General features: G+C 68.5%; 54 protein-coding genes (2 of these 54 cut by a window edge). 26 read left to right on the top strand and 28 right to left on the bottom strand.

What is annotated here, in order from left to right; genetic code table 11:
- On the bottom strand, positions 1-455 hold the 5' portion of the coding sequence (locus tag SLNSH_RS08125) for an enoyl-CoA hydratase/isomerase family protein (RefSeq protein ID WP_106336180.1). 319 nt of this gene lie to the left of the window's left edge; only the first 455 of its 774 coding nucleotides appear in the window; the start codon lies at positions 453-455; the stop codon falls past the left edge of the window.
- A 174-nt stretch (positions 456-629) separates the two neighbouring features.
- Between SLNSH_RS08125 and SLNSH_RS08120 the strand changes: the two genes are divergently transcribed.
- Genes SLNSH_RS08120 through SLNSH_RS08110 form a run of 3 tightly spaced genes read left to right on the top strand, consistent with a single transcriptional unit; the run spans position 630 to position 3,599 of the window.
- Positions 630-1,370 carry an IclR family transcriptional regulator gene (locus SLNSH_RS08120; protein WP_106336263.1) on the top strand — a complete coding sequence of 247 codons (741 nt, stop codon included), beginning with the start codon at positions 630-632 and terminating at the stop codon, positions 1,368-1,370.
- A gap of 48 nt (positions 1,371-1,418) precedes the next feature.
- On the top strand, positions 1,419-2,588 hold the full coding sequence (locus SLNSH_RS08115) for an NAD(P)/FAD-dependent oxidoreductase (RefSeq protein ID WP_106336179.1): 1,170 nt from the start codon (positions 1,419-1,421) through the stop codon (positions 2,586-2,588).
- A 39-nt stretch (positions 2,589-2,627) separates the two neighbouring features.
- Positions 2,628-3,599 (top strand): ornithine cyclodeaminase family protein, encoded by a 972-nt coding sequence (locus SLNSH_RS08110; RefSeq protein WP_106336178.1) that lies wholly within the window; start codon positions 2,628-2,630, stop codon positions 3,597-3,599.
- Between the two features lie 56 nt (positions 3,600-3,655).
- Here SLNSH_RS08110 and SLNSH_RS08105 read toward each other — a convergent pair whose 3' ends face one another.
- Both SLNSH_RS08105 and SLNSH_RS25135 read right to left on the bottom strand, forming a co-directional pair.
- Positions 3,656-3,985, bottom strand: a complete 330-nt coding sequence (locus SLNSH_RS08105) for a cupin domain-containing protein (RefSeq protein ID WP_106336177.1) — start codon at positions 3,983-3,985, stop codon at positions 3,656-3,658.
- Between the two features lie 14 nt (positions 3,986-3,999).
- Positions 4,000-4,140, bottom strand: a complete 141-nt coding sequence (locus SLNSH_RS25135; protein WP_196240223.1) for a cupredoxin domain-containing protein — start codon at positions 4,138-4,140, stop codon at positions 4,000-4,002.
- A 258-nt stretch (positions 4,141-4,398) separates the two neighbouring features.
- Between SLNSH_RS25135 and mscL the strand changes: the two genes are divergently transcribed.
- Complete coding sequence (gene mscL, locus SLNSH_RS08095; protein WP_106336176.1) at positions 4,399-4,851, top strand: large conductance mechanosensitive channel protein MscL; 453 nt, start codon at positions 4,399-4,401, stop codon at positions 4,849-4,851.
- A 118-nt stretch (positions 4,852-4,969) separates the two neighbouring features.
- On the opposite strand, the gene SLNSH_RS08090 is transcribed toward mscL, so the two are convergent.
- The 7 genes from SLNSH_RS08090 to SLNSH_RS08065 all read right to left on the bottom strand — a co-directional run bounded on the left by SLNSH_RS08090 (position 4,970) and on the right by SLNSH_RS08065 (position 11,487).
- Positions 4,970-5,398, bottom strand: a complete 429-nt coding sequence (locus tag SLNSH_RS08090) for a hypothetical protein (RefSeq protein WP_245422135.1) — start codon at positions 5,396-5,398, stop codon at positions 4,970-4,972.
- 162 nt (positions 5,399-5,560) lie between these two features.
- Entirely contained in the window at positions 5,561-6,256 is a 696-nt protein-coding gene (locus SLNSH_RS08085; RefSeq protein WP_106336175.1) for a transglutaminase-like cysteine peptidase, read from the bottom strand.
- A 242-nt stretch (positions 6,257-6,498) separates the two neighbouring features.
- Positions 6,499-6,933, bottom strand: a complete 435-nt coding sequence (locus SLNSH_RS08080) for a hypothetical protein (protein ID WP_106336174.1) — start codon at positions 6,931-6,933, stop codon at positions 6,499-6,501.
- A 208-nt stretch (positions 6,934-7,141) separates the two neighbouring features.
- Entirely contained in the window at positions 7,142-7,315 is a 174-nt protein-coding gene (locus SLNSH_RS24855) for a hypothetical protein (protein ID WP_158266716.1), read from the bottom strand.
- Between the two features lie 155 nt (positions 7,316-7,470).
- The gene (locus SLNSH_RS08075) at positions 7,471-8,796 is read right to left on the bottom strand and encodes an HlyD family type I secretion periplasmic adaptor subunit (protein WP_106336173.1); all 1,326 of its coding nucleotides are present in this window, start codon (positions 8,794-8,796) and stop codon (positions 7,471-7,473) included.
- 85 nt (positions 8,797-8,881) lie between these two features.
- A complete protein-coding gene (locus tag SLNSH_RS08070; protein WP_158266715.1) occupies positions 8,882-10,759 on the bottom strand; it encodes a type I secretion system permease/ATPase in 1,878 nt (625 codons plus the stop codon).
- A 146-nt stretch (positions 10,760-10,905) separates the two neighbouring features.
- On the bottom strand, positions 10,906-11,487 hold the full coding sequence (locus SLNSH_RS08065) for a hypothetical protein (RefSeq protein WP_106336171.1): 582 nt from the start codon (positions 11,485-11,487) through the stop codon (positions 10,906-10,908).
- 188 nt (positions 11,488-11,675) lie between these two features.
- Between SLNSH_RS08065 and SLNSH_RS08060 the strand changes: the two genes are divergently transcribed.
- Complete coding sequence (locus tag SLNSH_RS08060) at positions 11,676-12,371, top strand: Crp/Fnr family transcriptional regulator (protein WP_106336170.1); 696 nt, start codon at positions 11,676-11,678, stop codon at positions 12,369-12,371.
- A 1-nt stretch (position 12,372) separates the two neighbouring features.
- Here SLNSH_RS08060 and SLNSH_RS08055 read toward each other — a convergent pair whose 3' ends face one another.
- From SLNSH_RS08055 to SLNSH_RS08045, 3 genes are read right to left on the bottom strand one after another with little or no spacing between them, the layout of a single operon-like run.
- Positions 12,373-13,332 (bottom strand): adenylate/guanylate cyclase domain-containing protein, encoded by a 960-nt coding sequence (locus tag SLNSH_RS08055; protein WP_106336169.1) that lies wholly within the window; start codon positions 13,330-13,332, stop codon positions 12,373-12,375.
- Between the two features lie 11 nt (positions 13,333-13,343).
- A complete protein-coding gene (locus SLNSH_RS08050) occupies positions 13,344-14,771 on the bottom strand; it encodes a serine/threonine-protein kinase (protein ID WP_106336168.1) in 1,428 nt (475 codons plus the stop codon).
- A 35-nt stretch (positions 14,772-14,806) separates the two neighbouring features.
- Positions 14,807-15,577, bottom strand: a complete 771-nt coding sequence (locus tag SLNSH_RS08045) for a Tll0287-like domain-containing protein (RefSeq protein WP_245422134.1) — start codon at positions 15,575-15,577, stop codon at positions 14,807-14,809.
- Between the two features lie 263 nt (positions 15,578-15,840).
- Here SLNSH_RS08045 and SLNSH_RS08040 point away from each other — a divergent pair, with 263 nt between their 5' ends.
- Together SLNSH_RS08040 and SLNSH_RS08035 are read left to right on the top strand one after the other, a co-directional pair.
- Entirely contained in the window at positions 15,841-17,163 is a 1,323-nt protein-coding gene (locus SLNSH_RS08040) for a peptidoglycan-binding domain-containing protein (RefSeq protein ID WP_106336166.1), read from the top strand.
- Positions 17,160-18,203, top strand: coding sequence for a patatin-like phospholipase family protein (locus SLNSH_RS08035; RefSeq protein ID WP_106336165.1), 1,044 nt, complete (start codon positions 17,160-17,162; stop codon positions 18,201-18,203). The genes SLNSH_RS08040 and SLNSH_RS08035 overlap by 4 nt, the downstream gene beginning before the upstream one ends.
- Positions 18,204-18,211: 8 nt before the next feature.
- On the opposite strand, the gene SLNSH_RS08030 is transcribed toward SLNSH_RS08035, so the two are convergent.
- From SLNSH_RS08030 to SLNSH_RS08010, 5 genes are all read right to left on the bottom strand, one after another.
- Entirely contained in the window at positions 18,212-18,445 is a 234-nt protein-coding gene (locus tag SLNSH_RS08030; protein WP_106336164.1) for a hypothetical protein, read from the bottom strand.
- A gap of 196 nt (positions 18,446-18,641) precedes the next feature.
- The gene (locus SLNSH_RS08025; RefSeq protein ID WP_106336163.1) at positions 18,642-19,088 is read right to left on the bottom strand and encodes a hypothetical protein; all 447 of its coding nucleotides are present in this window, start codon (positions 19,086-19,088) and stop codon (positions 18,642-18,644) included.
- Positions 19,089-19,295: 207 nt separating this feature from the next.
- Positions 19,296-19,940 (bottom strand): alpha/beta hydrolase, encoded by a 645-nt coding sequence (locus SLNSH_RS08020; protein WP_106336162.1) that lies wholly within the window; start codon positions 19,938-19,940, stop codon positions 19,296-19,298.
- Positions 19,941-20,007: 67 nt separating this feature from the next.
- Positions 20,008-20,940 (bottom strand): ring-cleaving dioxygenase, encoded by a 933-nt coding sequence (locus SLNSH_RS08015; protein WP_106336161.1) that lies wholly within the window; start codon positions 20,938-20,940, stop codon positions 20,008-20,010.
- 203 nt (positions 20,941-21,143) lie between these two features.
- Positions 21,144-21,785, bottom strand: coding sequence for an alpha/beta hydrolase family protein (locus SLNSH_RS08010; protein WP_106336160.1), 642 nt, complete (start codon positions 21,783-21,785; stop codon positions 21,144-21,146).
- A gap of 109 nt (positions 21,786-21,894) precedes the next feature.
- On the opposite strand from SLNSH_RS08010, the gene SLNSH_RS08005 reads away from it, so the two are divergent.
- Both SLNSH_RS08005 and SLNSH_RS08000 read left to right on the top strand, forming a co-directional pair.
- Positions 21,895-22,593 carry a 4Fe-4S dicluster domain-containing protein gene (locus SLNSH_RS08005; protein ID WP_106336159.1) on the top strand — a complete coding sequence of 233 codons (699 nt, stop codon included), beginning with the start codon at positions 21,895-21,897 and terminating at the stop codon, positions 22,591-22,593.
- A gap of 183 nt (positions 22,594-22,776) precedes the next feature.
- Positions 22,777-24,375, top strand: a complete 1,599-nt coding sequence (locus SLNSH_RS08000) for an alpha-glucosidase (protein WP_106336158.1) — start codon at positions 22,777-22,779, stop codon at positions 24,373-24,375.
- Between the two features lie 19 nt (positions 24,376-24,394).
- On the opposite strand, the gene SLNSH_RS07995 is transcribed toward SLNSH_RS08000, so the two are convergent.
- Complete coding sequence (locus SLNSH_RS07995) at positions 24,395-25,276, bottom strand: helix-turn-helix transcriptional regulator (RefSeq protein WP_146140218.1); 882 nt, start codon at positions 25,274-25,276, stop codon at positions 24,395-24,397.
- 611 nt (positions 25,277-25,887) lie between these two features.
- Here SLNSH_RS07995 and SLNSH_RS07990 point away from each other — a divergent pair.
- The 4 genes from SLNSH_RS07990 to SLNSH_RS07975 all read left to right on the top strand — a co-directional run bounded on the left by SLNSH_RS07990 (position 25,888) and on the right by SLNSH_RS07975 (position 30,668).
- Complete coding sequence (locus SLNSH_RS07990; protein ID WP_106336156.1) at positions 25,888-27,015, top strand: sugar ABC transporter substrate-binding protein; 1,128 nt, start codon at positions 25,888-25,890, stop codon at positions 27,013-27,015.
- A gap of 68 nt (positions 27,016-27,083) precedes the next feature.
- Positions 27,084-28,616 carry a sugar ABC transporter ATP-binding protein gene (locus SLNSH_RS07985; protein ID WP_106336155.1) on the top strand — a complete coding sequence of 511 codons (1,533 nt, stop codon included), beginning with the start codon at positions 27,084-27,086 and terminating at the stop codon, positions 28,614-28,616.
- Positions 28,609-29,712: an ABC transporter permease gene (locus SLNSH_RS07980; RefSeq protein WP_106336154.1), complete on the top strand. Its 1,104-nt coding sequence runs from the start codon at positions 28,609-28,611 to the stop codon at positions 29,710-29,712. Before SLNSH_RS07985 ends, SLNSH_RS07980 begins: the two co-directional genes overlap by 8 nt.
- Complete coding sequence (locus SLNSH_RS07975; protein WP_106336153.1) at positions 29,709-30,668, top strand: ABC transporter permease; 960 nt, start codon at positions 29,709-29,711, stop codon at positions 30,666-30,668. Before SLNSH_RS07980 ends, SLNSH_RS07975 begins: the two co-directional genes overlap by 4 nt.
- A gap of 225 nt (positions 30,669-30,893) precedes the next feature.
- Here SLNSH_RS07975 and SLNSH_RS07970 read toward each other — a convergent pair whose 3' ends face one another.
- The 6 genes from SLNSH_RS07970 to SLNSH_RS07945 form a co-directional block, all read right to left on the bottom strand.
- The gene (locus SLNSH_RS07970; protein WP_425352985.1) at positions 30,894-31,322 is read right to left on the bottom strand and encodes a RidA family protein; all 429 of its coding nucleotides are present in this window, start codon (positions 31,320-31,322) and stop codon (positions 30,894-30,896) included.
- Between the two features lie 5 nt (positions 31,323-31,327).
- Positions 31,328-32,989, bottom strand: coding sequence for a benzoate-CoA ligase family protein (locus tag SLNSH_RS07965; RefSeq protein WP_106336152.1), 1,662 nt, complete (start codon positions 32,987-32,989; stop codon positions 31,328-31,330).
- 193 nt (positions 32,990-33,182) lie between these two features.
- Positions 33,183-34,376 (bottom strand): acyl-CoA dehydrogenase family protein, encoded by a 1,194-nt coding sequence (locus SLNSH_RS07960; RefSeq protein WP_106336151.1) that lies wholly within the window; start codon positions 34,374-34,376, stop codon positions 33,183-33,185.
- Position 34,377: 1 nt separating this feature from the next.
- On the bottom strand, positions 34,378-35,208 hold the full coding sequence (locus tag SLNSH_RS07955; RefSeq protein ID WP_106336150.1) for an enoyl-CoA hydratase family protein: 831 nt from the start codon (positions 35,206-35,208) through the stop codon (positions 34,378-34,380).
- Positions 35,205-35,702 (bottom strand): MarR family winged helix-turn-helix transcriptional regulator, encoded by a 498-nt coding sequence (locus tag SLNSH_RS07950; RefSeq protein WP_196240222.1) that lies wholly within the window; start codon positions 35,700-35,702, stop codon positions 35,205-35,207. The genes SLNSH_RS07955 and SLNSH_RS07950 overlap by 4 nt, the downstream gene beginning before the upstream one ends.
- Before the next feature lie 12 nt (positions 35,703-35,714).
- The gene (locus tag SLNSH_RS07945; RefSeq protein ID WP_106336149.1) at positions 35,715-36,479 is read right to left on the bottom strand and encodes an SDR family NAD(P)-dependent oxidoreductase; all 765 of its coding nucleotides are present in this window, start codon (positions 36,477-36,479) and stop codon (positions 35,715-35,717) included.
- Between the two features lie 318 nt (positions 36,480-36,797).
- Between SLNSH_RS07945 and SLNSH_RS07940 the strand changes: the two genes are divergently transcribed.
- From SLNSH_RS07940 to SLNSH_RS07915, 6 genes are all read left to right on the top strand, one after another.
- On the top strand, positions 36,798-37,973 hold the full coding sequence (locus tag SLNSH_RS07940) for an ABC transporter substrate-binding protein (RefSeq protein WP_106336148.1): 1,176 nt from the start codon (positions 36,798-36,800) through the stop codon (positions 37,971-37,973).
- Between the two features lie 301 nt (positions 37,974-38,274).
- Positions 38,275-39,201 (top strand): branched-chain amino acid ABC transporter permease, encoded by a 927-nt coding sequence (locus SLNSH_RS07935; RefSeq protein WP_106336147.1) that lies wholly within the window; start codon positions 38,275-38,277, stop codon positions 39,199-39,201.
- Positions 39,198-40,202: a branched-chain amino acid ABC transporter permease gene (locus tag SLNSH_RS07930; protein ID WP_106336146.1), complete on the top strand. Its 1,005-nt coding sequence runs from the start codon at positions 39,198-39,200 to the stop codon at positions 40,200-40,202. Before SLNSH_RS07935 ends, SLNSH_RS07930 begins: the two co-directional genes overlap by 4 nt.
- The gene (locus SLNSH_RS07925) at positions 40,195-40,947 is read left to right on the top strand and encodes an ABC transporter ATP-binding protein (RefSeq protein WP_106336145.1); all 753 of its coding nucleotides are present in this window, start codon (positions 40,195-40,197) and stop codon (positions 40,945-40,947) included. Before SLNSH_RS07930 ends, SLNSH_RS07925 begins: the two co-directional genes overlap by 8 nt.
- Positions 40,947-41,645 carry an ABC transporter ATP-binding protein gene (locus tag SLNSH_RS07920; RefSeq protein ID WP_106336144.1) on the top strand — a complete coding sequence of 233 codons (699 nt, stop codon included), beginning with the start codon at positions 40,947-40,949 and terminating at the stop codon, positions 41,643-41,645. Before SLNSH_RS07925 ends, SLNSH_RS07920 begins: the two co-directional genes overlap by 1 nt.
- A gap of 21 nt (positions 41,646-41,666) precedes the next feature.
- Positions 41,667-42,125, top strand: coding sequence for a cupin domain-containing protein (locus SLNSH_RS07915; protein WP_106336143.1), 459 nt, complete (start codon positions 41,667-41,669; stop codon positions 42,123-42,125).
- Positions 42,126-42,381: 256 nt separating this feature from the next.
- Here the strand turns inward: SLNSH_RS07915 and SLNSH_RS07910 are convergent, their stop codons facing one another.
- On the bottom strand, positions 42,382-43,629 hold the full coding sequence (locus SLNSH_RS07910; RefSeq protein ID WP_106336142.1) for a flavin-dependent oxidoreductase: 1,248 nt from the start codon (positions 43,627-43,629) through the stop codon (positions 42,382-42,384).
- Positions 43,630-43,667: 38 nt separating this feature from the next.
- Positions 43,668-46,025, bottom strand: coding sequence for a bifunctional salicylyl-CoA 5-hydroxylase/oxidoreductase (locus SLNSH_RS07905; protein WP_106336141.1), 2,358 nt, complete (start codon positions 46,023-46,025; stop codon positions 43,668-43,670).
- Between the two features lie 387 nt (positions 46,026-46,412).
- Here SLNSH_RS07905 and SLNSH_RS07900 point away from each other — a divergent pair, with 387 nt between their 5' ends.
- Positions 46,413-47,702, top strand: a complete 1,290-nt coding sequence (locus SLNSH_RS07900; RefSeq protein WP_106336140.1) for a cystathionine gamma-synthase family protein — start codon at positions 46,413-46,415, stop codon at positions 47,700-47,702.
- Positions 47,703-48,043: 341 nt separating this feature from the next.
- Positions 48,044-48,721 (top strand): transglutaminase-like cysteine peptidase, encoded by a 678-nt coding sequence (locus SLNSH_RS07895; protein ID WP_106336139.1) that lies wholly within the window; start codon positions 48,044-48,046, stop codon positions 48,719-48,721.
- Positions 48,722-48,930: 209 nt separating this feature from the next.
- On the opposite strand, the gene metC is transcribed toward SLNSH_RS07895, so the two are convergent.
- Entirely contained in the window at positions 48,931-50,118 is a 1,188-nt protein-coding gene (metC, locus tag SLNSH_RS07890; protein ID WP_106336138.1) for a cystathionine beta-lyase, read from the bottom strand.
- Positions 50,119-50,379: 261 nt separating this feature from the next.
- Here metC and SLNSH_RS07885 point away from each other — a divergent pair, with 261 nt between their 5' ends.
- From SLNSH_RS07885 to SLNSH_RS07865, 5 genes are all read left to right on the top strand, one after another.
- Entirely contained in the window at positions 50,380-51,399 is a 1,020-nt protein-coding gene (locus tag SLNSH_RS07885) for an amino acid ABC transporter substrate-binding protein (protein WP_425352984.1), read from the top strand.
- A gap of 100 nt (positions 51,400-51,499) precedes the next feature.
- A complete protein-coding gene (locus SLNSH_RS07880) occupies positions 51,500-52,696 on the top strand; it encodes an amino acid ABC transporter permease (protein WP_106336137.1) in 1,197 nt (398 codons plus the stop codon).
- 10 nt (positions 52,697-52,706) lie between these two features.
- On the top strand, positions 52,707-53,888 hold the full coding sequence (locus SLNSH_RS07875; protein WP_106336136.1) for an amino acid ABC transporter permease: 1,182 nt from the start codon (positions 52,707-52,709) through the stop codon (positions 53,886-53,888).
- A 14-nt stretch (positions 53,889-53,902) separates the two neighbouring features.
- A complete protein-coding gene (locus SLNSH_RS07870; RefSeq protein ID WP_106336135.1) occupies positions 53,903-54,691 on the top strand; it encodes an amino acid ABC transporter ATP-binding protein in 789 nt (262 codons plus the stop codon).
- A gap of 21 nt (positions 54,692-54,712) precedes the next feature.
- Positions 54,713-54,957, top strand: partial view of a hypothetical protein gene (locus tag SLNSH_RS07865; protein WP_106336134.1) — the start only. The gene runs 253 nt beyond the window's last position; only the first 245 of its 498 coding nucleotides appear in the window; its start codon is at positions 54,713-54,715; the stop codon falls past the right edge of the window.

The raw sequence follows: 54,957 nt of genomic DNA, 5'->3' as shown, positions 1-54,957 counted from the left end.
CCGATGATTTCCCGCATGATCCAGGGGCCAGTCGTGCTCGCGATGCCGGAGTTGATCTCCGGCTGCCCCATGGTGACTCCTGGATGGCCGATACGGAAGTCGCACAGGAGCGAGACCTGGAAGGCGGAGCCGGCCGCGACGCCGTTCAGCGCCGCCACGATCGGCTTGGAGAGGCTGCGCATGCGGTCATAGAGCGCCTCCCATTCGCCGATCCATAGTTCGGCGCGGTCGGGATCGAATTGCTTGGTCTCGTTGAGATCCTGGCCCGCTCCGAACGCCCGCTCGCCGGCGCCGGTGAGGATCACGGCGCGGACGGCCTCGTTCGCCTCCATTTCGCTGAAGGCCTCGATCAACTCCGCGCGCATGGGGCCGTGCCAGGCGTTCAAGACCTCTGGGCGATTCAGGGTGATGACGCCGACTTTGCCGCGAACCTCACGCAGAATGAACTGTCCCACCGGCGCATCTCCCTGTTTTATTGCAATGCGATAAATAATATTGAACTGTTGACCGGCGTTCGTGTCAATGGAATTCTCGATTTGCGTGTGGAGGCGGATGTGTCGCGTTCCGGTGGAGCAAAGCTGACCAGGTCGGCCGCGGGCGAGGAAGAAGCGCGGCGCGCCGATCCGCTCATGGTCACGTCCGTGGAGAAGGCCTTCCGGGTCCTGTCGGTCTTCGGAAAGGGGCACGACACCCTGAGCCTGTCCCAGGTGGCGCAGCTCAGCGGGATGGATGTGAGCTCCTGCCAGCGCTTCACCCATACGCTCGTCAAAATCGGGCTGCTGAAGAAAGATCCGGCCACGAAGCGGTTCGAACTGACCGCCCGGACCCTCGACCTGGGGTACAACTTCCTGAGCGGCCAGAGGCTCGTCCAACTGGCGATGCCGTACCTGCTCCATCTCAGCAAGGAGACCGAGGAGACGGTCAACCTCACGCAGCTGGACGACACGGACATCATCTTCGTGTCGAGGTTCGTCAGCCGCCACATGCTGAACACGGACGTCATCGTGGGCACGCGCATGCCCGCCTACTGCACGGCGCCGGGCATCGCCTTGTTGTCGCGCCTGCCGGAGCAGGAGGCGATCGCGATCCTGGATCGGTCGAACCTGGCGGCCCACACGCCCCACACCACGTGGAAGCGCGACGACCTGATCGCGAAGATCCGCCTCGCAGCCAAGCAGGGCTACGCGACCGCGTTCGAGGAGTTCTACATCGGCGACGCTTCGGTCGCGGCCGCGATCCTCGACGCGAAGGGCCGGCCGCAGGCGGCGGTCAACGTCGCCGTCTCCTGCATGCGGTACGCGCGCGACGAGATCGCGCCCCGCTTTGCGCCCATCGTCGTGGCGACCGCCCACGCCATGTCGCAGGGTTGAAATGCTCTGCTCCGATCAGGCCCGGCATCCGGGAGAGGAGTGCGTCGCATGACGGTCGCCACGTTCGACACCGCGGTCATCGGCGGCGGACTGGTGGGGTGCTGGACGGCCCTGTTCCTGGCGCGCCGCGGGGCGCGGGTCGCAATCCTTGAGAAGGGATCCGTAGGCGCCCAGTCGAGCGGGACCAATTTCGGCAATCTTAGGCTGCAGGGCCGCTTTCCCGGCCAGTACCCGCTGTCGTTGCGCTCCCAGGCGATCTGGGAACAGCTCCAGGACTTCGTGGGCAGCGCCTGCGAGTACGAGCGAACAGGTCACCTCTACTGCGCCTTCGACGAGGGCGAGGCCGAGAAGCTGGAGGGCTACGCCAAGGTCTCCGAGTCGTACGGCCTCTCCATCGAAAGGCTCGGGCGAGAGGACCTGAAGCACCGCTACCCGTGGCTGGCCGACAAGGTCACGGCAGCCACGTTCTCGGCTCGCGACGCCACGGCCAACCCGCGGCTGGTCACTCCCGCCGTAGCGCGTGCGGCCCGCGACGCTGGCGCGTCTGTTTTCGAGAACATTCGGGTGAGCGAGGTCCGCAAGTCCGGATCCGGATTCGAACTGCGGGCCGACCCCGACCTGCGGATCCATTGCGCCAACGTCGTCAACGCCGCTGGAGCCTGGGCGGTCGAGATCGCCGAACAGTTCGGCGAGACGGCTCCGCTGTTTGCGGCCGGCCCGCCCCAGTTCGTGACGGAGCCGTTCCCGTACTTCATGAGCCCGTCGGTGCAGACCATCGATGGCTCGGTGATCGTTCGCCAGACAAGGCGGGGCAACCTCATCCTGGCAGGTTATCCTCGGACCGCAGCCGATCCTGCCTCCCAGCGCGTGCCCGTGCCGCCGCAGAAGACCCTGGCCGCCATGAAGCGCCTCGCCGAGCTGGCGCCGGTGCTTCGCTCCTGCAGCGTCATCCGAGTCTGGTCGGGAACGGAGGGCTACCTTCCGGACATGGTGCCGGTGATCGGCGCGAGCGAGACCACGCCGGGGCTGTGGCACGCCTTCGGTTTCTGCGGTCACGGCTTCCAGATCGGGCCCGGTGTCGGCCTCTGCCTCAGCGAGATGATCCTGGACGGCGGGACCGAAACTCCGCTCGAGCCGTTCGGGATCGGGCGCTTCAGAAGCGGGGTCGCCGTGAGCGAGAAGTTCAGGCGCGAGTTCGACGAGAGAAAGACGGCATGAGTTTCTGCGTCGTGTCCGCTCGGTTTCGGTAACTCGGCCATGACGGACGTGCTTTACCTCTCGGCGCGTGACATCGACGACCTAGGGATGGAGGCCGGCGCGGTTCGGCGGCGGGTGGTGGAAGTCTTTCGGGCCATCCACGCGGGCGAGGTGGTTGCGCCCGCCAAGCAGGTTCTGGATATCGGGCCAGGACATTCGTTCCAGTCGCTCGCGGCGGCCTGGGAGCGCGCCGGCTTCGCTGCCTGCAAGTGGCTGGGCGTGGCGCCCGTGGCGCCAGGATCGGACGCGCCGGGCGTCGACGCCGTCATCGCGCTGAACGACTTCGAGACAGGGCGCCTGCTCGCCCTGATGGATGGCAACGTCATCACAGGGCTGCGGACGGCGGCGATGTCGGCGGCGGCTGCGCACTATCTTGCCGCGCCGGACAGCGCCACGCTCGGCCTGATCGGATGCGGACTTCAGGCGCGGACTCACCTATCGGCGCTCCGGGAGGTGTTGCCCGGCCTCCGTACCATCCGGGCCTTCAGCCGCACGCGGGCCTCGGCCGAAAGCCTCGCCCAAAGGGCGCGTGCGGACGGTTGGGGGGTGGAGGTCCTCGACGATCCCCGCGAGGTCGTCGCCCACAGCGACGTGGTGGTCACGACGGTGCCAATGACGGCCGGACTCGAACCTTTCCTGGACCCGCGCTGGCTCCGGCCCGGAGCCTTCGTGTCCGCCGTTGACATCGCCCGCTCCTGGGCGCCCGAGGGCCTTCGCGAACTCGATCTGGTGGTGACGGACAGCCATGAGCAGGCGGCCAAGAGTGCGCCCCTGTCCACGGACTTCGGGCCTTCAGGCAGTTACCATGCCGATCTCTCGGAACTCTGCGGCGGCGCGAAGCCTGGCCGCAGCGATGGGAGGCAGCGGGCCATCTTCGTATTTCGCGGACTTGGCGCCGCCGACTTGGCCGTGGCCGGAGCGGCGTATGAAGCCGCCAGGGCGGCGGGATGCGCCAGGACGCTCTCGCGCTAGGGGAGCGGGCGCCTGGCCAGCCGCGTCGCAGACGAGCTCCTGGCGCCGCTGGTCTGTCATCGCCCGAACATGATCGTCAGCAGCAAGGACGAGTCCTCGATCGCATGGAGCCCGTGCGGCGCGCCGCCCTGCAGGTAAATCCATCCGCCCGAGCCCAGTTCGACCGCGCCCTCCGTGGTTCTCAAGACCACCCGTCCCTCAAGGCAGTGCAGGGTGATGGGCCCGGCCACCTGATGACTGGCGATGTCGGAATCGGCCTTCATGACGAGGCGCACGGCCTCGAAGGCGTCCGTCTTCACCAACGCGGTGGTCCGGGCGGCAGGCAGTGAGGCGCCGAGCGGGCTCAGGTCAATGACTTCGCCGGGCGCGGCGCGATGTTGAGCCATAGGGGGAACTCCTTCTATTTGGTGGTCGCCTGGCCGGCATGCATGACGTCGTCGTTCGCCGGACCGTCCACGATCAGCATTCCCGCGAGCCCACGCTCGACCCGCGACAGCGCATGGTCAACCAGGGCGTAGTGACCGGGGCGGTCGAGTTTCATCTCAACAATCGTGGCGCCGCCCGGGGGGACGGCGACAGTCTGCAAGCCGGTGGCCGGTGGCCCGCCAAGGCTCGCGCCCTGGTAAGCGCGGTCGAAGATCTCACCGATGACGTGGAAGAATGAGGTGAAGTTCCAATGGCGAACCGGCGGCCCTAAGGTCGGCATCTTTGGAAAGGGTGGGGCTGACCGACGCCCCGCTTGACGGAGGGTGCGCCCGATCCGAGCATCGCCCAGGGGAAACCAAGCTGGAGGCGCGCCATGATTGAGGAGTTCAAAAAGTTCGCCCTTCGAGGAAACGTCGTGGACCTCGCGGTCGGCGTCGTCATCGGAGCGGCTTTCGGTGCGATCGTCGCCTCGCTGGTCGCCGACGTGATCATGCCCATCATCGGGGCGATCACCGGCGGCCTCGACTTCTCCAACTACTACATCCCGTTGTCTTCCAAGGTGCAGTCCGGGCTGAGCTATGTGGACGCGAAGAAGCAGGGGGCCGTGCTGGGCTACGGGCAGTTCCTCACGGTCTTGCTGAATTTCCTGATTGTCGCCTTCGTGCTGTTCCTGGTGATCCGGGCCATGAACCAGCTCCTTCGCGCCCAGGACGCCAAGGCCGATGTGCCAAAGGCGCCCGAGATTCCGGCGGACGTGAAGCTGCTGGCCGAGATACGCGATCAGTTGACCACGCTGAACGCCCACATGGGCAGCGCCGTCCGATAGCCGATGCGGGCGCCCTCGGCTCGGGCGACCGACGAGAAGCAGCGCGCCGCAATGCCGGGGTCTGGGAGGCGGTGCGGTCGCCGCCGGGGGGCGAGGTTTGGCTGCCCCGCGGACCCGATCACTTGGCTTGTGTGGCCTTCATCGCCTGGTCCAACGCGGCGTTGCATTCCGCGGCGTTCCCCTGGGCATCAGCGGTGCGTGCGCGAGCAAGCGCCTGCATGGCCGGATCGATGGGCGGGCTTCCCCCCTTCGAGGCGGTGTTCTCGCCCTGCGTTTGGGCACGAACGTCAGCAGGCGAGGCGGCCTTGTCGCCTGTGGCCTGGTTCATGCGCGCGGTCGGCGGATGGGCGCCGGACGCGCCCTGCTGTTGCGAAGCGCCGGAGGCGCCTTTGCTGATGGATCCCGTCGGGCCAGAACCTGCGTCGGTGCTCGCCAAGGTCTTTTCGAATTGCGCGATTCGATCGGTGCAAGGGCCGGCGAGCGCTGGACTTGCAACGATTGTGAGTCCGCCCACTGCGAGGGCCAGGAGATGGTGACTGCTAGCCATGGAAGCCTCCACGTCAGCTTGTCTTTTTGGGAGCCGCCCGAGCCCTCAGAAAAACGAGCCGTGGTCTGGCGAAGTTCCCGCCAATCTTACCAGGCGGACGGTCTCTGAGGAGGTGGAGCCTGGAAGCGACTCCAGCCTTTTGAGATCGCGCGACGGCAGAATCTAGCGCGCCTTCGCCATGGCGTTGCGTGGCCCAGGATGCAGGCGCGCCAGGGAGGCCGCCCGGGGAGGCCGGGCGGACGCAGCGACCGGGGTCGTCTCGTCCGAGGTGATCCCGAGCCAAGTGTTCGGGTCTTCCTGGGACTGCATCTTCAGGTAGCGATAGCCCGTCTGGCTCCAGGGCTTGATGGTCGAGGTCAGGTTGTCCAGGACGAAGTCGCCCCTGTCCATCCGGACGATCAGGATGGCGTGCCCGGCGCCGCTGGTGTCGAGCACGACGGTGATCAACAGGGCCTGGCGAGGCGCGCCGAGCTCCATCAGGCGCTTGCGCTTGGCCAGAACGTAATCCTCGCAGTCGCCACGTCCATCCAGCGGATAATCCCACTGCTCGGCAATGCCCCAGTGATCAGCGTCCGTGACGCTTTCCACCGTATCATTGATCTCGGCGTTCACGCTCTGGAGCAATGACCAGGCATCCGCGTCGAGCGTCATGGTGCGGGGCTCGAGAGGCTTGGTCTCGCATTCGGGGAAATAGCGCTGGCAAAAGACCGTCCAGCCGTTGATCGGCTGCGTCTTGGCGCCGACGGCGAGGAAGCTCGATGTGGTTGGCGCGCCCTGTTCCTGCGCCCCCGCAGGCGAACCGCACTGAAGCATGGCAAGCGCCAACATCGCGCCCGCCCACCGCGACGAGTTGCGCATGGGTGTTTCCCCTGGATGTCGGAAAGGTCGGGGCCGCGGCGCGGCGCACCTTGAGTCTCAGTCTAGCGACGGCGCGGCCGGCCTCAGTGGTCTTGGTCACAGGGGCGCATCGACGACGGCGTAAGGTGGGCCGTATCGCAGAATCGTGCGCCGCAGCCCGGTCGCCCTCGTTTCAAGACGGCCCAAAGCAGAACGCCCTCCCTGCCGGGGGGCAGGGAGGGCGCTGCAGGGAATGAACGGGCTTAGAGCGGGTGGATCACTTCGAACCAAGGACCGGAATGCACGCTCCCGATGTCCTGGTGGGCGTCGGCGGACGTCGGGCCGAGCACGTTGAAGGCGCCGTTCCCGGAGATGTTGAGCGCCTGGTTCGAGCCCTGGTTGATGTCGCCGCTCCCCGGCAGACCGGAATAGGGCTCATATCCGAAATGGTCGCTGCCCACGTGCTGGTCGGCGGTGGCGGATACCGGCCCGAGGATGTGGTTGAAGGCGCCATTGCCTGACTCATTGATGGCCTGGTTCTGCCCGAAGTTGAAGTCGCCGCCATGGGATCCGAAGCCGAAATGCTCGCTGCCGACGCTCTGGGTCGCCGTGGCCGAAGCGCCGCCGAGCACCACGTTGCCCACGCCGTTGCCGACTTCCGTGACCGCCTGGTTCGAGCCCTGGTTGATGTCGCCCATGTCTTGTCTCCTCTGGTCTTGATGTGAAGGACTTCTGTCGAGATCGGGAGGTTCTCTGTTCCGTCCCCGATGATGTTAGGATGGCGCAGGGCGCATTTCCGCGCTGTGGCGCGCGTCACAGGGCCAAAAAACAAATGAAGAAGATGCGAGGAAAAAGGAAAAGCCCTCCGAAATGGAGGGCCTTATCGACAAGAGAGCCTGCTTCTATTCAGAAGACGTGGCCGATCCACATGGCGACGATGCAACCCAGGCCGGTCGACCATGCGATCATGCATTCGGCGAGGGACATTGGAGCGGGCTGCGGAAGCGCGGCGGCGCTTGTGCGAGAGCCGACGATCACGAGGTGGGCGCCTTCGGTGGAGAAAGAAGATGAGCGGGTCATGGTCAGGTCTCCCTTGTGGATGACCTGAGCGTCTCGCTTTCCCGCCAAGCCCGCAGTGGCGCCTGTCACAGGCCGCCGGGTTCGCCCTTCCGGCTCTCTCAAACGCCAACGGGCGCGGCTCGCAAAGCCGCGCCCGAGGTCGCCGAAGGACGTTCCTATTTCTCGCGGAGGGCGAGGTTGAGCTTGTCGGTGATGGGTTGCACCAGATAGGTGATCACGCGCCGGGGCTCGCCCAGGATCATGACCTCAGCCGGGAGCCCTGGAACCAGGTCCTTGCCCTGCAGCTTGCTCCGCTCGCCCGGCGCGATGGCGATCTTCACGGAGAAGTACGGCTGGCCCGTGTGGTCGTCCACGACCTGGTCGGCGGACACGCCCGTGACGTGACCATTCAGTTCGGGCGTCACCGGAAGCTTGAAGGCGCTGATCCGGACAACCGCGTCCTGCCCCACCCGAACCTGGTCGATTTCATCCGGCGGGATCCGGGCGTTGACCAGCAGCGGATCCGTCGTAGGAATGATCGACATGAGCTTCTGGCCCGGCGCCACGATGCCCCCGACGGTGTGGACGGCCAGTTCGTGGACGAGCCCCGTCCGTGGCGCGCGAATTTCGAGGCGCTGCATGCGGTCGAGCGACGCGAGGCGATCCTCCTGGACTTCCGCCAACTGTGCGGAAATGGACTGAAGCTGGGTCAACGCCTCCGAGCGGGCCGTCCTGACGATTTCGGCGATCTTGAACTCGGCCTCGCTGAGCTGCGAACGCGCTCCCGCGACGCGGGATTCCGTGTCGCCCAGCTCGCCGCGAAGGCGGCTGACCTCCCGCTCGCTCTGGCGCAGCACGGGGCGGCGCACCAGGCCTTTCGCGTCCAGCATGCGCAGGTCCGTCAGTTCGCCTGTCGCCTGCTTCATCTCCTCCTTGATGGCGGTGATGCGGTCGTTCAGCCCTGCGATCTGCGCCTCGACCTGCCGCTTGCGCTCCTGCTGCTGGGACAGCTGGCTCGCGCGCGTCGAAAGCCGCTCGGTCAGCAGCCGCTGCTGGGCGGCGATCGCTTCGGCGTAGGCGCTCCGCGCTTCACGGGTCGGCAAAGGCGGAGGGGGCGTCGCCATTACGGCCCTGTCGGCCTGCTCGGCCTCCAGCCTGGCCTTCTGGGCCGTGAGTTCGATCAGCTTGCGGTCCCGGATCGCCAGGTCGGCGATCACCTTCGCGGCGTCCAGCTTGACCAGGACCTGACCCTCCTCGACGCGCTGGCCGTCCTTCACGAGGATCGCGCCGATCACGCCGCCCTCAAGGTGCTGCACCGCCTGGGCGCTGGACTGGACCACGAAGGAGCCCTGGGCCAGCACGGCGCTGTCCACCTTCGCCCAGGCGGCCCAGCCTCCCACGCCCGCGAGGATCAACGTGGAGCTGAGAAAGAACGAGCGCATCAGCCGGCGCATGGCCGACGTGTTCTCGACCAGGTCGGCTGCGAATTCAAAGTCTGCCATGGCGTCCTCCAGCACGGAGGCCGGGCCAAGCCCGGCCGTCGCTGGCCACTGTCGGAGCCGCGCCGGGCCGGCGCAGTGAGGGCCGTCACAGCCCCTGGGCTGCAGTCGCCCTCGTGCGGGACAGGCGGGTTTCGTCGAGGCTCGTCACGCGGGCGTCGGTCGTCTGCTGCCCGGCCGCGGGCTCCGCGCCGGCGATCTGATCAGGCCGGAGGGACGCGGAGTCCTGCTCAGGAGCGGGAGCAGGGGCCGGTTTGTGGGGCTGGCCCATGCGCGGGAAGAGGGCGGCGAGGACCTGGTTCTTGGGGCCGAACATCTCGGCTCGGCCGTTGCGCAGGGACAGGATCTTGTTCGCCGCGAAGATCGCGCTCGGCCGGTGCGCCACGATCACCACGATCTGGCCTTTCTGTCGCATGCGCTGGATCGCCTCGTTGAGCGACTGCTCGCCGATGGGGTCGAGGTTGGAGTTGGGCTCGTCCAGAACCACGAGGAAGGGGTCGCCGAAGACCGCGCGAGCCAGCCCGATGCGCTGCCGCTGCCCACCCGACAGGATCGCGCCGGCTTCGCCCACGGGCGTATCGTAGCCGAGCGGGAAGCTCAGGATCATGTCGTGCACGCCGGCCAGTCTGGCGGCCGTGATGATCTGCTCCGTCGTGGCGTCCTTGCGGAAGCGCGCGATGTTCTCGCCGATGGTGCCGTCGAACAGCTCGATGTTCTGGGGCAGGTGGCCGATGGCGTCCGCCAGCGCGTCGGGCGAGTACTGGCCGATGAGGGCGTTGTCGAACCGGACCTCGCCGCGGGCCGCAGGCCAGGCGCCCACGAGGGCGCGCACCAGGGTCGACTTGCCGCAGCCGCTCGGGCCGATGATCCCCAACGCGTCGCCAGCTTCGATCTCGAAGGACACGCCCGCCACCGTCGGGGCGTATCCGCCGGGCGGGACGATCACGACGTCGCGCACGGAGAGGCTCTGCCGCGGGCGGGGCATGCCGTGCTGCTGGCGCGAGACCTGCGGCAACCGTGCCGTGAGCGCGCGCAGGCGCTTCAGCGACTGCCACGCCATGGCGCTGCCCCGCCAATGCCCGATCACCTGGTCGATCGGCGCGAGCGCCCGCGACAGGATGATTGAGCAGGCGATCATGGAGCCCGGCGACATCAGGTTCTCGATCACCAGATAGGCGCCGATCGCCAGCATGCCCGACTGCAGCACGAGGCGCGCTGTCTTCGCCACGGCGCCGAAGACGCTGGCGTGGTCGGCCAGCTGCCGCGCCTGGTGGGTGGCGTAGACGTAGCCGGCGCCCCAGCGCTTGCACAGGTCGTCGCCCATGCTCATGGCGGCGGCGGCTTCGGAGTTGCGCTTGGCGTCCCACAGGATGGTCATCATGGACGCCTGGGCCCGGCTGGCCGCGATGGAGGCGCCCGAGGTGGCCCATTGGTTCACCATGCTGAGCAGCACCAGGAAAAGCGCGCCGGCGCCCGCGGAAAATCCCAGCACCGGGTGCACCAGGAACAGGATGGTGAAGTAGATCGGGATCCAAGGCAGGTCGAGCAGCGCGGCCGGACCGGGGCCCATGAGGTAGTTGCGGATGGTCGCGAGGTCCTGCAGCGGATCGTGTTCGCGCGCATGCGGGCCGAAATGCAGGGGCAGGCGGAGCGTGGTGTTGAACAGCGTGGGCGCAAGCCGCTGGTCGAAGGTGATCCCGATCCGGGCCACCAGCTTGCCGCGCAGGATATCGAGAAGGCCGTAGAAGCCGTAGAGCAGCATCGCCAGGATGCACAGGACCACGAGCGTGGGCAGGCTCTTGCTGGACAGCACCTTGTTGTAGACCAGCATCATGAACACGGGCCCGGTCAGCATCAGCACGTTGCCGATGCAACTGATCGCGCTGGCGCCGAGAAAGGGTCCTCGCAGCGCGGCGATGGCGCTCTTGAGCTGTCCCTGGGCGGTCGTGAAATCTCGGGTGTTCATGGCGCTTCCCCGTGCGGGAGACATCGTGGTCAGAGAAGAGCTTGCGCGGGCCTGCCCGGCGATGCTGTGGCCCGGGTCACAACGGAGGAGCGTCGCTACCGGGCCAGACAGGAAGAGGCCCCCGGGAGGGGGCCTCTGCGTTGGGCTCAGGCCAGGAGGTGTTGGTCGGGCGCCGTGGGCGCGTGGTCGACGAGCGATGTCTGGGACCCGAGCGCGTTCACGTTGCCCGCCACGTCGATGGCGCCGCCGGGGGCGGCGTTGAAGATCACCGAGGTGTTCTCGACCAGGGTGTTCTGCACCAGGTTCACCAGGGTCAGGTCCAGGTGCTCGATCGGGATGATCACGATGGGCGCGCCCGAAGCGCCAGGGGACCCGAACTGGTCGGCGAGGTGGCCGAACAGCAACGCGTCCAGGCCATGCCCGTCGAGGCCGAAATCAGTCCCGCCCGGGTGGCCGGCGCCGTCGCCGTGGGCCGGCTCGACCGGGCCCGGCTGGCCTGACGAGCCGTCGTGGTGAGCGGCGGCGCCGTCCGGCCCCTGGCCGAAGGAGTCGTGCGGGGCGCCAGGGTCGTGGAAGCCGTCATGGCGCGCGTGCCCCGGGCCGCTGTGGTCGCCGTCGCCATGGCCCTGGTGGAGCCCGGAGCCGAACTGCTCCCGCCACTGGTCGTGGTCATCGCCGTGATCGTGATGGTGGTGATGATGGTGTCCCCGTTCCCCGTCGTGCGGCATGGCGCGCCTCCGTTGCGATCGGCCGCCGGAGCGCAGGCGCCCGGGCGGTCGTCACGGGAGAGTGCGCGGGCGCGCGCGAGGGCGCTGTGACCCGCGCCACAGGCGCCCGGAAGGGGGCGTGGGCGCCGCGCCGCGCGGCGGCCTATACTCCCGGACGCGGGGGCGCGGACCAGCGTGGGAGCAGGACGATGTCGGAGCGCCAAGGGGCCGTGAGCCTGGAGAGCCTCGAGATCTTCGCCGGGGCCAACCCGGAGGTCCTGGCGCAGATCGCGCGACGGATGCAGCGTCGGCCCCTCGGCAAAGGCGAGCTGCTGTTCAGCGCCGGCGATCCTTCCGATGCGCTCTATATCGTCGTGGACGGCCGCATCCGCATCTGGACGGTGTCGGCCGCGGGAGCCGAAGTCACCCTTAATGTGCTCACGCCGGGGGCGTTGTTCGGGGAGATCGGGATGCTGGACGGCAGCGGCCGGACGGCCGGCGCCTCCGCCATGGCGCCCAGTCAGGTTGTTTCGATATCCCGCGGCGTATTCTTCGATGCGCTCGACCGCGACCCGCGCATCGCCCGCAACGTGATTCAGGTCCTGTGCGCCCGTCTTCGCTGGACAAGCGCGCGGATGGAGGACGCCACCTTGCGACAGGGGCCACAGCGTCTCGCCCGCATCCTCGGGCACCTCGCGGCCGAGCATGGCCGCAAGACGGCGCGCGGCGTCGAAATCCAGATCAAGCTCACCCAGGGGGAACTGGCGCAGTGGACCGCCATGTCCCGCGAGAGCCTCAACAAGCTGCTCAGCCGCTGGGGCGACGACGGCCTCGTGATCCAGGATGGCGGCCGGATCGTCATCAAGGACGTGGACGAACTGGAGGAGCTTGCCGAATTCGGCTGAGTCAGAGCTTGCGGCGCACCGCCGCCGCGGCGTGCTCCGAGAACTCGAGCCGCTCGGTCGCAGTGGGGATCTGTCGGGCGAGGCGCTCGATCAGCGCCGCGACGTCGGTTTCGGCTGCCGCGTGCTTGCGCACGAGCACGCGCGCCACCGGTCCCAGATGCGTGGTGAGAAGCAATGTCACCTCGTCCAGGAAGGCGAGCGTGTAGGGCGCTTGGGCGGAAGGGACGGGGGAGGGCGTCTCCGTCGTCGGCTGCGCATCGGCATCGGGCGCAGGCTCGACCGGGCGCACCACAAGCGGCGCCGCCTGCGGCAGCCGCATCGCCGGGCGCGGCTCCACCCGGAGCTCGTCGACCTCGGGTTGGGGGCGGGCCAGCACCGTTCTGTCGAGCCCGCTGGCGGTGGCGTCGAGGGCGCCGCCGCGCGCCTCCACGCTCGTCACCAGGAATGTCTCGATGCGGCGGGGGCTGTTCTTCAAGTTGAAGAAGCCCGCCTCGCTGAAGTTGGCGACGATCCGCGGCGCCACGGCCTCGCGCACCGCCTCGGAGACAAGGATCTTGCCCGGCTCGGCCAGAGCCTCCAGGCGCGCAGCGATCACCAGCGTCTCCCCGAAAGGCGCCTCGTCCTGGAACAGGACCTCGCCCAGGTGGACGCCGATGCGGAACCGGAGCTGGCGTGAGCCGGTGGCGTCCAGGCGATCCTGGATGTCCAGACCGCACCGCACCGCGTCCACCGCGCTCTCGAACAGGGCAAAGATCCCATCGCCGGGCAAGCCGAACAGCCAGCCCCCGTGCTCGGCGAGTTCCTCCCGGGCGATCTTGTGAGCGACCAGCAGGGAGTCGAGGGCGATCGTTTCGTTGATCGAAACCAGCCCGGTGAAGTTCACGACGTCCGCCGCCAGCACGGCCCGGAGGCGACGGCGGCGGGTGGCCGGAGCAGGGGGCGGGGTAGGCGGCTCCGACATGCGTCAGCCCCTCACGCGTGGGGCGCCGGGCGCAGCTTGTCGCGAAGGGCGAGGAAATGCGCTCGGTCGATCTCGTTGGGGATGCGGGCCGCAAGCCGCCCATAGAAGTCGTCGCGCCCCACCGCGGTCTCCGCCTGCCTTGCGACCAGCACGCGGGCGACAGGCCCGATCAGGGGCAGGAGCGCATCGACGATGACCCTTCGCTCCGTCTCGGAAATCGCCTCCTCGATCCGCGCGGCGGCGAGACCGATGTCCTCCAGCAGCGTCTCCGTCGCCATCCGCTTAAAGAACGCCGCCTCCGGCTCCGTCTTGATGTGTTGTGCCAACGTGGCGACCAGCGTCTCCGCATCGGTCGCCTCGCGGGAGGCTTGCCTGACGATGAGCCTGGCGATCGGGCCCAGCGCCCGCGCAAGGGACTGGCTCAATTTTTCGAGGGCGGTCGGCGACAGCCGGTCGGCCATGGTCCGATTGAGCTCCTCCTTGGCCGAGGCGGTCGGCCTGGTCGACCGCATGGACAGGCAACTGAGGTCGAGGGGAGGGGCGAGGTCATTTGGGCGCGCGTCGACGGCGGCGTTGAGGGCGTCTACGAAAGATTCCGCCGACGCGAAACGGTCGTCCGGGTTGCGGGCGAGCGCCCGGGCCACGACGCCGTCGAGTTCCGGCCAGATCTCCGGTCGGAGCGAGGAGGGCGCCGGCGCCGGCTCGTTCATCAGCTTACGCATCAGGTCCGGCAGGTCGGTCGCCACGAACGGCTTGGCATGGGTCAGCAGCTGGAAGAGGACCACGCCCGCCGAGAAGAGATCCGAGCGCGCGTCCGCAGGCCGCCCGAGGAAACGCTCCGGGGCCATGTAGTTCGGGGTGCCGACCGGCCCCATGCCGCCCGGCTTGGTGAGGTTGAGCGAATCCACGTGGGCGACGCCGAAGTCCGAGACCTTGATCGAGGCCGCCGACGGGCAAAGGATGTTGGCCGGCTTCACGTCGCGATGGATCACGCCCTTGGAGTGGGCGTAGCCCAGCGCGAACAGGAGCTGGGCCATGATCTCGCCGACCTGCCGCATCGGCAGCAGGGCGCCCGATTTCAGAACATTCTCCAGCGTGCCGGCGTCCACGAACTCCATGACGATGTAGGGCGCGCCCTCGTGCTCCACGAAGTCGAACACGGTGACGATGTTGGGGTGGAGGCAGCGGCCAGCGGACCTCGCCTCCGCGGCGAAGCGCTTCAGGAGTTCGTTTTTCTCGCCGAAATCTTCGAGCACCTCCGGCCGGAGGGTCTTGATCGCCAGGGGGCGGTCGATCTGTTCGTCGTGTCCCTTGTAGACGAGCCCGATCGCGCCGCGCCCGATGATGCCGTCGATGCGGTACTTGCCGACGCGCGCCGGGACGAGAGCCGGGACGCTCTGGATCCCGATCCCGCCATCATGCCGACCGGTTACGCCCATCGACGCCTCCTTCCCCCCCCCCCGCGCTCGCCCCTTTACTTGTCGAGCATGCTCATCGCGCTATCCAGGCTGCGCCGCATGCGGTTGAACGAACGGGACAGTGACGCGATCTCGTCCGACCCGGCGTATTCGAACTCGGGCACCGAGGCGTCGCCCATGCTGACCGCCTCGGCGGTCTTGGCCATGCGCATCACCGGACTGATTACGTACCGGTTGAGCATCACGTTGAGCAAAGCCATCAGGAACAGGAACACGATGGCGGACGCGCCCACGAACAGGGCCAGGTTCCTCCAGATGCGCGACTCCGCGACGCTCATCGGCACCGATATGATCTGGGCCCCGATGGTCTCGTTGAGCTTCCAGCCGAAACCGTTCTTTGGGCCATAGAGCGCGACCATGGAGGGCGGCGCCTTTTCGGGTGTGGAATGGCACTCAAGACAGGACGCGCTCTTGATCACGAGCGGGTAGGTCACCGTGTAGTGGGCCCCCGTATCGGTGGTCCGGATGCTGACGTCCTTGTCCAGCTGTGGATCCGCGCGCAGGCGGTTGATGATGTCCCGTTCCCAGTCCTTGGCAAGGTCGGCCGGATTGGTCGGGTTGAGCGCGGCCTCCTTGTAGAAAAACTGGGGGTAGAAGTCCCGGAAGTTGCGGAAGGCGGTCTGCGCCGAGAAGGATGGGATCGTCTGGGGCAGGAACTGGAGACTGGATTGGTCGGCGAGGAGCGGCTGGATTTCCTCGGAGGTGTAGCGCCGAACGGACAGGGCCTGGGCTCTCAGGAGATCGATCTGACTCTGCAGCTGTTCCATGGCTTCGCGCCGGGAAATCTGGTAAAAGAGCACAACGGAGAGACCCAGGCACAGCAGATAGCAAGTTGCAAGGATTAGGTTGAACCGCAGCCGCAATCCCATCGGAGAACTCCCCTAGATCTCGGCTTTCTGCAGAAAAATAGCAGCGTCAGCGATGATAGCCCAACACTCGGAGCGGTGCCATGAGTTCCATCCGGTCAACGGGGCGTCTCAGGATTAAGTCTGTCGGGTATTGGCCGAAAGATATAATCCGAAGGTTGCGGGTGATCTCCTCGGCCTGCCTCGTGGCGGTTCTCGCGCTCTGCGGCGTGATGTTCGGGACGGCGCGGGCGCATGCCGCCGGGAAGATCGCCCTGGTCCTCGCCGCCGAGGACTACGATAAGCTTCCGAAGTCGACAGTAGGAGTGAAGCGCGCCACAGCGTTGGCCGACGCGCTGACCGCCAGGGGTTTCGACGTGGCGCTCAGCGCCAACCCCAGCAACGCCGCCGCTCGAGCCGCCCTCCGCGAGTTGCAGTCGAAGGCCGAGGCCGCCGACATCGCCCTGGTGTTCGTCATCGGCCACACGGCGACGTGGGCCGGGCAGACCTTCTTCCTGTCCAAGAACAGCGAGATCGGCCGCGCGACGGACCTGCTGTCGCGGGGGCTGTCGGTGCCCACGATCGCCCAGATCGCGAGCCACGCGAAAACTGCGGCAGTGTTCGTGCTGCCGACCACGCCCGATTTCGGCTCCATCATCGAGGGGCTCGAGGCCAGGCCCCAGTTCAGCGCTTCGCTCCCCAGCAACACCGTCGCCGTGCTGTCCAGTTCGGCCCGTGCGCCGGTCTCCCGCATCGACGCGCTCAGCGAGCAGGCGGCCGATGGGCTCGCAAAGGTCCTGAGCCAATCCGAGGTGAGCCTGGCTCAGGCTGTCCGGGCGGGAGCGAACGGAGACCTGGGCATCGTGGTGGGAACCCCTCCCGACGTCAGCCTGTCGCGGCCGATCCCACCCAAGGCTCCGCCCTTCCAGCCGGCTTCGCTCACCTCGCGCCAAAGTGACCCGGATCCGGCCGCGGCCGCCAGACTCGAGGCGGAGCGCCAGGCGCGGGAAGTCGCCGAGCGCAAGGCGCGGGAGGAGGCCAGCAGGGTCGAGCAGGCCAAGGCCGAGACGGAGGCGGCGCGCGCCGACGTCGTCCGGGCCCAGGCCGAGGCCCGCAAGGCGCAGGCCGACGCCGAACGCGCGCAGGCGGACGCCGCAAAGGCGCAGGCCGACGCCGAGCGCGCTGTCGCAGAAGCGGTGCGAGCAAAGGCCGAAGCCAACCGGCAGGCCGCCGCCGGCGCGCTGGCCAAGGCTGCGACGGAACCGGGAGAGGGCGCCCCCACGTCCGGAACGGAACCGCAAACGCCGCTGGACGAGACGAAGATGGGGGCCCGCCAACGCCAGGAAATCCAGGAGAAGCTGAAGGCGCTCGGACTTTACACGGGACCAGTCGACGCCATCCTGGGGCCGCTGAGCCGTGAGGCCATCATGGGCTACCAGCGAAGCCGCGGCGCGCCGGTGAGCGGCTACCTTACGGCCGAGCAATACGATGCTCTGCTGGCCAAATGACCGAAGGCCTGTCCGACGACCTGACTGAGGACGGTCGCCTGGTCGGCGCCGCAGATGCGGGCCGACCTGGGCCCTCTCGCCTGCGCGTCAACATCGCGCTCCAAGGCGGGGGATCGCATGGCGCCTTCGCCTGGGGAGTCCTCGATCGGTTGCTGGAGGAGGACGACCTCGAAATCCCGGGCGTAGTGGGGACGAGCGCCGGCGCCATGAACGCCGTGATGCTTGCGGCGGGACTGGCGAGCGGGGGTCATGAGGGCGCGCGCTCCCTGTTGGACGCGTTCTGGGACCGGGTCTCGCACGAGGGCGCGCCGCGCTTCGGGCCTGCGACATTCGCCATGTTCGGGCCGGCTGCGGCGGCGTGGGCCTGGGCGGCGGCGGAAGTCTGGGGGAGGGCGTTCTCGCCCTATCAGTTCAATCCGCTCAACTACAATCCGCTTAGACGCATTCTCGAGCAGCTCGTGGATTTCAGTCTGCTGCGCGACGGGCGGGTGAAGCTCTTCCTGTGCGCGACCAACGTCCTCACGGGAGACCTGCGCGTCTTCGACCAGACGGAGATCGGTCCGGACCACGTCCTGGCCTCCGCCTGCCTGCCCACCGTGTTCCAGGCCGTGCGCATCGGCGACGACTATTACTGGGACGGTGGATACCTGGGCAATCCGGCCATCTTTCCGGTGATCTACAACACGACCTGCGAGGACGTGCTGATCATCCAGATCAATCCCAGGTCGATCACCAGGCTGCCGACGACGCCCCAGGAGATCGCTGACCGGGTGAACACCATCAGCTTCAATTCCAGCCTGCAGCGCGAATTGCGCGCGATCACGTTCGTCTCCGGGCTGGTCGAGGAGGGCGTCCTCGACGCGACGCGCTTCAAGCGGCTGAACGTCCACATGATCGATGCGGAGGAGGAACTGCGCGGGCTGGGCGCCCAGAGCAAGTTCGACACGGATCCCCGCTTCCTGGCCGAGTTGCGCGCCATAGGGCGCCGCCGCGCCTCGGAGTGGCTGGCCAGGAACGGCGCCCTGGCGTCCACGCCCTGAGGTCGGGTTCAGTGCAGCGTCCAGCCATGCGGCGGCGGCGCCATGCCCAGGCGCAGGGCCGTCCCCGAACGGTCGCGGACCTCGACTTCCCATTCCTGGCCGTCGGGCTCTTCGCTTTCGAGGAGGTCTTCGTACTGGGCGATGGCGGCCTGAAGCGCGTCGTCTTCGTCGAGGAAATAGCGCTGCTCGATGCGCCAGGACTGGCCCTGGGCGCTTCGGATGGCGAGATCATAGAGTGGCATGATGGTCTCCCAAAGCTGGGGGGGTCTTCGATGATCCATCATCGACTATGCTCGCATCCGGCGCAGTGACGCCGGCCACAGGGTCGCGAGACGCCAGCTTGAGGGCCCAAACCCGGGACGGCGAAAAAGCCCTCCCTGCGGGGGCAGGGAGGGCAAGGCGGGAGGGAGGGGAAGGAAGGGTGAAAGGGAACGCCGGTCAGGCGAAGTGCAGCGGCTCGAAGACGGGTCCGGCGTGCACGCTGCCGATGTCCTGGTGGGCGTCGGCGGAGGTCGGCCCGAGCACGTTGAAGGCGCCGTTGCCCGAGATGTTGAAGGCCTGGTTCACGCCGATGTTGATGTCGCCCACCCCGGGGATGCCGCTGAGGCCGCCGAAGCCGGGCTCAAAGCCGGCGTGCTCGCTTCCGATGTGCTGGTCCGCGGTGGCCGAAACCGGCCCGAGGATCTGGTTGAAGGCGCCGTTGCCGGACTGGTTCAGGGCCTCGTTCTGGCCGAAGTTGAAGTCGCCGCCGTGCGAGCCGAAGCCGAAGTGATCGCTGCCGACCGTCTGGGTCGCGGTGGCGGAAGCGCCGCCGAGGACGAGGTTGCCGACGCCGTTGCCGACTTCGGTGGTCGCCTGGTTCACGCCGATGTTGATGTCGCCCATGTGTGGTCTCCTCTGGTGAGTTGGCTTGGTCGAGATCGGGTCTGTTTGTCTCGCCCCGATGTTCAGAGGATCTCTCACCGTCGAAGGCCGCGCTGTGGCGGGCGTCACAGGGCCAAAATCTTGCGTGGAGGGAGACAGCTGGTTGTTCCCGGCGCCGCAGCAGTTGACCAACCGCGACGGCGCCGGATTCCAATCTGAGGCCGGTTCTCACCGTTCCGCGGCCGGGTCGGACGCGAGCTGGCCGATCCAGGCCCTGGCCAAGTCCACGTCCGTCTGGGACAGCCCGTGGCCTGTCGGGAGCACGCGATGGGTGACGATCGCGCCTGCCGCTTCCAGCAGATGCGCGAGCCGATTCGGGTCGTCCGCGGGCACGATGGGGTCCATGGCGCCGGAGACGATCAGCACGGGCTTGCCGGCGAGGTCGGCAGACGGGGGATCTCTGAGCGGGGTCATCGCCCGCAGGAGAGCGGCTCCGGCCAGCGCCTCGGGCCGGAGTTGCAGCACCGCTGCGGCGATGTTCGCCCCGTTCGAAAAGCCGAGCGCGACAGGGGCGGGGAGATCATAGGCCTCTCTCGCCTCGGCGACGAAGTCGGCGAGTTCATGGGCGCGCCGGCGAACGTCGTCCTCGTCGAACACGCCCTCGCTCAGGCGACGGAAGAAGCGGGGCATCCCGCCCTCCAGCACCTTGCCACACGGCGAGAGGAGCGCGGCGCCGGGGGCGATCATGCCGCCGAGCGGCAGCAGGTCGTCCTCGTTCCCCCCCGTCCCATGCAGCAGCAGGATCGGGGGCCTCCCAGGCTCGGAGCCCGGCTGGAAGCGGTGGATGAAGGAGAGCTCGTTCGCGGTTTTCATGGGCGCTCCGATCGGATTTCGGGGAGTGGGGGACCCCTCGCCGCTGGCGCGGCGAGGGGCAAGTGGGTCAGGTGAGCGCGGGCAGCGCCGCTTCGATGGACTCCCGGTGCGGCTCCAGGAAGCGGGGCAGCTTCAGGGATTGGCCGAGGGACTCGGCCGGCTCGTCAGCTGCGAAGCCCGGATCGTCCGTGGCGATCTCGAACAGGATTCCGCTCGGCTCGCGGAAGTAGACGGACCGGAAGTAGTTGCGGTCCTTCTGCTCCGTGGCGCGGATGCCGTGAACCTCGGCCAGTCGCTGGACCATCTCCGCCTGGACCGCGTCGCTGGCGGCCCGGAAGGCAACGTGGTGCACCGTGCCGGCCCCCGGCCTGCCGCGCGGGAAGTTTCCCGCCTCCCGCAGGTCGATCAGGCCGCCGAGAACGGCATCGCCCGCCCCGTAACGGATCACCGAGCCTTCCCTTGCGACCTCGCGGAACCCGAGGACGTCGGTCAGGATGGCGCCGGTCGGTTCGGCCCGGCCTACGAGGAGGCTGGCGCTGTGGAAACCGCGGATCGCATGCTCCGCCGGGACGTCGGCTCCGCTCCACGCGGGCTCGCTTTCGGCGCCGGGGACCCCGACCAGCGCGAGGCGCATCCCGTCCGGATCCCTGAACGCGAGCACGGTCTCGCCGAAGCGCTTCTCGGGCGCGTCATGCGGCGCACCCTTTTCGACCAGCCTGTGAGTCCAGTAGCCGATCGAGCCGGCAGGGACGCGGAAAACCACCTCCTGGGTCTCGCCCACGCCCAGCCGACCGGGCGCGGCATGTTCCCAGGGAAAGAAGGTCAGGATCGCGCCGGGGTGGCCGGCTTCGTCGCCGTAGTAGAAGTGATAGGTACCGGGGTCGTCGAAATTGACGGTCTTCTTGACCAGACGCAGCCCCAGGACGCGGGTGTAGAAGTCGAGGTTGCGCTGGGCCCGTCCTGCGATGGCGGTGACGTGATGGATGCCGGTCTGGAGCATGGTGGGGGTCCTTATGGGGAAGGGCTGCCGCCCGAGGTCGTCCAGAGATATGACCGATCGCAGCCAGCGCCATGCTGGCTTTCTTGCACGAATGCAAGCCTATCGTGGCGAAAGTGGCTGAGTGCGGAGCGTGTCCTGAAAGACGCGCGGAATCCGCTTGCGCGGGCGCCAGCGCGCGGCTTCTGAGAGCCCGGTGCTCGGGCTTAGGGAAGTACGGCGTCACCCCAGGCGCGGGCTCTTTCCGCCAGGGCGCGCAGGTGGTCGGCCGCCGTGAAGCCCGATATGGCCTTGCGGGGCTTCAGGTCGTGGTCGCCGTCATCGAGCCAGAGGATCTCAATCGCGGGGGACAAGGCGTAGCCCGCGACCTCCTCCGGGGAGCCGAAGGGATCGCGCGTTCCCTGGACGATCAGCGTCGGACACCGGAGAGCCTCGAGGTGGGCCGTGCGGGTCTGCGCAGGCTTTGCCGGCGGGTGGAACGGGTAACCCAGGCACAGCAGGCCCGCGATGCGGCCTTCCGCGAGCAGGGCGTCCGCCGCCATGGAGGCGACCCGGCCACCCATGGACTTGCCTCCGATGATCAGCCGCTTGCCGGGCGCGCCCAGCGCATCCACGGCGGCGCGGTACTCCGGCAGCAGCGTCTCGGCCTTGGGCGGCGGCTTGCGGGCGCCCGCCCGGCGCGCCGCCATGTAGGCGAACTCGAACCGCGCCGTCCTGAATCCGGCGCCCGCAAGCGCCTGGGCGAGCGCCTCCATGGCCGGGGAGTCCATCGGCGCTCCGGCGCCATGGGCGAGCAGCAGCGTGGCGCGGGCGTGCTCCGGACCATCTAGCAGGAACTCAGGGGACATGCGGCTACCGGGATCGGGCGAGGGCGCCTATGCTGCGGCGGGCGCGGCCACCCGTCCAGGGCGGTGACTGGCTATGGCGGGGATGGGAGCGGATGCGGGGCGGCGGCTCATGAATCGTCAGGATTGCCTGGAGCGCCTGCGCGAGGCGGCGGCCGCGGAAGGGCTCGCGTATCGCGGCGCCTTCGCGCCAAGGCCGACGGACAGCGTGCCGGACGCGCGTCCTGGCCAGCCAACCGGGACGTTGGCGCTGTTCGGGTTCGCCGGGCGGGACGGGTTCAGCCGTTTCGCCCAGTCACCGGAGTTTGCGGACGGCCTCCCGCATCCGCTGGATCGGTGGTCGCGCCGGGTTGTCGAAGCGTTGGCCGCCGACGCCGGGGGCAAGGCGCTTTTTCCGTTCGGCGGGCCTCCCTACCATCCCTTCCAGCGCTGGGCCGCGCGGGCGGAGGATGTCAGGCCTTCACCCCTCGGCCTTTTCATCCACCCCGTCTGGGGCCTTTGGCACAGCTATCGAGGCGCCGTCGCGCTTGTCGAACGCATCAAGGCTCCGCAACCGCTGCGGGCGGCGGCGTCCTCCTGCGACGTCTGCGCAGCCAAGCCCTGCCTGAGCGCCTGCCCGGTGGGCGCGTATTCAGAGGCCGGCTTCGCCGTCGATCGCTGCGCCGCTCACCTGGGGACGCCGGAGGGCCGCGCCTGCATGGAGGGGGGGTGTCTTGCGCGGCGGACGTGCCCCGTGGGGGCCCATCATGCGCACGATCCGCAGCATGCGGCCTTCACCATGCGGGCCTTCAAGGCGGCGCATCCCGCCTGAACGGAGTCTTGTGGCGCCCGCCACATCCAAGCGCTCCGCTCTGTCGTACTTCTTGTGGACAAAGTAAGGCGAAGTCGTTCAGGCGCCATTCATGCCGAAGGGGCACATTGCGCAGGGCGAGAACTTCGCTTCAACATACCCCTCTGCTCGGAAACCCATTCGGGCAGCGACTCAGGACATGCCATGAACGGCAAAGATTGGTGGCGCGGCGCCTCCATCTACCAGATTTATCCGCGCAGCTTCCTTGACACGAATGGTGACGGCGTTGGCGACCTGAAGGGCGCGACGCAGATGCTCGACCACGTCGCCTGGCTGGGGGTGGACGCGGTGTGGCTGTCGCCCTTCTACGTGTCGCCGATGCGGGACTTCGGCTACGACGTCTCCGACCACACGGCGGTCGACCCGCTGTTCGGGACCGGCGAGGATGCGGAGCGCTTCATCGCGCGGGCGCACGAACTCGGCCTCAAGGTGATGCTGGACTTCGTCGCCGGTCACACGTCCGACCAGCATCCGTGGTTCGTCAGCAGCCGCTCGCAGCGCGACGGCCCTCATGCGGACTGGTATCACTGGGCCGATCCGCAGCCGGACGGGACGCCTCCCAACAATTGGCTGTCGGTGTTCAGCGGCCCGGCCTGGGCCTGGGAGCCGCGCCGGCGGCAGTATTACCTGCATCACTTCCTGGCGCAGCAGCCCTCGCTCGACACGAGCAATCCTGCCGTGCAGGACGCGCTGCTCGGTATCGCGCGCTTCTGGCTCGATCGCGGCGTGGACGGCCTGCGCCTCGACGCCATTGACTTCCTGGCGCACGACCCACTGTTGCGCAGCAATCCCGCCTCGGGAATCGACCCGGACCAGGCGCCCGCCAAGCTGTTCGCCATGCAGAAGCATGACAACGACATGCTGCATCCCGGCCGCATGAACTTCCTGCAGCGCCTTCGAGAGGTTGCGGACGCCTATGGCGCGGTGCTGCTGGGCGAGGTCTCCAGCCAGCCGGGCGCCTTCGAGCGCATCGCCGAGTACACGGGGCCGGTCGGGCCGCTGCAAACGGCCTACACACTGGCCCCCATGCGCGGCGCTTTCGACCGCGCCGCGGCCGAGGGTTTTGCGCGGGAGGCGGCGCGCGCCGATTCATCGCCCTGCTGGGCCTTCAGCAACCATGACACGACGCGGGTGGCCTCGCGGTGGTGCCTGACCGAGGGACGCGTCGACCGGCGCAAGCTGGAGCTTGTGGCGGCGCTGCAGATGGCGCTTCGGGGGCAGGTCTGCGTGTACCAGGGCGAGGAGCTTGGGCTCACGGACGCCGAGCTGGATCTGGAGCACCTGCGCGACCCGTTCGGCATCGCGTACTGGCCCGAGTTCAAGGGCCGCGACGGGTCGCGGACGCCGATGCCCTGGCGTCCCGGAGACGCCGGGCTCGGGTTCACCGCGGGCAAGCCGTGGCTGCCTCTCGGCGACGGCCACGCGGCCCTGACCGTCGAGGCGCAGAAGGAAGACTGGCGCAGCTTCCTCAATCGCTTCCAGGACCTGCTGCAGTGGCGGCGCAACACGCCGGAGATCCGGCTGGGCGACCTCAGGCCGCTGGCGTTGCCGGAGCCCCTTGTCGGCTTCGAACGCAGCTATGAGGGGCGCCGCACCTTATGCGTGTTCAATCTCTCTGACGCCAGGGCCAGCCTGGACCTGCAGGACGGACGCGGGCCGATCGCGCTCGACGCGTGGGATTATCGGCTGCTCAGCGGCTCCGCCGCCATCGCCAAGCCTCGCGGGCGCCAGGCCGTCGCCTGAACGTCGCGTGGCGGACCCGTCAGGGGGACCGCCGCAGGCTCCTGGATGGAGGTTCGCCGTAGCGCTGCGCATAGAGCGCGCTGAACTTGCCGAGGTGATTGAAGCCTGCCTCGAACGCGGCTTCCGTCACCGTGGCGCAGCGGCCGGACAGGAGAAGTTCGCGGGCCAGCGCCAGCCGGCGCTGGCGGATGTAGTCGGCGGGGCCGTAGCCCGCCTCGCGCCGGAACAGGTCCTGCAGGAGCCGGAGGCTCACGCCCGAGGCCGCAGCCACATCGGCCAGCAACATGGGTTCGCCGAGCCTCTCGTGGATATAGTCCTTTGCGCGCCTCAGCGCGGGATGGCTGCCGCTGAGCGAGCGAGGAACGGGAGCGACAGCCGCGCCCAGTGCGGAGGCGGCGCGCAGGGTGAGATTTTCCTGCTGCACCTGCTCGTAGCGCGTCCGGAAGGGCCCCGGCGCCGGGCGAGGCTCTTCGAACACCTCCAGGGCCAACGCTCTCAGCTGTCGCATTCCCGGCAGATCCGTTCTCAGGGCCGCGACTCTGAGCGCAGTTGGAACGTCCGCGTCGACGTCGAGAAGCCGCAACGCTGCGGCCAGGCGCTCCCCGTCCAGTCGGACCACCAGTTCGCTGTAGCCCGCCGAGGGCGCAAACTGGGCGCGCTCCGCTACCGTGAAGCAGCCGGCGTCCTCGGCCCGAAAACGACGTGTCGCGCTCCCGCTGCTCAGGACCGTGCAGCCCCGCAAGGGGAAGAAGAGCACAGGTACGACCTGGCCCTCAATGTCGAAGACAGCGTCCGTCTCCCATGTTCGCGACAGGTGCGTCTGGAGCAGCGCCTGCGACCTGTAGCGCAGGCGGAAACCGGGGCTAAGGGCTGCGATGGCGCGAACGCGACTCGTGCGCATCCGCAACTGGTGAAGCGCCTCGTCGGGCGAGGCGTAATCCACATCCTGCGGGCTGACCTCGGGCGCCAGGGCTGGCGCCAGGTCCCATTCCGATCGCGTTTGGCCCGGCTTCGAGATCTCACGCTCCCCGCGATCCGTAGATCCACTTATGCTTGTCCCCAAGCCGTAACATTCTAAACACCGTAACGCTTCTCATCAACGCACGTCTTGCGCCTTCGGGATAGGATCTGCGCCTTCGGGATAGCAGCGACTCGCGCCGGACCGGCACATTGCGCACGTTGCCGGCGATCCGGCAGCGCCATCCAGCATGGGTCAGGAGCTCCCACCCGCGAGAGTGCTGGATGGTCCCGGCCATGGAGCCCGTCGGGCTTCGCGTCGCGGGCGTCGCGGCTTCCGGGCCGCGCGCCCGCGAGCGATCTTCGCAAAATAGCCAGGGGCTGCGGTCGCCGCACTGCGCGCCGCCGGCGTATCGCCCCTGCCTCGCGCGTAAACCTGGAAATCTTGCCAAGCTCCAGGACTCGGCGCCATCCTCCACTCCGGCGCGATTTGGCCGGGGCCTCCCATGCGAGGGCTCCGAGACCGCAAAGAGACGCCATCTGGGAGGACTATTCATGACCGCTCTCCGCGTGTCCGGCGTCGCGCTCGCCGGCCTTCTCCTGTCTTCCGTCGTCGCCTTCGCAGGTCCCAAGGTCGTGAACGGACCTGGAGCCGATCCGCAGTGCTTCAAGCCCTGGACCGAAAAGACCAAGTACCTGCAGTGGGACAAGAAGCCCGGGCCCTACCGGATCGCCGTGGTCAACGGGTTCGTCGGCAACACCTGGCGCATCCAGATGATCAAGACCGCCAAGGCCTACTCGGAGCAGCCTGGCGTCAAGGAGAACATCAAGGACTTCAAGGTCGTCTCGACCGGCACGGACGTCGCCGCCCAGCTCGGAGCCATCGAGGACTTCATCAACCAGGGCTATGACGCGATCATCACGCTCGCCGTGTCGCCCGAGGGCTTCGACCGCGTGATCCGGCTCGCCGACAAGAACAACGTCGTGATCGTGCCCTTCGACAACATCCTCGACACCGACAAGGTGATGCAGGTGAACGAGGACCAGAAGGAGATGGGCCGCATGTCGGCCAAGTGGCTCCTCGACAAGATGGGCAAGAAGGAAGGCAAGGTGCTCGAGGTGCGCGGCTTGCCCGGCAACTCGGTTGACCGCGATCGCCACCTCGGCTTCCGCGAGGTCATGGAGGCGCCCGGCAACAAGTTCCAGATCGTCGAGGTGGTCGGCAACTGGGACGACGGCACGGCGCAGAAGGCGACCGCCGACGCGATCGCGGTGCACGGCCACTTCGACGGCGTGTTCACGCAGGGCGGCTCGACGGGCTCCGTGCGCGCCATGATGGACGCCAAGCATCCCTTCGTGCCCATGGCGGGCGAGGGTGAGAATGGTTATCGCAAGCTGATCGCGCAGCATACCAAGGATGGTCTGCAAGGGTTGAGCTATGGTCAGTCCGCCGGTCTGGTCGCGATTGCGACGAAGGCGGCGATCTCGGCCCTCCAGGGCAATCCGATGCCACAGCTCATCTCGATCCCGATTCCGGTGGCGACTTCGGATACGCTGAAAGACGGAGTTAACTACTGGTCGAACCTGACCGATAACTTCTTCACTCCGAATGACTTCCCGCCGTGTGGGGTCACCATCACGGCCACGGAGATCATGGCCAAGGACGAGAAGAACACCCAGTAACTTGGCCGCGCGGCCGGGCCCCAAGCCCGGCCGCATTCGTTTCCGCAGTCACCCCGGAGCAGGGCCGGATGCCGGACCCGATCGCCGACCCCTTTCTCACCCTCTCCGGCGTGACGAAGCGCTATGGCGGCGTGCGCGCCCTGGAGGGCGTCGACTTCGCCTGCTCGCGTGGGAAGATCCACGCGATCCTGGGCGAGAACGGCGCGGGCAAGTCCACGCTGATCAAGATCATGTCCGGCGTCGTGGCGCCCGACGAGGGCGTGATGCGCGTCGAGCGGCGGGAGGTCAGCTTCGCCAGCCCGGCCGAGGCGAACGGCGCCGGGGTGGTGTGCATCTTCCAGGAGCTGTCGCTGCTGCCGGACCTCTCGGTCGCGGACAACATCTGCGTGTCCACCCCGCCGCGGCGGTTCGGGCTCATCGACAAGGGCGCGCAGCGGCGCCGGGCGGAGGAGCTGCTCGCAGCCATCGGGTGCGAGGACGTCAACCCTCGTTCCCGGGTGCGTGACCTGCCGCTCTCGCGGCGCCAGATGGTGGAGATCGCCAAGGCGCTCGGGAAAAACCCGAAGCTGCTCATCCTCGACGAGGCGACCTCGGCGCTCACCAGCGCTGACGTGGAGCGCGTCTACGACGTGCTGGGGCGGCTGCGCCGGCAGGATGTCGCGATCCTCTACATTTCCCATCGCATGCACGAGATCGAGGCGCTGGCCGACGTGGCGTCCGTGTTCCGCAACGGGCGGCACATCGAGACCTTCGCAAAGGGCGCGCGCAGCAACGCCGCCATCGTGCAGATGATGATCGGGCGCGAGATTTCCTCCCAGTACCCGCCCAAGCCGGAGCGGCCGCGGCCGGCGCCCATGCTGGAGGTGCGCGGCCTGAGCTGGGAGGGTCGTCTCCGCGACATCTCGCTCGACGTGGGCGCGGGCGAGATCGTGGGGCTGGGTGGCCTGGACGGGCAGGGGCAGAAGGAGCTGCTGCTCGCGCTGTTTGGCGTATTGCGCGGCGTGAAGGGCGAGATCCGGGTCGGCGGCAAGGCCGTTTCGCCGCGCTCGCCGGCGGACGCCAAGGCGGCCGACGTGGGGATTGCGCTGGTGCCGGAGGACCGCAAGACCGAAGGCCTGATGCTGCCCATGACGGTGGCCGAGAACCTCGCCGCCGCGTCCCTGGGGCGGTTCGCGTCAGGCCCGTTCATCGACAGGAAGGCCGAAGACATCGCGGTGGGCGAGGCCATCCGCGAGCTGCAGATCAAGGTTGGCTCGCCGGAGGACCCGGTCTGGACCCTCTCCGGCGGCAACCAGCAGAAGGTGGTGATCGCCAAGTGGCTGATGACGAAGCCGCGGGTGATCCTGCTCAACGACCCGACGCGCGGCATCGACGTGGGCACCAAGCAGGAGATTTACCGCCTGCTGCGGCGCATGGCGGACGAGGGCGCGGCGATCCTGTTCTATTCGACCGACTACGACGAGCTGATCGGCTGCTGCGACCGGGTCGCGATCCTTTACGACGGCGCGGTCGTGCGCGAGCTCGAGGGCGCCGCCATCACCGAAACCGCCATCGTGGCGAGCTCCCTCAACATCGACGCGGAGGCGCCGGCGCATGTCTGACCAGGTCCTGCCGGCGGACGCGGCGCCGGCCGCCCCGAGATCCGGGCGGCGACGGGGAGGGGACTGGCTTCTCGTCCTGCGCCAGAACGGTAGCCTCCTCTTCGCCATCGCCCTCTTCGCGCTGCTCTATCTCGGCTACCACCTCGCGCACCCCCGCGGGTTCACCACGCAGGTGCTGGTTCAGAACGCCAACGAGGCGTTCACGCTGGCGATGGTGGCCATGGCGCAGACCATCCCGGTTCTGCTGGGCGGGCTCGACCTGTCGGTCGGTGCAGTGATGACCATGGTGAACTGCATCGCCAGCCACCTGGTGATCGGCTCGCCGGGGCAGATCGCGCTCGGCATCCTGGCCTGCCTCGCCTCCGGCGCGCTGGCCGGCTTCGTGAACGGCTGCGTCGTCGTCTACGGGCGCATCCCGCCCATCATCGCCACGCTGGCCACGGCGGCCATCGCCATTGGCGTCGCGCTGCTGCTGCGGCCGACGCCGGGCGGCAAGCTGGACGAGGACCTCAACTGGGCCATGACCAACTCGGTGGCCGATTTCGCCGAGACCTTCGGGCTCGCGGACGGCGGCAAGGCGCCGTGGCTGGCGCCCGTGGCCTGGCTGCCGGTGCCGGTCGTGCTGCTCGTGCTGGTGGTCGTGCTGGTGTGGCTGCCGTTCCGACGCACCGTGACGGGGCGAACCATCTACGCCATCGGCTCGTCCGAGAGCGCCGCCTACATGTCCGGCTTGCCCCTGAACCGGGCCAAGATCGCGGCTTTCACACTGGCCGGGTTCTTCGCCGGGGTCGGCGGGCTCTTCCTCGCCATCCAGACCTCGTCCGGCAACGCGGACCTGCCGCAGGCCGGGGCCTATACGCTGAACTCGATCGCCTCCGTGGTGATCGGGGGGACCTCGCTGGTGGGCGGCTCGGGCGGGCCGGTGGGCTCCATCTTCGGCACGCTGGTGCTGCGGGTGATCTCGTTCGGCTTCCGGGTCTTCGACATTCCGCCGCTGCTACAGCCGCTGTTCGAGGGGCTGGTGCTGCTGGCCGCCGTGAGCTTGGGGGCCGCGCGGGCGCTCAGGGTACGAAACACGCTGGATCTCTTCCGATGACCGCTCTCCGGCTCGCCCTCAGGGCTGACGACCGCCCCATCCTGATCGCCGGGGCCTCCATCGTGCTGATCCTGCTGGCCGGGACGGCCTACACGATGGCGACCCAGGGGACGGCCACGCTGCTCTCGCCCAATTACCTGCTGCAGCAACTGCAGGTGGGCGCCTTCCTGGGCATCGTCTCCGCCGGGATGATGGTCGTTATCCTGCTCGGGCACATCGACCTCTCCGTCTCCTGGACCCTCACCGCGGCGGCCATGATGGCGACGGCGGTCGGCGGGCCCTGGGCGATCCCGGTCGGGGTCGGCGTCGGGCTCGCGGCGGGTCTCGCGAACGGGCTGGGCGTGGGTTACCTCCGGGTGCCGTCCATGATCTTCACGCTCGGCATGGACGCCGTGCTGCGCGGCCTCATGGTGGCGCACACGGGCGGCTTCGCCCCGCAGACGGCGGCGACCGATCTCATGCGGGCGCTGGGCGCGGAGCGGACGGCGGGCGTGCCCAATGCGCTGTTCGTCTGGGCCGCCGTGTCCGTGCTGATTGTGCTCGTCCTCAAGCGCACGGTGCTGGGGCGCGCCATCTACGCCATCGGCAACCGCGAGCAGGCCGCCTATCTGTCGGGCATGCCGACGCGTCGCGTGATCCTCGCGGCCTTCATGATCTCGGGAGCCTGCGCGGGCCTCGCGGGGGTGCTGCTCGCGGGCTATTCCACCAAGGCCTACCAGGGCATGGGCGTGCCCTACGTTCTGCCCGCCATCGCGGCCGTGGTGATCGGCGGCGCCAACATCCTGGGCGGCAGCGGGCGCTACGCCGGGACGGTGGTGGGCGTGGTGCTGATCGTGCTGCTGAACAGCGTGCTGTCGATCATGCAGATGCCGGAGGCCGGTCGACAGATCATCTACGGCGCCGTGATCATCGCCATGCTGCTCGCGTACCGGGGCGGGAAGCTGGCGCACACGTGAGGGGAGCGTCATCCCCGGCCGGAGCCGCGGAGCGGCGGAGGGGGAGTCGATCCAGGGCAGCGAGCGCCTTACCCCTGGATCCCCTTCCCGGCGCTTCGCGTCGCCGGGGATGGAGTCTCGATCTCAACCGGCTGCCTCATCCTGCGGCGCCGCTGCGCGACGACCCTCGGGTCGAGCCTGAGGGCAGGCTCCTCTTCCTCCATTGGAGGGTGGGCGACTGCGGCGCTAGTCCGGAACGACGGCGGTCGCCTCGATCTCCACCAGCGCAGCGGGCTCGACCAGGCGCACCACCTGAACGAGAGCCATGGCCGGGTAGTGCGGGCCCATGACGTCGCGGTAGGCGGCGCCGAGGGGCTTCAGATGGGCCAGGTAGGCGTCCATGTCGGTCACGTACCAGGTGAGGCGCACGAGGTGGCGCGGCTCGGCGCCGCCGCTCGCCAGAATGGCGCGGATGTTCTCCAGGGCCTGCCGGGCCTGGGCGACGATGCCCTCCGGGAAACGTTCGTCGGCGTCCCAGCCGACCACGCCGCCGGTGACCAGCAGGGCGCCGCGGGCCAGCATGCCGTTGGCGTAGCCGCGCGGGCGCGGCCAGCCCTCCGGCAGCAGCGGGCGGGGGAGGCCGGCTTCGGCCCGCGGAGGGCGCATCTCGTTCATGGCGGTCACGCGGAAAGGGACATGGGGGCTGCCTCGGACGGGGCGCCTTCGGCGAGGGCCTGGGCGCGCAGGGCGAAGCGCTGCAGCTTGCCTGTCTCGGTGCGGGGCAGCCTGTCCACGAACACGATCGAGCGCGGGTACTTGTAGGGCGCGATGTCGGCCTTCACGAACTCCTGCAACTCGCTCGCCATCACCGGGTTGGCGGCGGCGGGGTCGCGGAGCACCACATACGCGCGCACGACCATGCCGCGGTCGGGATCGGGCGCGCCGACCACGCCGCATTCGGCCACGGCCGGATGGGCGAGCAGCGACGCCTCCACCTCCGGTCCGGCGATGTTGTAGCCGGCGGAGATGATCATGTCGTCCGTACGGGCCTGGTAGACGAAGTAGCCGTCCTCCGTCTGCAGGAAGGTGTCGCCGGTGACGTTCCAGCCGTGCTGGACGTAGTTGCGTTGGCGCTCGTCAGCGAGATAGCGGCAGCCGGTGGGCCCGCGCACGGCGAGGCGGCCGGGCGTTCCGCGCGGGACCTCACGGCCCTCGTCGTCGACGATGCGGGCCTCGTAGCCGGGCACGACCGTGCCGGTGGAGCCGGCGCGGACCTTCTCGTAGGGCGCGCCGATGAAGATGTGCAGCATCTCGGTGGCGCCGATGCCATCCATCATGCTGACGCCGGTCGCCGTCTTCCAGGCCTCGAAGGTGGCGGCGGGCAGCGTCTCGCCGGCCGATACGCAGCGGCGCAGGCTGGAGATGTCGCGGCCAGTCAGCTTGCCGAGCAGGGCGCGGTAGGCGGTGGGGGCGGTGAAGCAGATCGTGGCGCGGAAGCGCTCGATCGCGGCCAGGAGGTCGTCCGGGGCCGCCTTCTCCAGGATCACCGCGGAGGCGCCGACGCGCAGGGGGAAGAGCACGAGGCCGCCGAGGCCGAAGGTGAAGGCCAGCGGCGGAGAGCCTATGAAGACGTCGTCCGCGGTAGGCTTCAGCACCTGGCGGCCATAGGCGTCGCAGATCGCCAGCAGGTCGCGGTGGTTGTGCATGGTGCCCTTGGGTTCGCCGGTGGTGCCGGAGGTGAAGCCGATGAGACAGCAATCCTCCGCGGCGGTATCCACGGCCTCGAAGTCCGGGGAGGCCTGGGCCATGAGGCTTTCCAGGGACCCCGGCGCGCCGTCGCCCCAGGTGACGATTCGCCGGAGGTCCGGCGCGAGCGCCTGGGCGGCCTGGAGGTCCGCCACGAGGCGGGCGTCGCACAGAGCGAGGCCGATTTTCGCCTTGGCGATGGGATAGGCCAGTTCCTTGGCCCGCAGCAGCGGCATGGTGGCGACGACGACGCCGCCTGCCTTCAGAATGGCGAGGTAGGCCGCCACCAGCATCGGCGCGTTGGCGGAGCGCAGCAGCACGCGGGCGCCCGGCACGAGGCCGAGGTCCTTCACCAGCACGTTGGCGATGCGGTTCACGCGCTCGGCGAGCTCGCCGTAGGACCAGGAGCCCACCAGGGCGTGGATGCAGGGCCGGTCGCCGTGGCCTTTCGCCACCCAGGAGTCGAGCAGCTCCGTCACGGCGTTCAGCCGCTCCGGGTATTGCAACTCCGGCAGGGTGAACAGGAAGTCCGGCTGCAGCTCCGCCCGGGGCAGGTTGTCCCGGGTGAACGTGTCGACATGCGCTGAACGAGCCATTGGGGGACCCTCGCTCCTGCTCAGAATGGGGACCGTCGGTAGGCAAACGAGGCCGTCATCTCCGGCCGGAGCGGCGAAGCCGCGGAGGGGAAGGGGAACCACGGGCCGCTTCGAGCCCCTTCCCCTCGATCCCCTTCCCGTCGCTGCGCGACCCCGGGGATGACGGCGCACTCACGACGTGTGCTTCGATCCGTCATGGCCCAGTCCTGCCGTGGTTCGCCGCGCGCGCCTTCAGGATCTCGCGGGCGATGATGAGTTTCTGCACCTCGGTGGCGCCTTCGTAGATGCGCAGCGCCCTGATCTCGCGGTAGAGCCGCTCCACGATGGAGCCCGACTTCACGCCGAGCCCGCCAAACAGCTGGACGGCCTTGTCGATCACCGACTGGGCGTTCTCGGTAGCCGTCATCTTGGCCATGGCGGCTTCGCGGGTGATGCGGGCGGCGCCCTGATCCCGGGTCCAGGCGGCGCGGTAGACCAGGAGGGCGGCGGCGTCGACGTCGGTCGCCATCTCGGCCAGGGCGGCCTGGGCGAGCGGCAGGTCGCCCATGGGGGCGCCGAACAGCTTGCGCGTGAGCGCCCTGTCGAGCGCTTCGTCGAGGGCGCGGCGGGCGAAGCCCAGGGCGGCGGCGCCGACCGTCGAGCGGAACACATCGAGCGTCGCCATGGCGACCTTGAAGCCCTCGCCGGGGCCGCCGAGGCGGTTGGAGACGGGCACGCGGCAGCCTTCGAAGGACAAGCGCGCCAAAGGGTGGGGCGAAATTACGTCGATGCGCTCGGCGATCCGCAGGCCGGGCGTGTCCGCCGGCACGATAAAGGCGCTGATGCCCCTCGCGCCCGGCGCCTCGCCGGTGCGAGCGAAGACCACGTAGACATCCGCGATACCGCCGTTGGAGACCCAAGTCTTCTCGCCGTCGAGGCGGACGTGGTCAGGTCCGTCCGGCGCCGCCGCGCAGGCCATGGCGGCGACGTCCGAGCCGGCCTCCGTTTCGGACAGGGCGAAGGCCGGCAAGGCGCGACCGGCGGCGACCTCGGGCAGCCAGCGTCGCTTCTGCTCCTCCGTCCCGAACAGGACAATGGGGCCCGAGCCCAGGCCCTGCATAGCGAAGGCGAAGTCCGCCAGGCCATCGTGCCAGGCCAGCGTCTCGCGGGAGAGGCACAGCGTGCGCAGGTCATAGCCGCCGCCCTCGCCACCGAATGCGGCGGGCGCAACGGCTTTCAACCAGCCGGCCCGGCCGAGTTCGGCCACGAGCCTGCGGCAGGAGCCGTCCACGTCGTGGTGGTCGACCAGCGAGGGCAGGGCGTCGCGGGCCCAGGCGTCGAGGGCGCCGGCCCGCTCCCCGTGGCTGGGCTCGAAGAAGGGCCAGGCGAGGGCGGAGCGGTCGGGCATGTCAGTCGCCCTCGAAGACGGGTTTCTGCCTGGCGGCGAAGGCCCGGTAGGCGCGGCCGAAGTCCTCCGTCTGCATGCACAGCGCCTGGGCCACGGCTTCCGCCTCGACGGCGTCGTCGACGCTCATGGCCCACTCCATGTGAAGCATGCGCTTGGTCATCGCGTGGGCGAAGGTCGGACCGGCGGCGATCTCGTCCGCCATGGCGAGGGCGTCGGCCAGCACCGACTCAGGCGCGCAGAGGCGGTTGAAGAATCCCCAGCGCTCGGCCTCCTCGCCGGGCAGGGCGCGGCCCGTGTAGAGCAGCTCGGAGGCGCGACCCTGGCCGATGATGCGGGGCAGGATGGCGCAGGCGCCCATGTCGCAGCCGGCGAGGCCGACGCGGTTGAACAGGAAGGCCACCTTGGCGCGCGCCGTGCCGAAGCGCAGGTCAGACGCCATCGCGACAATGGCGCCGGCGCCGGCGCAGACGCCGTCGATCGCGGCCACGATGGGCTGCGGGCAGGCGCGCATGGCCTTCACCAGCTCGCCGGTCATGCGGGTGAACCTGAGCAGGCCGACCGTGTCCATGGCGATCAGCGGGCCGATGATCTCGTGCACGTCCCCGCCGGAGGAGAAGTTACCGCCCGCGCCGGTCACAACCATAGCCTTGACCGCCTCATCCCGGGCGAGCACCCGGAACAGGTCGCAGAGTTCCGCATAGGATTCAAAGGTCAGCGGGTTCTTCTTCTCAGGGCAATTCAAGGTGACGACGGCCGTCTTTCCCCTGACCTCGAAGCCGAAGTTGCGAGCCGCGTAGCCGCTCAGCGGCAGGGTCACAGGGTTGGCGCTCATCGGGCGGTCTCCTCGGCAAGGCCGGCGCGCACGGAGGCCTTCGCCTTGGCGAGCAGACGCATGAGATCGTTGATGTCGGTCTCGCCGAGGCCGGCGAAGAGGCGGGCCAGCCAATCCGCGTGCTCGGCCGCCATGGCGCGGAACTCGGCTCGTCCCTTCGAGGTCAGGCTGATGACCTGAACGCGCCGGTCGTGCTCCGCGGTGCGGCGGTCGAGGTCGCCGGAGGCGAGCAGCTTGTCGACGATGTGGGTGACATTGCCGTTGGACACCATCATGCGCCTGGACACGTCGGAGAGCGTCATGCCCTCGGGCGCGCGGTCGAGCTGGGCCATCAGGTCGAAGCGCGGCAGGGTGATGTCGAAGCGCTCGCGCAGCTTGGAGCGGATTTCGCCCTCGATGAGGTTGGCGCAGGTGAGTAGGCGAAGCCAGAGCCTCACCTCCGCCTCGTGGGCCGAGGGTTCTTCCAGCGCCTTGGTTTCCGCATCGAGCATCATGCGTCAGGCCTTTCAGGCGATCGTCTCGCCGCCGTCCACCACGATGGCTTGGCCGGTCACCGCCGCGGCGGCGTCCGAGACCAGCCACAGCACGGCGGCGGCGACCTCGTCGGGCTGCACGAGGCGGCCCATGGGCTTGCTGTTCTTGAACTCGGCCAGCATGTCGGCCGCCTCGCGGCCGAGCTTGGCAGCGCGCTGCTGCACCCCGCCGAGCACGAGCTCGGTTTCCGTGAAGCCGGGGCAGATGGCGTTGATCGTCACGCCCGTGCGGGCGTGCTCCAGCGCCAGGCAGCGGGTGAGCCCCAGCATGGCGTGCTTGGCGCTCCCATAGGCGCTCATGAAGGCGTAGCCCTTCAGGGCGGCCGTGGAGGCGATGTTGACGATGCGGCCGCGGCCGGTGGCGAGCATGCCGGGCAGGACGAGACGGACGGCCTCGGCGGGCGCCGCCACGTGCTGGGTCAGCATAGAGGCGAGGGCTGCCCCGTCGTCCTTCAGGAACGGGCCGGATGCCGCTGAACCGGCGTTGTTGACCAGGATGTCGACCTGACCGTCCGAGAGGACGTGCTCGAGCGCGCGCCGCAGGGCCGGGCCGTCGGTGATGTCGGCTGCACGTGCGGCGCTGGCGTCCCCAGCGTGGACGGCTTCGTCCAGCGAGACCTGGGAGCGGCCGAGAATGATCGTCTCAGCCCCCGCCCGAGTCAGCGCGCGGGCGATCGCCCGGCCGATGCCGCGGCTGCCGCCGGTGACGATCGCTCTGCGTCCGCTGCAGTCGCCCATAGGGATCCCCGCGCCAGATGTTTTAAGCTTAAAGCTATTGCGGGGCTGAGCGCAAGGCCGTGCGTGATGGCGGGAGTTGGATGAGCCTCAACCGTGATTGCGAGCGCAGCGCAGCAATTCACGGGCAGGCACCGCCTGGAGAGGCTCACGCACAGCGGCTCTGGATTGCTTTGTCGCTGCGCGCCTCGCAATGACGAGGAGGATATTTGAACCCTAAAATAATTTGCGCAGATCATTGGGGCGTGCCAACACTTAGGGCTGGAGCCCGGCAGGGCGGCCGTCCTAGCATGGCGCCCGAAAAAGGGGAGGGGTTGTGCAATGAGGCGTATCGCTCAAACAGTTTCGCTCGCCGCCAGCGTGGTTGCGCTGTCCGCGGCTGGCGCTTGGGCGCAGGAGCCGTTGAAGATCGGCCTGGTCACGGTGCTCACCGGCCCGCAGGCCGCGTTGGGGCAGCAGGTTCGGGACGGTTTCCAGCTCGCGATCAAGGATTTCGGCGGCAAGATGGGCGGCCGGCCGGTCGAGGTGGTGATCGTCGACGACGAACTGAAGCCGGACGTGGCCGTGTCCAAGGTCCGCACGCTGCTCGAGCGCGACAAGGTGGACTTCGTTGTCGGACCGGTGTTCTCCAACATCCTGCAGGCGATCTTCAAGCCGGTCACCGACAGCGGCACGATCCTGATCTCGCCCAACGCCGGCACGTCCAACTTCGCCGGCAAGCAGTGCAACGAGAACTTCTTCGTCTCGTCCTACCAGAACGACCAGCCGCACGAGGTCATGGGCAAGTACGCCCAGGACAAGGGCTACAAGCGCGCCTACCTGATGGCCCCCAACTACCAGGCCGGCAAGGATTCGCTGGCGGGCTTCAAGAAGCACTTCAAGGGCGAGATCGTCGACGAAGCCTACATCCCGCTCGGCCAGCTCGACTTCTCCTCCGAGCTCGCGAAGATTGCGGCCGCCAAGCCGGACGTGTTCTTCGCGTTCATGCCGGGCGGCATGGGGGTGAACCTCGTGAAGCAGTTCCGACAGGCGGGGCTCGCCGACAAGCTGCCGTTCTTCTCCGCCTTCACGGTGGACGAATCCACGCTGCCGGCCCAGCAGGACGCGGCGCTCGGCTTCTACGGCGGCATGACCTGGGCGCCGAACCTCGACAACCCGCAGAACAAGAAGTTCGTGCAGGAGTACGAGGCGGCCTACAACGCGGTGCCGGCTTCCTACGCGATGCAGGCCTATGACGCGGCCCAGATCATCAACAGCGCGCTGAAGGCCACGAACGGGAACACCGCCGACAAGGCGGCGCTGCGGGCGGCGATCAAGAAGGCCGATTTCCAGTCCCTGCGCGGCAAGTTCAAGTTCAACACCAACGGCTATCCCATCCAGGACTTCTACGTCGTGAAGGTCGCCAAGCGGCCGGACGGCAAGTTCCAGACGGAGATCGCCGAGAAGGTGTTCACGGACTACGGCGACACCCACGCGGCCGATTGCCCGCTGAAGTGACGGACGTTTGGCGTCCGTCATCCCCGGCCGGAGCGCCGCAGGCGCGGAGGGGGAGGGGATCCAGGGCGTCCGCGCTCTGCCCCTGGATCCCCTTCCCGGCGCTTCGCGCCGCCGGGGATGACGCGCCGTTAGGCCTGGATCATCGGGCCCGCCGCGTTGTGCTTCAGTCGTCATGGCCGGGCCTGTCCCGGCCATCCACGCGGGCGCCCCGGACGTGGATCCCCGGGACAAGCCCGGGGATGGCGGTTGAGAGTTCGCACCCAACCAAAGACCCGCATTTCGCGAGCGAGCACAGTTCTCGATGTCCATCACCCTCCTCACCATCCAGGTCCTGAACGGGCTCCAGCTCGGGCTGCTGCTGTTCCTGGTGGCGGCGGGGCTGACGCTGGTGTTCGGGGTGATGGACTTCATCAATCTCGCCCATGGCGTGCAGTACATGGTGGGCGCGTATCTGGCGGCTGCGCTGATCGCCTATACGGGCAGCTTCGCCCTCGGTCTCGTGCTGGCGCTCGTGGGCGCGCTGGCGATCGGGCTGGCGATGGAGGGGCTTATCTTCCGCCACCTCTACGCGCGCAGCCACCTGGACCAGGTGCTGGCGACCTTCGGGCTGATCCTCGTCCTCAACGAAACGGTGAAGATGATCTGGGGCGCGGCGCCGATCAGCGTGGCGGTGCCGGAGGCGCTGCAGGGCGCCGTGGCCATGGGCGAGGGCGTGCTCTACCCCGTGTACCGCTTCGCGATCATCCTGGCCGCGCTGGCGGTGGCGGGGCTGCTCTGGCTCCTCATCGAGAAGACCCGCATCGGCATGCTGGTGCGGGCAGGCGCCTCCAATGCGCCCATTGTCTCGGCGCTGGGCGTCGACATCAACCGGCTGTTCATGATCGTGTTCGCCTTCGGGGCCATGCTGGCCGGATTCGCCGGGGCGATGGCGGCGCCGATTCTCTCCGTCGAGCCCGGCATGGGCGACAGCGTGCTGATCCTGGCGTTCGTGGTGATCGTGATCGGCGGAATCGGCTCCATCCGCGGCGCCTTCGCGGCGGCGCTGATCGTGGGCCTGTTGGACACGCTGGGGCGGTCGTACTCCGTGGACCTCCTGCGTCTGTTCCTGCCCCCCGCGGCGGCTCGGGGCGTGGCGGGCGGGCTGTCCTCGGCGTTCATCTACATCCTCATGGCGGTCGTGCTGTTCTTCCGGCCCGAGGGGCTCATGCCGGCGCGGGGGCGCACATGAGCGCGGAAGCGACCGGCGCGGGCGCCGCGCCCCCGGCGCCGCGGCGCGCGTTGGCCCTGGACGGGGTCTCGCCGCTGGTGCTGCTGGCGCTGTTCGGGCTATTTCCGCTGGTCGCGATCGCCACGGGGCAGACCTACTGGCTGTCCCTGGTGAACCGCATCGTCATCATGGCGATCGCGGCGCTGTCGCTGGACCTTATCCTGGGCGTCGGCGGGCTGGTCAGCTTCGGCCACGCGGCTTTCGTTGGCATCGGGGCCTATACGGCCGGCATCATGGTGGACGGCGGTCGAGGGGACCTGCTGCTCGTCCTGCCCGTCGCGTTGGCGCTGGCGGCGGCCTTCGGCGCCTTCACGGGCGCAGCCTCGCTGCGCACCAAGGGCGTGGCCTTCATCATGATCACGCTGGCCTTCGGGCAGATGGCGTTCTTCTTCTCGCAGGCGCTCTACGCCTATGGTGGCGACGACGGGCTGACGCTGTTCGAGCGCTCAACCGTGGCAGGCTTCCCGGTGCTGGAGAACAAGGTCGCGTTCTTCTATGTGTCGCTTGGGTTCCTCGCGGCCGCCTACACGCTGGTGCGGGCCATCGTGGGCTCGCGCTTTGGCAGGGCGCTCCAAGGAGCTCGCGACAACCCGGTGCGGGTCGCCTCCTTCGGCTTCGACGTGTTCCGCATCCGGCTCGCGGCCTACGTGATGTCCGGCATGCTGGCCTCAGTGGCGGGAGTGCTGCTGGCCAACCAGGCGGAGTTCGTGAGCCCGGCCTACATGGCCTGGCAGCGCTCGGGCGAGTTGATCTTCATGATCATCATCGGCGGGCTGGGCTCGCTGTGGGGCGCGGTGCTGGGCGCAGCGGCCTTCCTGCTGCTGGAGGAAGCGCTGTCGGGCTTTTCCGAGCACTGGAAGCTCGCTTTCGGCGTCCTGATCGTCCTCTTCGTGCTGTTCACGCGCGGCGGCCTCGCCGACCTCTTGCGCCGCTTGACCAGTCGGGGAGGCGCCCGTGGCTGAGCCGATCGTCCGCATCGACGGGTTGCGCAAGTCCTTCGGGGCGCTGGCCGTCACCAACGACGTCGCCCTGGACGTCATGCCCGGCGAGTTGCATGCGCTGATCGGGCCGAATGGCGCAGGGAAAACCACGCTGATCCACCAGATCGCGGGCACGCTGCGGCCGGACGCCGGGCGCGTGCTGATCGACGGGGCCGACCTTACAGGCGCGCCGCCTGCGGCGCGGGCCCGGGCCGGGCTGGCGCGGACGTTCCAGATCACGTCCATCATCCCCTCGCTCGACGCGCTCGGGAACGTCGCGCTCGCGGCGCAAGCGCGGGCGAAGCGGCCGCTGCGGCTGTTCGGCCGGGTTGCGGCGGATGAGGCGCTCAACGGCGAGGCTCGGGCGGCGCTGGCCGCGGTGGGGCTGTCCACCCGTGCGGCGGTTCCGGCGGGCCGCCTGTCCCATGGCGAGAAGCGGGCGCTGGAGATCGCCATGGCGCTCGCGATGGGGCCGAAGGTCCTGCTGCTGGACGAACCCATGGCGGGCGTCGGCCGGGAGGAATCCGGCCGCATCGTCGAGCTGCTGCGCTCGCTGAAAGGGCGCTACGCGCTGCTGCTGGTGGAGCACGACATGGAGGCGGTGTTCTCCCTGGCCGACCGCATCAGCGTGCTGGTCTACGGCGAAGTCATCGCCAGCGGGACGCCGCAGGCGATCCGGTCGGACCCGGCCGTGCGTGCGGCATATCTGGGCGACGAGGCGGCCTGATGCTGGAAGTCCGCAACCTCCAGGCCGGCTACGGCGACGCCCAGGTGCTGTTCGGGGTCGACCTCACGGTCGGCCCGGGCGAAGTGGTGACGCTGCTCGGCCGCAACGGCATGGGCAAGACCACGACCGTGATGACCGTGATGGGCCTCATCAAGGCCCGGGGCGGCATGGTGCGCTTCGACGGCAGGGACCTGACGGCCGCGCCGCCATTCCGGCGGGCGCAGGCGGGACTCGGGCTCGTGCCAGAGGGCCGGCAGGTGTTCCCGACCCTCACGGTGGAAGAGAACCTCGTCGCCACGGCCGCCGATCGGTTCGGCAAGGCGCGGTGGTCGCTGGCGCGGGTCTACGCGTTCATGCCGCGCCTGCAGGAGCGCAGGGGCAACCGGGGCAACGAGCTCTCGGGCGGCGAGCAGCAGATGCTGGCGATCGGCCGTGCGCTGATGACAAATCCGAAGCTCATCATCCTGGACGAGGCCACCGAGGGGCTTGCGCCAATCATCCGGCAGGAGATCTGGACCTGCCTCGCAGCGCTGAAGGCCGAGGGGGAGGCCATCCTGGTGATCGACAAGCACGTCGACGCGCTGGCCCGCATCGCAGACCGACACGTGGTTCTTGAGAAGGGCCAAGTGGTCTGGTCCGGCGCCAACGCGGCGCTGCTGGCCGACGCCAGCGTGAAGGATCGTTATCTGCACCTCTGAAAACCCGAAGGGAGGGGACCCATGAAGCCGATGACCGCGGGCGTGACGCCGGCCGGGCAAGGGATGGACGGCATCGTCTGGAACATCCTGGGCCAGACCTATGTGCCCAAGCACCTGACCGAGAGCTCGTTCTCCTGGCACGCGACATTCCCGCCCGGGACCTTCGTGCCGCCGCACATCCATCCGACCCAGGACGAGTTCATCTACGTGCTCGAGGGCCGCTTCGACCTCGTGCTTGACGGCCAGGAGATGTCGGCGACGGCCGGCGACCTGATCCGCCTGCCGATGGGCATCCCGCACGGGATCTTCAACAAGTCGGACGGGGTCAACAAGTGCCTGTTCTGGGTGTCGCCCACTCGCCGGCTGTTCGACCTGTTCTGGGGCATCCACTCCATGGCCGATCAGAACCCGGCCGACGTGGTGGCGCTCTCCGCCAAGCACGAGGTGGACTTCCTGCCGCCTCCTCCCGAGGGGGCGTGAGGGTTGCCTCTCCCTCTCCCCGCGATGCCGGAGAGGGTCGGGATGAGGGCTGGTCCCATTTGGATCGATCTCGCCGCGCCTATCTCGCCGTCATCCCCGGCGGCGCGAAGCGCCGGGAAGGGGATCCAGGGCTGCTGTGCGAACCCCCTGGATCCCCTTCCCGACCTGCTGCGCAGGTCGCCGGGGATGACGGTGGAATGCACGTGGCCAGGGGCTCTGCGCCCTGAGGCCCTCAACCCTTAAAGGGGAGAGGGGTCTAGCCCGCCTTGCGGTTGAGCTGCTGCAGGGCGAAGCCGGCCGCGCCGGCGTAGCTCTTCACGATGGCCTCGCGCCGCGCGTAGTTCAGGACGCGCTCCACGTCGTCGAAGCCGTTGGGGGCGAGCGCCTCGACGGCGTCAATGACGCGCTCGGGGCCGCCCTGGCGGTTGATGGCGACGATCTCGGCCGTCTTGGGCAGGCGCTCGGCCTCGTACATCGCCAGGCCATGGCGCGGGTGCTCCGCTTTCGCGAGACAATCGGCCAGGCAGCGGGCGTCCAGGATGGCCTGGCTCGCGCCGTTGGAGCCCACCGGGTACATGGGGTGCGCGGCGTCGCCCAGCAGGGACACGCGGCCGTGCGTCCAGCGGGGCAGGGGGTCGCGGTCGCACATGGGGTATTCCCAGAACTGCGGCGTCGCCTTGACCAACCCTTCCACATCCACGCCCGGCACAGTGAAGCGGCGGGCGAAGGGCAGCACGTCCTCCAGGCGCCCCTGGGTGGACCACGTCTCCTTCGGCGGCGGCCGGTCCGGGTCGCCCAGGCGCACGTTCACCACCCAGTTGGTGAGGCGCGTATCCGGGCGCTCGCCCCTCCCGATGGGGTAGAGCACCAGCTTGGCCTGCATGCCGCCGGCGATGATCATGCTCTCGCCGTCGAGGAACTGCGGCCAGTCGATCGCGCCGCGCCACATGCGGACGCCCTGCCACTTGGGCGAGCCCTGGTTCGGGAAATAGCGGGCGCGCACGACCGAGTGGATGCCGTCGGCGCCCACCAGCACGTCGCCGCGGATCGTCTCGCCGTCCGCGCCGTAGCGGCTGTCAGCGAAGTGGGCAGTGACCCCGCCCTCGTCCTCGATGAAGCCGAGCAGGCGGCGCCCGGTGCGCACGGCGTCCGGGCCAAGGCGCTCGACCACGGCGTCGGCGATGACCTTCTGCAACCGCCCGCGGTGGATGGAGAACTGCGGGACCTTGAACCCGGCATAGGTCCCGCGCGGCTCTCGCCATACGGTCTGGCCGTAGCGGTTCATGTAGATCAATTCGCGGGTGCGGACGCCGACAGAGTCCAGCGCAGGCAGCAGGCCCAGCTGCTCGAGCTCGGCGATGGCGTGCGGCAGCGTGTTGATGCCGACGCCCACCTCGCGAATGGCCGAAGACTGCTCGAAGACGGTCGCCTTGATCCCGCGGCGGTGGAGCATCAGCGCCGCCGTGAGCCCGCCGATCCCGCCCCCTACGATGATGACGTGCATGCGAAAATTTCCCCCCCCCGGTTCCCGCCATCAAACGATCATTCCGCCGCGTCGCGCAACGGGCTCCCGTCGGTTTGCTGAACGCGATGGGACTTTGGCTTGGCCTTAAGCTTCAGGTCCACGAGGTCCGCCTTTTCGCGTGGCGTGTTGCGCTTCAGCTGTTCCCAGCCCGGGCGGTAGGGGTTGGGCGCGAAGGCGTCGGCGCCGTACCAGGCGGCCGCGCGCAGGGCGAAGGCGGGATCGGCCAGGTGCGGGCGGCCGAAGGCCACGAGGTCGGCGCGGCCGGCGGCCAGGATGGTGTTGGCCTGGTCGACGCTGGTGATGTTCCCGACCGCCATGGTGGCCACGCGCGCCTCGTTGCGGATCTGCTCGGCGAAGGGCGTCTGGAACATGCGGCCGTAGAAGGGGCGTGAAGCCGGGGAGGTCTGGCCGGTGGAGACGTCCACCAGGTCCGCGCCCGCCTGGGCGAAGGCTTCGGCGATGGCGACGGCGTCGTCGCCCGTGATCCCGCCCTCGATCCAGTCGGTGGCTGAGATGCGCACCGACATGGGCTTTCCGGCCGGCCAGGCTTCCCGCATCGCCGCGAACACCTCGAGCGGGTAGCGCAACCGGTTCTCCAGAGAGCCGCCATACTCATCGGTGCGCTGGTTGGTGACTGGGGACAGGAAGCTCGCCAGCAGGTAGCCGTGGGCGGCGTGGAGCTCAAGCATGTCGAAGCCGCAGGCCTCGCCGCGGCGGACCGCCGCGACGAACTGGTCGCGGACCTGGTCCATGTCGGCCCGGTCCATGGCCTTGGGCGTCCGGCTCTCGGGGTAATAGGGCAGGGGCGAGGGGGCCACGATGTCCCAGCCGCCGTCGGGCAGGGGCCTGTCCATGGCCTCCCACATCAGCCTCGTGCCGCCCTTGCGGCCGGCGTGGCCGAGCTGGAGGCAGACCTTCGCCGCCGAATGGGCATGGACGAAATCGACGATGCGGGTCCATGCGGCCTGCTGGGCGTCGTTCCACAAACCGGCGCAACCGGGGGTGATGCGCGCCTCCGGGGCCACGCAGGTCATCTCGGTGAAGATCAGGCCCGCCCCGCCCATGGCGCGCGAACCGTAGTGGACGAGGTGGAAGTCCCCGGGCAGGCCCTCCTGCGCGCTGTACATGCACATGGGGGACATCACGAGCCGGTTCGGAATCGTGAGCTCGCGGAGCCTGAAGGGCTGGAAGGCCGGGGCAACCGGCTCCGCCACGTTTACGGGCGTTCCGCTGCGGGCAAGGTTGGCGGCGAAGCTGCGGTCGACCGCGCGCACGAATTCGGGCGCCCGGAGCTCCAGGTTGTCGTAGGTGATCGACTTGGCGCGCGTCATGAGCCCGAAGGCGAACTGCACCGGGTCCATGTCGAGGAAGCGCTTCACGTGCTCGAACCACACGAGGCTGACGTCGGCGGCGTGCTGGGTCTTCTCGACCTCCTCGCGCCGGCCCGTCTCGAAGCGGCGGAGGGCCGGGGCGACCGCGCCGCGCTCGGCCAAGAGAGCCCGGTGGAGCGCGATCGAGTCCTCCATGGCGAGTTTGGTGCCGGAGCCGATGGAGAAGTGTGCGGTCGCCTTGGCGTCGCCGAGCAGGACGACGCGGTCGTCCATCGTCCAGCGGTCGTTGCGGATCATGGGGAATTGCCGCCACATCGACCGGTTGGCGATCAGCGGATGGCCCTGGAGCTCCTCGGCGAAGACGCGCTCCATGAAGGCGACGCTCTCGGCCTCGGTCAGGGCGCCGAGGCCCGCCTTGGCGAAGGTCTCCGGGTCTGTCTCCAGGACCCAGGTCGAGCGGTCGGCCTCGTACTGGTAGCAATGGGCGATGAAGACGCCCCACTCAGTCTCCTTGAAGAAGAACGAGAAGGCGTCGAAGGGGCGGGTCGAGCCCATCCAGGCGAAGCGGTTGGGCCGCAGGTCCACCTGCGTGCCGAAGTGGTCGCGATGCTGCTCGCGGAAGCGCGAGTTCACGCCGTCGGCCACCACCACGAGGTCGGCCTCGTCCGGGCCAGGGATCGCCTCGAGCTCCTGGCCGAAGCGGAGCGTGACGCCGAGCGCCCGGGCCCGCTCCTGCAGCAGCATCAGGAGGGTGCGGCGCGAGCAGCCGCAGAAGCCGTTGCCGCCGATGCGGTGCGTCTCGCCGCGGATATGGATGGCGATGTCGTCCCAATAGGCGAAGGCGTTCGTGATGGCCGCGTAGCTCTCCCGGTCGGCCTTCTCGAAATTGTCGAGCGTCTGGTCGGAGAACACGACGCCGAAGCCGAAGGTGTCGTCGGCGCGGTTGCGCTCGCTCACCGTAATCGCGGCCTGCGGGAAGGACTTGGCGGCCAGGATGGCGAAATAGAGCCCCGCGGGCCCGCCGCCGATGATGCTGATGCGCATGGTCCGCCTCCCGTCGCTGCTGCGACGGCCGGGGCGGACCCTTGGCGCGGTCCGCGCCGGGCCGCAAGATGATTTAAGCTTAAAATATTTTCGGGAGCAAGGCGGCTTTCGAACGCGTCGAGGGAAGCCGGTCGTGCCTCGCCGTCATCCCCGGCCGGAGCGGCGCAGCCGCGGAGGGGAAGGGGATCCAGGGCTGCAGAGCGCACCTGTGGATCTCCTTCCCGCGCCTGCGGCGCGCCGGGGATGACGGCCCCCGATTCAGCTCGTTATTGGGAGTACAGCGGCGAGCCATAAGGGAGCGCGCCCCTGGATTGCTTCGCTTCGCTCGCAAGCATGGTTGCGTGCTAGGCTGGCGCTCCGATCCCCTCCAAAACAGGACCGCACGTCGTGGCCGAGAAACGCTATCACAAGGACCGCCTGGGCAACCGCAAGCTCGCGCCCGAGACGCTGATGCTGGGCTACGGCTTCGACCCGGCGCTCTCCGAAGGCGCGGTGAAGCCGCCGGTGTTCCTGACGTCCACCTTCGTGTTCAAGTCGGCGGAGCACGGCAAGGAGTTCTTCGACTACGTCTCGGGCCGCAAGACTCTGCCGGCGGGGGAAACAGCGGGACTGGTCTATTCGCGCTTCAACCATCCCAACGCCGAGATCGTGGAGGACCGCCTCGCGGTGTTCGAAGGGACGGAAAAGGCGCTGCTGTTCTCCTCGGGCATGTCGGCGATCTCGACCGCCATCCTGGCCTACGCCCGGCCGGGCGACGTGATCCTCCACTCGCAGCCGCTCTATGGCGGCACGGAGACGCTGATCACCAAGACGCTGGCCAACTTCGGCATGAAGGCCGCGCCGCTCGGCGACGGGGTGGACGAGGCCGGCATGATGCAGGCCGCCGAAGCCGCCATGGCGCAGGGGCGCGTGCCGCTGATCTTCATCGAGACGCCGTCCAACCCGATGAACAGCCTGGTCGACGTCGCGGCCGTCCGACGGGTGGCGGAGGCGATCGGACAGAAGCAGGGCCAGCGGCCGCTGATCGCGTGCGACAACACGATGTTGGGGCCGGTTTTTCAGAAACCGATTCAGCAGGGCGCGGACCTGTCGCTCTACTCGCTGACGAAATACGTGGGCGGCCACTCCGACCTGATCGCCGGCGCGGCGCTGGGCGCGGAGGAGCACATCCGCCCGATCCGGCTGCTGCGCTCCGCCATCGGCACGCAGCTCGACCCGCACTCGTGCTGGATGCTGGGGCGCTCGCTGGAGACGCTGGTGCTGCGCATGCGGGCGGCCAGCCAGAACGCGAAGGCGGTGGCCGAATACCTCGCGGGCCACCCGGCCGTGAGCGCGGTGTATTTCCTGGGCTTCCTGCCCGAGGGCTCGCCGGCCCGGCGCACCTATGACGCCCAGTGCCTGGCGCCCGGCTCGACCTTCTCCTTCGACGTCAAGGGCGGTGAGGCGGAGGCATTCAAGGTGCTCAACGCCCTGCAGATCGTGAAGCTCGCGGTGAGCCTGGGCGGGACCGAGTCGCTCGCCTGCCACCCGGCCTCCACGACCCATTCCGGCGTGCCCAAGGAGGTCCGCGACCGCCTCGGCGTGAGCGACGCGACGATCCGGGTGTCCATCGGGGTGGAGAACCCGGACGACCTCATTGCCGACCTCGCGCAGGCGCTGGAGACGATCGCGGCCTGAACTCAACCAAGCCGGCCAGGCGACTGGCCGGCGTTCCCACCGGCCGGAGCGGCGTAGCCGCGCAGGGGAAGGGGATCCAGGGGCGGCGCGCGCGAGGCTGCGCAGGCCTGCCTAGCTCCCCTGCTCAGGGCAGTCCCAAACGCCTGGATCCCCTTCCCGGCGCTTCGCGCCGCCGGGGATGACGGCGGAGATACGACGCGCAGGCAAAAGCAGTCGCCCCCCATCGCCACTGTTGCCCGGCGGACTCACCCCTGGGGCGAACCGACGCTTACGTGAAATCCCGGATGGCCAATACCGGAAGGCACAGGCAGGCTTAACGCAGCACAACCGGGGGTAGTTTCATGGGGGCGATTCGAGGGGCGGCGACGCTCGGCTTCGCGCTGGCTCTTTTGGCCGGGGCGAGCGCGCCCTCGGCGGCGCAGACCGGCAAGGCCGCTCCGACCAAGCTCGCCATGACGGTCGGGAAAACTGCCCCGGCGCCCCGGGCCTTCTATTCCTTCTGCGAGCAGAATCCGCAGGATTGCGCGCCCCAGGGCGACGTGGCGTCGTTCAAGATCACGCCCGAGCGCCTGGACGAGCTCGACGACGTCAACCGCGAGGTGAACGGGGCCATCCGCCAGATCACCGACCAGGATCACTTCGGCGTGTCCGACGTCTGGGGCTTCCCGGACGACGGAGCGGGGGATTGCGAGGACTTCGCTCTCCTGAAGCGGCGCAAGCTCATGGACCTGGGCTGGCCCTCCGGCCGCCTGCTGATGTCGGCCGTGCTCGACAACCACGGCGAGGGCCACGCGGTGCTCGTCGCTGTGACCGACAAGGGCGATCTCGTGCTGGACAACAAGCGCGACGACATCCGCTCCTGGACCGCCACCGGCTACTTCTTCCTCACCCGGCAGTCGCAGCTGACCCCGGAAAAGTGGGTGTTCACCGCCCCGCCGAACCAGATCCTGGTGGCGCTGCGTCGCGCCAACGCCGCCCTCGGCTCGCGCAACGCGTCGCTTAGCCCTCGACAGCGGTAGGGAGCCTAAAACCCGCGTCATCCCCGGCCGGAGCCGCGCAGCGGCAGAGGGGAAGGGGATCCAGGGGACGCGCGCGCCGATCTCGGATGGCTTCCGCCGCCCCGCTCTGCGGCCGTCCGTCCACCTGGATCCCCTTCCCGCGCTTAGCGGCGCGCCGGGGATGACGGCGCGTGACTTCTTGGCTTCGCAGAGGGCGCGTTCGCTCCCCCTCACACCACCTTGCGCATCCGCTCGAATCCCGCGGCCAAATCTGCCTTGAGGTCGTCTAGGCTCTCCAGGCCGATGTGGAAGCGCAGGGCCGGGCCGGGCGGGCTCCAGGTTGTAGCCGTGCGGTAAGTCGAGCAGTCGAAGGGGATGACCAGGCTCTCGAAGCCGCCCCAGCTGTAGCCCATGCCGAAGAGCTTGAGGTCGTCCAGCAAGGCGGCGACCTGGGTCCGGCTGGCCGGCTTCAGCAGAACCGAGAACAGGCCCGAGGAGCCGGAGAAGTCGCGTTTCCAAAGCGCGTGGCCGGGGTGCGACTCGAGCGCCGGGTGGAGCACCTGGTGCACCTCCGGGCGGGCCTCCAGCCAGCGCGCCATGTCGAGGGCCTGCTTCTCATGCTCCTTGAGCCGCAACGCCATGGTGCGGATGCCGCGCAGGCACAGGAAGGCGTCCTCCGGGCCGGCGCAGGGCGCGATGAGGTCGAAGGTCTGGCGAAGCCGCGGGAACCACTCGGCGTTGGCCGAGACGAGGCCCATCAGCAGGTCCGAGCCGCCGGAGAGGTACTTGGTGCCCGCCTCGATGGCGATGTCCACGCCGCGCTCGTGCGGGGGGAAGAAGATCGGCGTCGCCCAGGTGTTGTCCATGAGGACGCAGAGGCCGCGGCGGTGGGCGACCTCGGCGATGGCCGGCACGTCCTGCATCTCGAAGGACTGTGAGCCGGGCGCCTCCGTGAGGATGGCGGTCGTGTTGGGGCGGAAGAGGCTCTCGACCGCGGCGCCCAGGGCGGGATCGAAATAGGTGGTCTCGACGCCGAAGCGCTTCAGGAGGCCCTCGCAGAACTCGCGCGTGGGTCGGTAGACGGAATCGGTCACGAGCAGGTGGTCGCCCGCCTTGAGGCAGGTCTGCAGGGCGATCGCGATGGCGGCGAGGCCCGAGGGCAGCAGCACGGAGCCGGCGGCGCCGGCGAGCTGCGTCCAGGCGGTCTCCAGCGACTCGATCGTCGGCGTGCCCTTGGTGCCGTAGGAGTAGCGCCCGCGCCGGTTCAGGACATCGTCCATGGTCGGGTACAGGACCGTCGAGCCACGGTAGATCGGCGTGTTGACGAAGCCGTGCTGCTCGGAGGGGTCGCGTCCTGCATGGACCAGGCGGGTGCGGAGATCCAGATTGCGCTGGTCGTCGGGCGTAAGCTTCTTCATGCGATAAAGTCCGGATGCAAAGTCGCGCGGCGGCGCCGGGCGCGCCATGGAGCACGGCGGGGGAGGGACCCGTCAAGTCCAGGGCGCGGCTCAATCCTGGCGAAGACGCGACCGAACGGCGCCGGCCAAGCCCTTGACCGTTCCGCAAAAGTCAAATGAGATGGATGGATTGCGGCTGCGCGAGAACGCCCTTGATGGCGCGCGCGCGGACGGAATGACCCCGGACAGGGGCGAAAACCACGGAGTGGGAGCTTTTTTCAGATGAAAAAGAACATGTTCGTTTCGGCGGCGTTTGGCGTCGCCGCGGCGCTGATCGCCGGAACGGCGCAGGCTGGCACGCTCGACAGCGTGAAGCAGAAGGGCTTCTTGCAGTGCGGCTCCAACACCGGCCTCGCCGGCTTCGGCCAGCCGGACGCCCAGGGCAACTGGACCGGCCTGGACGTGGAGTTCTGCCGCGCGATTTCCTCCGCGATCTTCAACGACCCCACGAAGGTGAAGTTCACCCCCCTGTCCGCCAAGGATCGCTTCACGGCGCTCCAGTCCGGCGAAGTGGACGTCCTCGTCCGCAACACCACCTGGACGATCTCCCGCGACACATCGCTCGGCCTGAACTTTACCGGCGTCAACTACTATGACGGCCAGGGCTTCATGGTTCGCAAGAACCTGAAGGTGGCCTCCGCGCTCGAGCTGAACGGCGCCTCCGTCTGCGTGCAGCAGGGCACCACCACCGAGCTCAACCTCGCTGACTATTTCCGCGCCAACAAGCTGCAGCTGAAGTCGGTCACCTTCGCGACCTCGGACGAGACGCTGAAGGCCTACGAGGCCGGCCGCTGCGACGCGTTCACCACGGACGCCTCCGGCCTCTACGCCGAACGCCTGCGCCTCGCCCAGCCCGACGAACATATCGTGCTGCCCGAGATCATCTCCAAGGAGCCGCTCGGCCCGGCCGTGCGCCACGGCGATGACCAGTGGTTCGATATCGTGAAGTGGGTGCTCTTCGCCCAGTTGAACGCCGAGGAACTTGGCGTCGACTCCAAGAACGTCGACCAGATGCTCAAGTCCGACAACCCGGACATCAAGCGCCTGCTCGGCACCGAGGGCAAGTTCGGCGAAGGGCTCGGCCTCAGCAACGACTGGGCGTACCGCGTGATCAAGCTCGTCGGCAACTACGGCGAGAGCTTCGAGCGCACGGTCGGCCAGGGCTCGCCGCTGAAGATCAAGCGTGGCCTGAATGCGCTGTGGAACAAGGGCGGCCTGCAGTACGCGCCGCCGATCCGCTGATATGAATGCCGCGGGGCGCGGATCAACCGCGCCCCGCATCGCGGCGGCTGCAAGTGGAACGGCGCTTGCTTGAAGGTCGTCGAGGAGTGGGGAACGGGACATGTCGACCGGTCAGATCGAGGCTGCTTCCGAGCGGCCCAAAGTTTCGCCGCTCTATGATCCGAGAGTTCGCAGCATCGCGTTCCAGGTCATTCTGTGCCTGGTCATCGCGTTCGTGGTGTACGAGGCCGCGGCCAACGCCGTCGAGAACCTCCGCCGGCAGAACATCGCGACGGGTCTGGGCTTCTGGAACAACGCCGCGGGTTTTCCGATCAGCCAGTCGCTGATCGATTATTCCGAACAATACAGCACCTATGGGCAGGCCTTCTGGGTGGGCCTGCTGAACACGCTGCTGGTGGCCGTCATCGGCATCGTCCTGGCGACGATGCTCGGCTTCACCATGGGCGTGGCGCGCCTGTCCAAGAACGTGCTCGTGGCCGGGGTGGCGCGCTGGTACGTGGAGATCGTGCGCAACCTGCCGCTGCTCCTTCAGCTGCTGTTCTGGTACAACGCCGTCCTCAAGGCGCTGCCGGACGTGCGCGAAAGCGCAAAGCTGCCCTTCAGCATCTTCCTGAACAACCGCGGGCTCTACGCGCCGCGGCCTGATCCCCAGCCGGCCTTCGACTTCGTGTGGCTGGCCCTCGCCATCGGCGTGGTGGTCACGGTCGCGTTCCGCTACTGGGCGCGCAAGCGGCAGGAAAAGACCGGCCAGCAGGCGCCCGTGGGCTGGGTGACGCTGGCCATGATCGTCGGGCTGCCGCTGGTCACCTACTTGGCGCTCGGCCGGCCACTGAACTTCGACATCCCCCAGGCCACGCGCTTCAACATCGGCGGCGGCATGGTGCTGCAGCCGGAGTTCCTGGCGCTGCTGTTCGGCCTGACGATCTACACGGGCGCGTTCATTACCGAGGTGGTTCGGGCCGGAATCCTGGCTGTCTCGCACGGGCAGACCGAGGCGGCCTTCGCGCTGGGGCTCCGGCCCAACCAGACGACCAAGCTGATCATCATCCCGCAGGCAATGCGGGTGATCATTCCCCCTTTGACCAGCCAGTACCTCAACCTGACGAAGAACTCGTCGCTGGCCGTGTTCGTAGGCTATCCCGACCTGGCGAACGTGTTCACCGGAACGGTGCTGAACCAGACCGGGCAGGCGATCGAGGTGGTTGGCATCACCATGCTGGTCTATCTCACCATCAGCCTCGGCACGTCCTTCGCCATGAACATCTACAACAGCCGCAAGGCCCTGGTGGAGCGTTGAGGGCACGACAATGACCGCCACGGACGCTTCATCCTTTCCCACGCCGCGGACCGACCCCGGCCCCGCCTATGTCAGCCGCGCGACGCTGCAGCCATCGCCCCCGCCCGCCAGCACGGTCGGCCCCTGGGCCTGGATGCGCACTCACCTGTTCACCGGGCCGGTGAACATCGCGCTCACGATCGTCATCGCCCTGCTGCTCGCATGGGCCATTCCGCCGCTGCTCCGGTTTCTGGTCATCGACGCGATCTGGACGGGGCAGAACCGCGAGGCCTGCATCTATACGCCCGATCGCACGGTCGTCGGCGCGTGCTGGGCCTTTGTGACGGATCGCGCCGCGTACTTCACCTACGGCTCCTACCCCATGGCGGAGCGCTGGCGCGTGAACGTGTTCTTCGCGCTGCTCGCCATTGGAGTGGTCTGGCTGCTCAACCTGAAGGCGCCGCGCCGGGACATCGGGGGGATCTACTTCTTCGTCGTCCTGCCGATCGTGTCCTACATCCTCCTGGTCGGCGCGCCCTGGCTCGGGCTGCGGACGGTGGAAACCAACCTGTGGGGCGGAATCCTGGTCACCATCGTGTGCTCGGCGGTGGGCATCGTGGTGTCGCTGCCGCTCGGCATCATCCTGGCGCTGGGCCGGCGCTCGACCATGCCGGCGGCCAAGCTCTTCAGCGTCATCTTCATCGAGTTCGTGCGCGGCGTGCCGCTCATCACCGTGCTGTTCATGGCCAGCGTGATGCTGCCGCTGTTCGTGCCCTACGAGTTCCAGCCCGACAAGCTGCTGCGCGCCCTGATCGGCATCGCGCTCTTCGCCGCGGCCTACATGGCCGAAGTGGTGCGCGCCGGCCTGCAGGCGCTGCCGCGCGGGCAGTATGAGGGCGCCATGGCGATGGGCCTCAGCTACTGGCAGATGATGGGCCTCGTCATCCTGCCGCAGGCGCTGAAGATCACCATCCCGAACATCGTGAACACCTATATCGGCCTGTTCAAGGACACGACGCTGGTCGTCATCGTCGGCATCTTCGACTTCTTGAAGACCATCGAGGCGGCGCGCATCGACCCGACCTGGGGCGCGCCGACCGTGTCGGCGACCGGCTATGTCTACGCCGCCGTCTTCTACTTCATCTGCTGCTACCTGATGTCGAGCTACGCGAGGGGCGTGGAAGCGCGCCTGGCGCGGGCGGACAAACGGTAAGGGAGACCCCGCACATGTCATCCGCCATCGCTACCGCGCCCGCCTCCCTCAAGCCCGCCCAGCTCAAGAACGAGATGGCCATCGAGCTGATCGGCATGAACAAGTGGTACGGCGAGTTCCACGTTCTGCGCGACATCAACCTCACGGTGAAGCGGGGCGAACGCCTCGTGGTCTGCGGGCCTTCCGGCTCCGGCAAGTCGACCATGATCCGCTGCATCAACCGCCTGGAGGAGCACCAGAAGGGCCGGATCATCGTGGACGGCATCGAGCTGACCAACGACCTGAAGCGGATCGACGAGATCCGCCGCGAGGTCGGGATGGTGTTCCAGCACTTCAACCTGTTCCCGCACCTGACCATCCTGGAGAACTGCACGCTGGCGCCGATCTGGGTGAAGAAGATGCCCAAGAAGGACGCCGAGGAGATCGCGATGCACTACCTGCGCCGCGTGAAGATCCCGGAGCAGGCGAACAAGTACCCGGGCCAGCTCTCGGGCGGACAGCAGCAGCGTGTGGCCATTGCACGCTCGCTGTGCATGAGCCCCAAGATCATGCTGTTCGACGAGCCCACCTCCGCGCTCGACCCGGAGATGGTGAAGGAGGTGCTCGACACCATGGTGTCCCTCGCCATGGAGGGCATGACCATGATCTGCGTGACCCACGAGATGGGCTTCGCGCGGCAGGTCGCCAACCGCGTGATCTTCATGGACGCTGGGCAGATCGTGGAGATGAACACGCCAGACGAGTTCTTCCGCAACCCGCAGCACGAGCGCACGAAGCTGTTCCTCAGCCAGATCCTGCACTGATCGCCGGGCCGGGAGGGGGCAGTGTTGCGCGCAGCCGCAGCGCTGCTTGGCCTCGGACTGCTGCTTGCGGCCGGCGTGCTGGCGCTCACCGGCTGGCGTCACGGCCGCGCGGCCCTGGGCCCGGTGCTGGCGGGCGCCGCCGTCGCCTTTGCGGCCTTTCTCTGGGTGGACTGCCGCCAATGTCATGCCGGCGCGCTTTATGTGGGCGCGCTGATGGCTTTGCCCTTCTTTGTCGTAGGTTGGGTCACCCTGCTGCTCGATCCGCA

The sequence above is a fragment of the Alsobacter soli genome (genome assembly GCF_003004785.1).
GTDB classification, from domain to species: Bacteria; Pseudomonadota; Alphaproteobacteria; order Rhizobiales; family Beijerinckiaceae; genus Alsobacter; species Alsobacter soli.
The sequence above is the reverse complement of the archived record's forward strand: the minus strand, read 5'-3'. Positions and strand labels throughout refer to the sequence as shown.

Coding starts and splice junctions, on each gene's coding strand:
- SLNSH_RS07950 (WP_196240222.1), bottom strand. CDS start 35,702: ATGATGCTCGATGCGGAAACCAAGGCGCTGGAAGAACCCTCGGCCCAC.
- SLNSH_RS24855 (WP_158266716.1), bottom strand. CDS start 7,315: ATGACCCGCTCATCTTCTTTCTCCACCGAAGGCGCCCACCTCGTGATC.
- SLNSH_RS07965 (WP_106336152.1), bottom strand. CDS start 32,989: ATGGCTCGTTCAGCGCATGTCGACACGTTCACCCGGGACAACCTGCCC.
- SLNSH_RS08025 (WP_106336163.1), bottom strand. CDS start 19,088: ATGGGCGACATCAACATCGGCGTGAACCAGGCGACCACCGAAGTCGGC.
- metC (WP_106336138.1), bottom strand. CDS start 50,118: ATGAAGAAGCTTACGCCCGACGACCAGCGCAATCTGGATCTCCGCACC.
- SLNSH_RS07955 (WP_106336150.1), bottom strand. CDS start 35,208: ATGAGCGCCAACCCTGTGACCCTGCCGCTGAGCGGCTACGCGGCTCGC.
- SLNSH_RS07975 (WP_106336153.1), top strand. CDS start 29,709: ATGACCGCTCTCCGGCTCGCCCTCAGGGCTGACGACCGCCCCATCCTG.
- SLNSH_RS07930 (WP_106336146.1), top strand. CDS start 39,198: ATGAGCGCGGAAGCGACCGGCGCGGGCGCCGCGCCCCCGGCGCCGCGG.
- SLNSH_RS08005 (WP_106336159.1), top strand. CDS start 21,895: ATGAATCGTCAGGATTGCCTGGAGCGCCTGCGCGAGGCGGCGGCCGCG.
- SLNSH_RS08065 (WP_106336171.1), bottom strand. CDS start 11,487: ATGCCGCACGACGGGGAACGGGGACACCATCATCACCACCATCACGAT.
- SLNSH_RS08060 (WP_106336170.1), top strand. CDS start 11,676: ATGTCGGAGCGCCAAGGGGCCGTGAGCCTGGAGAGCCTCGAGATCTTC.
- SLNSH_RS08050 (WP_106336168.1), bottom strand. CDS start 14,771: ATGGGCGTAACCGGTCGGCATGATGGCGGGATCGGGATCCAGAGCGTC.
- SLNSH_RS08085 (WP_106336175.1), bottom strand. CDS start 6,256: ATGCGCAACTCGTCGCGGTGGGCGGGCGCGATGTTGGCGCTTGCCATG.
- SLNSH_RS08120 (WP_106336263.1), top strand. CDS start 630: ATGGTCACGTCCGTGGAGAAGGCCTTCCGGGTCCTGTCGGTCTTCGGA.
- SLNSH_RS08110 (WP_106336178.1), top strand. CDS start 2,628: ATGACGGACGTGCTTTACCTCTCGGCGCGTGACATCGACGACCTAGGG.
- SLNSH_RS08105 (WP_106336177.1), bottom strand. CDS start 3,985: ATGGCTCAACATCGCGCCGCGCCCGGCGAAGTCATTGACCTGAGCCCG.
- SLNSH_RS08080 (WP_106336174.1), bottom strand. CDS start 6,933: ATGGGCGACATCAACCAGGGCTCGAACCAGGCGGTCACGGAAGTCGGC.
- SLNSH_RS07885 (WP_425352984.1), top strand. CDS start 50,380: ATGAAAAAGAACATGTTCGTTTCGGCGGCGTTTGGCGTCGCCGCGGCG.
- SLNSH_RS07960 (WP_106336151.1), bottom strand. CDS start 34,376: ATGCCCGACCGCTCCGCCCTCGCCTGGCCCTTCTTCGAGCCCAGCCAC.
- SLNSH_RS07940 (WP_106336148.1), top strand. CDS start 36,798: ATGAGGCGTATCGCTCAAACAGTTTCGCTCGCCGCCAGCGTGGTTGCG.
- SLNSH_RS07905 (WP_106336141.1), bottom strand. CDS start 46,025: ATGCGCATCAGCATCATCGGCGGCGGGCCCGCGGGGCTCTATTTCGCC.
- SLNSH_RS07970 (WP_425352985.1), bottom strand. CDS start 31,322: ATGAACGAGATGCGCCCTCCGCGGGCCGAAGCCGGCCTCCCCCGCCCG.
- SLNSH_RS07910 (WP_106336142.1), bottom strand. CDS start 43,629: ATGCACGTCATCATCGTAGGGGGCGGGATCGGCGGGCTCACGGCGGCG.
- SLNSH_RS08075 (WP_106336173.1), bottom strand. CDS start 8,796: ATGGCAGACTTTGAATTCGCAGCCGACCTGGTCGAGAACACGTCGGCC.
- SLNSH_RS07990 (WP_106336156.1), top strand. CDS start 25,888: ATGACCGCTCTCCGCGTGTCCGGCGTCGCGCTCGCCGGCCTTCTCCTG.
- SLNSH_RS07870 (WP_106336135.1), top strand. CDS start 53,903: ATGTCATCCGCCATCGCTACCGCGCCCGCCTCCCTCAAGCCCGCCCAG.
- SLNSH_RS07875 (WP_106336136.1), top strand. CDS start 52,707: ATGACCGCCACGGACGCTTCATCCTTTCCCACGCCGCGGACCGACCCC.
- SLNSH_RS07995 (WP_146140218.1), bottom strand. CDS start 25,276: ATGCGCACGAGTCGCGTTCGCGCCATCGCAGCCCTTAGCCCCGGTTTC.
- SLNSH_RS25135 (WP_196240223.1), bottom strand. CDS start 4,140: ATGAAACTCGACCGCCCCGGTCACTACGCCCTGGTTGACCATGCGCTG.
- SLNSH_RS07895 (WP_106336139.1), top strand. CDS start 48,044: ATGGGGGCGATTCGAGGGGCGGCGACGCTCGGCTTCGCGCTGGCTCTT.
- SLNSH_RS08000 (WP_106336158.1), top strand. CDS start 22,777: ATGAACGGCAAAGATTGGTGGCGCGGCGCCTCCATCTACCAGATTTAT.
- SLNSH_RS07980 (WP_106336154.1), top strand. CDS start 28,609: ATGTCTGACCAGGTCCTGCCGGCGGACGCGGCGCCGGCCGCCCCGAGA.
- SLNSH_RS07945 (WP_106336149.1), bottom strand. CDS start 36,479: ATGGGCGACTGCAGCGGACGCAGAGCGATCGTCACCGGCGGCAGCCGC.
- mscL (WP_106336176.1), top strand. CDS start 4,399: ATGATTGAGGAGTTCAAAAAGTTCGCCCTTCGAGGAAACGTCGTGGAC.
- SLNSH_RS07880 (WP_106336137.1), top strand. CDS start 51,500: ATGTCGACCGGTCAGATCGAGGCTGCTTCCGAGCGGCCCAAAGTTTCG.
- SLNSH_RS08030 (WP_106336164.1), bottom strand. CDS start 18,445: ATGCCACTCTATGATCTCGCCATCCGAAGCGCCCAGGGCCAGTCCTGG.
- SLNSH_RS08015 (WP_106336161.1), bottom strand. CDS start 20,940: ATGCTCCAGACCGGCATCCATCACGTCACCGCCATCGCAGGACGGGCC.
- SLNSH_RS07920 (WP_106336144.1), top strand. CDS start 40,947: ATGCTGGAAGTCCGCAACCTCCAGGCCGGCTACGGCGACGCCCAGGTG.
- SLNSH_RS07985 (WP_106336155.1), top strand. CDS start 27,084: ATGCCGGACCCGATCGCCGACCCCTTTCTCACCCTCTCCGGCGTGACG.
- SLNSH_RS08045 (WP_245422134.1), bottom strand. CDS start 15,577: ATGGAACAGCTGCAGAGTCAGATCGATCTCCTGAGAGCCCAGGCCCTG.
- SLNSH_RS08090 (WP_245422135.1), bottom strand. CDS start 5,398: ATGGCTAGCAGTCACCATCTCCTGGCCCTCGCAGTGGGCGGACTCACA.
- SLNSH_RS08010 (WP_106336160.1), bottom strand. CDS start 21,785: ATGTCCCCTGAGTTCCTGCTAGATGGTCCGGAGCACGCCCGCGCCACG.
- SLNSH_RS08035 (WP_106336165.1), top strand. CDS start 17,160: ATGACCGAAGGCCTGTCCGACGACCTGACTGAGGACGGTCGCCTGGTC.
- SLNSH_RS08070 (WP_158266715.1), bottom strand. CDS start 10,759: ATGAACACCCGAGATTTCACGACCGCCCAGGGACAGCTCAAGAGCGCC.
- SLNSH_RS08115 (WP_106336179.1), top strand. CDS start 1,419: ATGACGGTCGCCACGTTCGACACCGCGGTCATCGGCGGCGGACTGGTG.
- SLNSH_RS07915 (WP_106336143.1), top strand. CDS start 41,667: ATGAAGCCGATGACCGCGGGCGTGACGCCGGCCGGGCAAGGGATGGAC.
- SLNSH_RS08020 (WP_106336162.1), bottom strand. CDS start 19,940: ATGAAAACCGCGAACGAGCTCTCCTTCATCCACCGCTTCCAGCCGGGC.
- SLNSH_RS08055 (WP_106336169.1), bottom strand. CDS start 13,332: ATGTCGGAGCCGCCTACCCCGCCCCCTGCTCCGGCCACCCGCCGCCGT.
- SLNSH_RS07935 (WP_106336147.1), top strand. CDS start 38,275: ATGTCCATCACCCTCCTCACCATCCAGGTCCTGAACGGGCTCCAGCTC.